The sequence below is a fragment of the Pseudomonas sp. MWU13-2862 genome (genome assembly GCF_023242495.1).
Classification (GTDB): Bacteria; Pseudomonadota; Gammaproteobacteria; order Pseudomonadales; family Pseudomonadaceae; genus Aquipseudomonas; species Aquipseudomonas gingeri_D.
Genome location: NZ_JALMEZ010000009.1, coordinates 169,511 through 226,266 on the forward strand (window position 1 = coordinate 169,511; position 56,756 = coordinate 226,266).

The 56,756-nt window shown below is 63.2% G+C and carries 52 protein-coding genes (2 of these 52 running past the window's edge); 24 read left to right on the forward strand and 28 right to left on the reverse strand.

Annotated features, from left to right (window positions below; all coding sequences use genetic code 11):
- Together M5C56_RS17825 and M5C56_RS17830 are read left to right on the forward strand one after the other, a co-directional pair.
- Positions 1-381, forward strand: partial view of a flavin reductase family protein gene (locus tag M5C56_RS17825; RefSeq protein ID WP_103494610.1) — the 3' portion only. 105 nt of this gene lie to the left of the window's left edge; 381 of the gene's 486 nt are visible here — the last part of the coding sequence; its start codon lies off the left edge, out of view; it ends in the stop codon at positions 379-381.
- Positions 382-498: 117 nt separating this feature from the next.
- Positions 499-1,542, forward strand: a complete 1,044-nt coding sequence (locus M5C56_RS17830) for an LLM class flavin-dependent oxidoreductase (RefSeq protein WP_247263227.1) — start codon at positions 499-501, stop codon at positions 1,540-1,542.
- Positions 1,543-1,603: 61 nt separating this feature from the next.
- Here the strand turns inward: M5C56_RS17830 and M5C56_RS17835 are convergent, their stop codons facing one another.
- The 3 genes from M5C56_RS17835 to M5C56_RS17845 are packed head-to-tail and all read right to left on the reverse strand — an operon-like array spanning position 1,604 to position 4,093.
- Positions 1,604-2,359: a PAS domain-containing protein gene (locus M5C56_RS17835; protein WP_103499795.1), complete on the reverse strand. Its 756-nt coding sequence runs from the start codon at positions 2,357-2,359 to the stop codon at positions 1,604-1,606.
- Positions 2,360-2,361: 2 nt separating this feature from the next.
- On the reverse strand, positions 2,362-3,021 hold the full coding sequence (locus M5C56_RS17840) for a response regulator (protein WP_103499796.1): 660 nt from the start codon (positions 3,019-3,021) through the stop codon (positions 2,362-2,364).
- Complete coding sequence (locus M5C56_RS17845) at positions 2,990-4,093, reverse strand: ATP-binding protein (RefSeq protein WP_247263226.1); 1,104 nt, start codon at positions 4,091-4,093, stop codon at positions 2,990-2,992. The genes M5C56_RS17840 and M5C56_RS17845 overlap by 32 nt, the downstream gene beginning before the upstream one ends.
- 220 nt (positions 4,094-4,313) lie before the next feature.
- Between M5C56_RS17845 and M5C56_RS17850 the strand changes: the two genes are divergently transcribed.
- From M5C56_RS17850 to folD (M5C56_RS17890), 9 genes are all read left to right on the forward strand, one after another.
- Positions 4,314-4,826 carry a dimethylamine monooxygenase subunit DmmA family protein gene (locus tag M5C56_RS17850; RefSeq protein WP_103499798.1) on the forward strand — a complete coding sequence of 171 codons (513 nt, stop codon included), beginning with the start codon at positions 4,314-4,316 and terminating at the stop codon, positions 4,824-4,826.
- Positions 4,823-5,758: a PDR/VanB family oxidoreductase gene (locus tag M5C56_RS17855; RefSeq protein ID WP_103499799.1), complete on the forward strand. Its 936-nt coding sequence runs from the start codon at positions 4,823-4,825 to the stop codon at positions 5,756-5,758. The genes M5C56_RS17850 and M5C56_RS17855 overlap by 4 nt, the downstream gene beginning before the upstream one ends.
- A 9-nt stretch (positions 5,759-5,767) precedes the next feature.
- The gene (locus M5C56_RS17860) at positions 5,768-6,784 is read left to right on the forward strand and encodes a DUF3445 domain-containing protein (RefSeq protein ID WP_103499800.1); all 1,017 of its coding nucleotides are present in this window, start codon (positions 5,768-5,770) and stop codon (positions 6,782-6,784) included.
- Positions 6,785-6,820: 36 nt separating this feature from the next.
- Positions 6,821-7,951 (forward strand): aminomethyltransferase family protein, encoded by a 1,131-nt coding sequence (locus M5C56_RS17865; protein WP_103499801.1) that lies wholly within the window; start codon positions 6,821-6,823, stop codon positions 7,949-7,951.
- Positions 7,952-7,969: 18 nt separating this feature from the next.
- On the forward strand, positions 7,970-8,836 hold the full coding sequence (purU, locus tag M5C56_RS17870; RefSeq protein WP_152739464.1) for a formyltetrahydrofolate deformylase: 867 nt from the start codon (positions 7,970-7,972) through the stop codon (positions 8,834-8,836).
- Between the two features lie 30 nt (positions 8,837-8,866).
- Positions 8,867-10,234, forward strand: coding sequence for an NAD(P)/FAD-dependent oxidoreductase (locus M5C56_RS17875; protein ID WP_103499803.1), 1,368 nt, complete (start codon positions 8,867-8,869; stop codon positions 10,232-10,234).
- Between the two features lie 15 nt (positions 10,235-10,249).
- Positions 10,250-12,592, forward strand: coding sequence for an aminomethyltransferase family protein (locus M5C56_RS17880; RefSeq protein ID WP_103499804.1), 2,343 nt, complete (start codon positions 10,250-10,252; stop codon positions 12,590-12,592).
- A gap of 74 nt (positions 12,593-12,666) precedes the next feature.
- Complete coding sequence (locus M5C56_RS17885) at positions 12,667-14,346, forward strand: APC family permease (RefSeq protein WP_103499805.1); 1,680 nt, start codon at positions 12,667-12,669, stop codon at positions 14,344-14,346.
- A 179-nt stretch (positions 14,347-14,525) separates the two neighbouring features.
- Positions 14,526-15,404 carry a bifunctional methylenetetrahydrofolate dehydrogenase/methenyltetrahydrofolate cyclohydrolase FolD gene (gene folD / locus M5C56_RS17890; protein WP_103495376.1) on the forward strand — a complete coding sequence of 293 codons (879 nt, stop codon included), beginning with the start codon at positions 14,526-14,528 and terminating at the stop codon, positions 15,402-15,404.
- 102 nt (positions 15,405-15,506) lie between these two features.
- On the opposite strand, the gene M5C56_RS17895 is transcribed toward folD (M5C56_RS17890), so the two are convergent.
- From M5C56_RS17895 to glnT, 5 genes are all read right to left on the reverse strand, one after another.
- Positions 15,507-16,832, reverse strand: a complete 1,326-nt coding sequence (locus tag M5C56_RS17895; protein ID WP_103495375.1) for an ammonium transporter — start codon at positions 16,830-16,832, stop codon at positions 15,507-15,509.
- A gap of 262 nt (positions 16,833-17,094) precedes the next feature.
- Positions 17,095-18,432, reverse strand: coding sequence for an FMN-binding glutamate synthase family protein (locus M5C56_RS17900; RefSeq protein WP_103495374.1), 1,338 nt, complete (start codon positions 18,430-18,432; stop codon positions 17,095-17,097).
- A gap of 20 nt (positions 18,433-18,452) precedes the next feature.
- Positions 18,453-19,136, reverse strand: a complete 684-nt coding sequence (locus tag M5C56_RS17905; RefSeq protein WP_103495373.1) for a protein glxC — start codon at positions 19,134-19,136, stop codon at positions 18,453-18,455.
- 11 nt (positions 19,137-19,147) lie between these two features.
- Positions 19,148-20,053, reverse strand: coding sequence for a glutamine amidotransferase family protein (locus tag M5C56_RS17910; protein ID WP_103495372.1), 906 nt, complete (start codon positions 20,051-20,053; stop codon positions 19,148-19,150).
- Positions 20,054-20,125: 72 nt separating this feature from the next.
- A complete protein-coding gene (gene glnT, locus M5C56_RS17915) occupies positions 20,126-21,460 on the reverse strand; it encodes a type III glutamate--ammonia ligase (RefSeq protein WP_103495371.1) in 1,335 nt (444 codons plus the stop codon).
- Between the two features lie 290 nt (positions 21,461-21,750).
- On the opposite strand from glnT, the gene M5C56_RS17920 reads away from it, so the two are divergent.
- From M5C56_RS17920 to M5C56_RS17950, 7 genes are all read left to right on the forward strand, one after another.
- Positions 21,751-22,350 carry a helix-turn-helix domain-containing protein gene (locus M5C56_RS17920; protein WP_177098893.1) on the forward strand — a complete coding sequence of 200 codons (600 nt, stop codon included), beginning with the start codon at positions 21,751-21,753 and terminating at the stop codon, positions 22,348-22,350.
- A 230-nt stretch (positions 22,351-22,580) separates the two neighbouring features.
- Entirely contained in the window at positions 22,581-23,447 is an 867-nt protein-coding gene (gene purU, locus M5C56_RS17925) for a formyltetrahydrofolate deformylase (RefSeq protein ID WP_247263225.1), read from the forward strand.
- Entirely contained in the window at positions 23,444-24,349 is a 906-nt protein-coding gene (folD, locus tag M5C56_RS17930; RefSeq protein WP_103497287.1) for a bifunctional methylenetetrahydrofolate dehydrogenase/methenyltetrahydrofolate cyclohydrolase FolD, read from the forward strand. The genes purU (M5C56_RS17925) and folD (M5C56_RS17930) overlap by 4 nt, the downstream gene beginning before the upstream one ends.
- On the forward strand, positions 24,331-25,572 hold the full coding sequence (locus M5C56_RS17935; RefSeq protein ID WP_103497286.1) for an FAD-dependent oxidoreductase: 1,242 nt from the start codon (positions 24,331-24,333) through the stop codon (positions 25,570-25,572). Before folD (M5C56_RS17930) ends, M5C56_RS17935 begins: the two co-directional genes overlap by 19 nt.
- A 13-nt stretch (positions 25,573-25,585) precedes the next feature.
- Positions 25,586-25,891 carry a sarcosine oxidase subunit delta gene (locus M5C56_RS17940; RefSeq protein WP_103497285.1) on the forward strand — a complete coding sequence of 102 codons (306 nt, stop codon included), beginning with the start codon at positions 25,586-25,588 and terminating at the stop codon, positions 25,889-25,891.
- On the forward strand, positions 25,888-28,791 hold the full coding sequence (locus tag M5C56_RS17945; RefSeq protein ID WP_103497284.1) for a 2Fe-2S iron-sulfur cluster-binding protein: 2,904 nt from the start codon (positions 25,888-25,890) through the stop codon (positions 28,789-28,791). The genes M5C56_RS17940 and M5C56_RS17945 overlap by 4 nt, the downstream gene beginning before the upstream one ends.
- A 3-nt stretch (positions 28,792-28,794) precedes the next feature.
- Positions 28,795-29,361: a sarcosine oxidase gene (locus tag M5C56_RS17950; RefSeq protein WP_103497283.1), complete on the forward strand. Its 567-nt coding sequence runs from the start codon at positions 28,795-28,797 to the stop codon at positions 29,359-29,361.
- Positions 29,362-29,431: 70 nt separating this feature from the next.
- On the opposite strand, the gene M5C56_RS17955 is transcribed toward M5C56_RS17950, so the two are convergent.
- Together M5C56_RS17955 and M5C56_RS17960 are read right to left on the reverse strand one after the other, a co-directional pair.
- Complete coding sequence (locus tag M5C56_RS17955) at positions 29,432-29,683, reverse strand: DUF1652 domain-containing protein (RefSeq protein WP_103497282.1); 252 nt, start codon at positions 29,681-29,683, stop codon at positions 29,432-29,434.
- 200 nt (positions 29,684-29,883) lie between these two features.
- Positions 29,884-31,797, reverse strand: a complete 1,914-nt coding sequence (locus M5C56_RS17960) for a PAS domain S-box protein (RefSeq protein ID WP_152739472.1) — start codon at positions 31,795-31,797, stop codon at positions 29,884-29,886.
- 222 nt (positions 31,798-32,019) lie between these two features.
- On the opposite strand from M5C56_RS17960, the gene M5C56_RS17965 reads away from it, so the two are divergent.
- Positions 32,020-32,562 (forward strand): DinB family protein, encoded by a 543-nt coding sequence (locus M5C56_RS17965; RefSeq protein WP_103497433.1) that lies wholly within the window; start codon positions 32,020-32,022, stop codon positions 32,560-32,562.
- 72 nt (positions 32,563-32,634) lie between these two features.
- Here M5C56_RS17965 and M5C56_RS17970 read toward each other — a convergent pair whose 3' ends face one another.
- On the reverse strand, positions 32,635-32,997 hold the full coding sequence (locus M5C56_RS17970) for a helix-turn-helix domain-containing protein (RefSeq protein WP_103497432.1): 363 nt from the start codon (positions 32,995-32,997) through the stop codon (positions 32,635-32,637).
- A 117-nt stretch (positions 32,998-33,114) separates the two neighbouring features.
- Here M5C56_RS17970 and M5C56_RS17975 point away from each other — a divergent pair, with 117 nt between their 5' ends.
- Entirely contained in the window at positions 33,115-33,849 is a 735-nt protein-coding gene (locus M5C56_RS17975) for an SDR family oxidoreductase (RefSeq protein ID WP_103497431.1), read from the forward strand.
- A 69-nt stretch (positions 33,850-33,918) separates the two neighbouring features.
- The gene (locus M5C56_RS17980) at positions 33,919-34,518 is read left to right on the forward strand and encodes an NADPH-dependent F420 reductase (protein ID WP_103497430.1); all 600 of its coding nucleotides are present in this window, start codon (positions 33,919-33,921) and stop codon (positions 34,516-34,518) included.
- A 66-nt stretch (positions 34,519-34,584) separates the two neighbouring features.
- Here the strand turns inward: M5C56_RS17980 and M5C56_RS17985 are convergent, their stop codons facing one another.
- On the reverse strand, positions 34,585-35,037 hold the full coding sequence (locus tag M5C56_RS17985; RefSeq protein ID WP_103497429.1) for a helix-turn-helix domain-containing protein: 453 nt from the start codon (positions 35,035-35,037) through the stop codon (positions 34,585-34,587).
- 159 nt (positions 35,038-35,196) lie between these two features.
- Here M5C56_RS17985 and M5C56_RS17990 point away from each other — a divergent pair, with 159 nt between their 5' ends.
- The gene (locus M5C56_RS17990) at positions 35,197-35,817 is read left to right on the forward strand and encodes an NAD(P)-binding domain-containing protein (RefSeq protein WP_103497428.1); all 621 of its coding nucleotides are present in this window, start codon (positions 35,197-35,199) and stop codon (positions 35,815-35,817) included.
- A 126-nt stretch (positions 35,818-35,943) separates the two neighbouring features.
- Here the strand turns inward: M5C56_RS17990 and M5C56_RS17995 are convergent, their stop codons facing one another.
- From M5C56_RS17995 to gabT, 3 genes are all read right to left on the reverse strand, one after another.
- Complete coding sequence (locus M5C56_RS17995) at positions 35,944-36,432, reverse strand: Lrp/AsnC family transcriptional regulator (protein ID WP_100943735.1); 489 nt, start codon at positions 36,430-36,432, stop codon at positions 35,944-35,946.
- Positions 36,433-36,477: 45 nt separating this feature from the next.
- Positions 36,478-37,134: a 2-haloalkanoic acid dehalogenase gene (locus M5C56_RS18000; protein ID WP_103497427.1), complete on the reverse strand. Its 657-nt coding sequence runs from the start codon at positions 37,132-37,134 to the stop codon at positions 36,478-36,480.
- Between the two features lie 95 nt (positions 37,135-37,229).
- A complete protein-coding gene (gabT, locus tag M5C56_RS18005; protein WP_103497426.1) occupies positions 37,230-38,522 on the reverse strand; it encodes a 4-aminobutyrate--2-oxoglutarate transaminase in 1,293 nt (430 codons plus the stop codon).
- 273 nt (positions 38,523-38,795) lie between these two features.
- Here gabT and M5C56_RS18010 point away from each other — a divergent pair, with 273 nt between their 5' ends.
- The gene (locus M5C56_RS18010) at positions 38,796-39,722 is read left to right on the forward strand and encodes a glyoxylate/hydroxypyruvate reductase A (RefSeq protein ID WP_103497425.1); all 927 of its coding nucleotides are present in this window, start codon (positions 38,796-38,798) and stop codon (positions 39,720-39,722) included.
- Positions 39,723-39,782: 60 nt separating this feature from the next.
- Here the strand turns inward: M5C56_RS18010 and M5C56_RS18015 are convergent, their stop codons facing one another.
- From M5C56_RS18015 to M5C56_RS18075, 13 genes are all read right to left on the reverse strand, one after another.
- Positions 39,783-40,862 carry a tartrate dehydrogenase gene (locus M5C56_RS18015; protein ID WP_103497424.1) on the reverse strand — a complete coding sequence of 360 codons (1,080 nt, stop codon included), beginning with the start codon at positions 40,860-40,862 and terminating at the stop codon, positions 39,783-39,785.
- A 40-nt stretch (positions 40,863-40,902) separates the two neighbouring features.
- Entirely contained in the window at positions 40,903-42,360 is a 1,458-nt protein-coding gene (locus M5C56_RS18020; protein WP_103497423.1) for an NAD-dependent succinate-semialdehyde dehydrogenase, read from the reverse strand.
- A 132-nt stretch (positions 42,361-42,492) separates the two neighbouring features.
- Positions 42,493-43,650 carry an acetylornithine deacetylase gene (argE, locus tag M5C56_RS18025; protein WP_103497422.1) on the reverse strand — a complete coding sequence of 386 codons (1,158 nt, stop codon included), beginning with the start codon at positions 43,648-43,650 and terminating at the stop codon, positions 42,493-42,495.
- Positions 43,647-44,801 carry an FAD-binding oxidoreductase gene (locus M5C56_RS18030; RefSeq protein ID WP_103497421.1) on the reverse strand — a complete coding sequence of 385 codons (1,155 nt, stop codon included), beginning with the start codon at positions 44,799-44,801 and terminating at the stop codon, positions 43,647-43,649. The genes argE and M5C56_RS18030 overlap by 4 nt, the downstream gene beginning before the upstream one ends.
- Complete coding sequence (locus M5C56_RS18035) at positions 44,798-46,174, reverse strand: FAD/NAD(P)-binding oxidoreductase (protein WP_247263224.1); 1,377 nt, start codon at positions 46,172-46,174, stop codon at positions 44,798-44,800. The genes M5C56_RS18030 and M5C56_RS18035 overlap by 4 nt, the downstream gene beginning before the upstream one ends.
- Positions 46,156-46,464: a (2Fe-2S)-binding protein gene (locus tag M5C56_RS18040; RefSeq protein ID WP_103496042.1), complete on the reverse strand. Its 309-nt coding sequence runs from the start codon at positions 46,462-46,464 to the stop codon at positions 46,156-46,158. The genes M5C56_RS18035 and M5C56_RS18040 overlap by 19 nt, the downstream gene beginning before the upstream one ends.
- Positions 46,461-48,302: an ABC transporter ATP-binding protein gene (locus M5C56_RS18045; protein WP_103496043.1), complete on the reverse strand. Its 1,842-nt coding sequence runs from the start codon at positions 48,300-48,302 to the stop codon at positions 46,461-46,463. Before M5C56_RS18045 ends, M5C56_RS18040 begins: the two co-directional genes overlap by 4 nt.
- 1 nt (position 48,303) lies before the next feature.
- Positions 48,304-49,179 carry an ABC transporter permease gene (locus tag M5C56_RS18050; protein ID WP_103496044.1) on the reverse strand — a complete coding sequence of 292 codons (876 nt, stop codon included), beginning with the start codon at positions 49,177-49,179 and terminating at the stop codon, positions 48,304-48,306.
- Complete coding sequence (locus M5C56_RS18055; RefSeq protein WP_103496045.1) at positions 49,176-50,132, reverse strand: ABC transporter permease; 957 nt, start codon at positions 50,130-50,132, stop codon at positions 49,176-49,178. Before M5C56_RS18055 ends, M5C56_RS18050 begins: the two co-directional genes overlap by 4 nt.
- Before the next feature lie 48 nt (positions 50,133-50,180).
- Entirely contained in the window at positions 50,181-51,818 is a 1,638-nt protein-coding gene (locus tag M5C56_RS18060) for an ABC transporter substrate-binding protein (protein ID WP_103496046.1), read from the reverse strand.
- A 92-nt stretch (positions 51,819-51,910) separates the two neighbouring features.
- Positions 51,911-53,185 (reverse strand): FAD-binding oxidoreductase, encoded by a 1,275-nt coding sequence (locus M5C56_RS18065; protein WP_103496047.1) that lies wholly within the window; start codon positions 53,183-53,185, stop codon positions 51,911-51,913.
- 53 nt (positions 53,186-53,238) lie between these two features.
- Positions 53,239-53,907, reverse strand: coding sequence for a haloacid dehalogenase type II (locus M5C56_RS18070; RefSeq protein WP_103496048.1), 669 nt, complete (start codon positions 53,905-53,907; stop codon positions 53,239-53,241).
- 361 nt (positions 53,908-54,268) lie between these two features.
- Positions 54,269-55,741, reverse strand: coding sequence for an aldehyde dehydrogenase family protein (locus M5C56_RS18075; protein WP_103496049.1), 1,473 nt, complete (start codon positions 55,739-55,741; stop codon positions 54,269-54,271).
- A 242-nt stretch (positions 55,742-55,983) separates the two neighbouring features.
- On the opposite strand from M5C56_RS18075, the gene M5C56_RS18080 reads away from it, so the two are divergent.
- A protein-coding gene (locus M5C56_RS18080; RefSeq protein ID WP_103496050.1) for a GNAT family N-acetyltransferase crosses the window boundary here: on the forward strand, positions 55,984-56,756 show its 5' portion. The gene runs 85 nt beyond the window's last position; 773 of the gene's 858 nt are visible here — the first part of the coding sequence; its start codon is at positions 55,984-55,986; the stop codon falls past the right edge of the window.

The following is a 56,756-nucleotide window of genomic DNA, read 5'->3' on the forward strand; positions in this document are numbered from 1 at the left end:
AGCGCCTTCAGCTCCCTGTCCATGGACCCGGCCCTGGTGCTGTTCTGCCCCAACTACAGCTCCGACTCCTATCCGGTGCTGATCAAGAACAAGCGTTTTGCCATTCATGTGCTGTCCGGCGGCCAGCAAAGCGAGGCCTATGCCTTCGCCCGCAAAGGCAAGGACAAGGCCCAGGGCATCCAGTGGACCTTGAGCGAACTGGGTAACCCGCTGTTGCCCAATGCCAGCGCCATCATCGAATGCGAACTGTGGCGCGAGTATGAAGGGGGCGACCACGCGATCATGGTCGGCGCGGTGAAGAACCTGATCGTGCCGCGCCAGGACGCCGGGCCGATGATCTACTGCCACGGCAAGATGGGCGCCCTGCCCGTTCTCGCCTGAGCCAGTACAACACTACGCAGGCGGTCCTTGCTTAAGGGCAATAAACAGTATTATGGTATACCAACAAATCAGCAGACAGACCTGCCGGCCAACAACAAAAGACCCGAGGTAAGCGTCATGAAGTTTTCCCTCTTCATCCACATGGAGCGTTGGGACGAAAGTGTCAGCCACCGCCAATTGTTCGAAGACCTCAGCGAACTGACCCTGATGGCCGAGGCCGGCGGCTTCAGCACCGTGTGGATCGGCGAACACCACGCCATGGAATACACCATATCGCCGAGCCCGATGCCGCTGCTGGCGTATCTCGCGGCCAAGACCAGCACCATTCACCTGGGCGCCGGCACCATCATCGCGCCGTTCTGGCATCCGTTGCGGGTCGCCGGCGAATGCGCGTTGCTGGACGTGATCAGCAATGGCCGGATGGAAGTCGGCCTGGCCCGTGGCGCCTACCAGGTGGAGTTCGACCGCATGGCCGGCGGCATGCCCGCCTCCTCGGGTGGCCAGGCGCTGCGGGAAATGGTTCCGGTGGTGCGCGCCCTGTGGCAAGGCGACTATGCCCACGACGGCGAGATCTGGAAATTCCCGACCTCCACCAGCGTGCCCAAGCCGATCCAGAAGCCCAATCCGCCGATGTGGATCGCCGCCCGCGACCCGGACTCCCACAACTTCGCCGTGGCCAATGGCTGCAACGTGATGGTCACGCCATTGATGAAGGGCGACGAGGAAGTGCTGGACCTGAAGAACAAGTTCCAGGCCGCGCTGGACAACAATCCCGAGGTGCCGCGCCCGCAACTGATGGTGCTGCGCCACACCCACGTGCATGCGGTCGACGATCCCGAAGGCTGGAAAGTCGGGGCCACGGCGATCTCGAAGTTCTATCGGACCTTCGACGCCTGGTTCGGCAACAAGCAGGTGCCGGTCAACGGCTTCCTGGCGCCGAGCCCGGAAGAAAAATTTGCCGAGCGGCCGGAATTCGCCCTGGAGAATATCCGCAAGAACACCATGATCGGCACCCCGCAGGAAGTGATCGAGCGGATCCGTTATTACCAGGAGCTGGGGGTCGACGAGTTCAGCTTCTGGTGTGACAACAGTCTGCCCCACGCCGAGAAAAAGAAATCGCTGGAGCTGTTTATCCAACAGGTGGTGCCGGCCTTCCGTTGAGCCTCGCCAGACCGCGGGAGCACCGACCGGTTGCTCCCGCATCGCCGTGACCCGCTCGGGATCATGGCACCTTGCGTTCGAAAATCGCCCCCTCGATCCCCAGCACCTCGCGATTGTCCGAATAGATCCCCACGCCCTTCTCCCACACGGCCTTGATCGAATGGTCGGCACAGCGGATCCGGTAGTTGAGTTCGAACGCCTCCTGCCGCGACAAGGCATATTGCACCGCTCGCCAGACGTAATCGGCATCCTGCGGATGAATCAGGCTGTTGTAGGTGAAGTCATGGTTGTCCACCAGGCGCTGGGCCGGATAGCCGGTCAGTTGCAGGCAGCCGGCACTGACAAACTCCATCGTCCAATCCCGATTGTTGCGTCCGCGATAAATCAGTCCGGGCATGCTGTCCAGCAGGCTCAAGGTGCTGCGTTGACTGGCCTGCAAGGCAATTTCCCGACGCTTGTGCGCGGTGACATCACCGACTGCCAGGCAAAAGCCGTCGGCATTGCGCTTGAGATTGACCTCGAACCAGCGCAACTCCCCCGACGGGTGCACAAAACGCAAGCGCTGACTGAACGCGGTCTCGGGGCGGCGGCGCAACTCGTGGAGCGCCTGCCGCCATAACGGACGGTCCTCCTGGTGCACGTAGTCGATCAGCGGGCGCTGGGCCTGCGGCCGGTCCATCAAGGCGACCCAGGCGCTATTGAAGCGGGCGATCCGCGCATCGTCGCCCAGCTCCAGCAGGGCCACCGGGAAGCGGTCCAGCGCCGTTTCGGCCGGCTCGTTCAACAGCGATTCCAACAGTGATCCTCGCTTGTCCATGGCTAATGACGCTCCTCTGATCGCCCGCTACCGACGTTGTGCACCCACGCCGCCAGTTCCAGGCGTGAGTGCAGGCTCAACTTCTGCAGGAGATTCTTCACGTAGATCTTTACCGTTCCGTCGCTGATCCCCAATTCCCGGGCGATCTGCTTGTTGCTCATGCCGGCGGCAATCAGCGCCAGCGTCTGGCCTTCGCGCTCGGTCAGGCCGCCGGGGTCCGCCCGGGGTGGCGCCGGGGTGGACTCACCCTGCCCGGCCAGCAGCGAGACCAGGGTGTCGTCGAGGACAATCGCGCCCTTGTTGCAGTTGCGCATATAGGCCAGCAACGCATCGGGCTCAGTCTCCTTGAGCACATAACCATTGGCGCCCAGGCGCAGCGCGGCGAGCAACTCGCCACGGTCCATCGACGCGGTCAGCACCACGATCTGGCAGCCGAGGCGCAACTGGCGCAACTCGTCGAGTACCTGCAAACCGCTGAGGCCGGGCATGTGCAGATCCAGCAGGACCTGTTGCGGCGCCAGGCTCAACGCCAGGTTGATACCTTCCCGCCCGCTGGCCGCCTGGCCCACCACTTCGAAATCCTCACTGGCGGCGAACAACTGCGCCAGCCCCTTGCGGAACAGCGGATGATCATCGATCAACAATAAGGTCGTGCAGTCCATTGAAACTCCCCTGGGGGTCGTCTGGGTGGCGGGAAAGGCCAAGGTGCACGCGCACACCGTGGGGCCGGATCGGTTCGATGGAGAGTCGCGCGCCAATGCTGCTGGCCCGCTCACGAATGATTTCCAGGCCGAAATGGTTGTCTTCGCCACAGGCCTGGCTCAGCCCGATGCCGTCATCCTCCACCGCGACCGAAACCTCGCCCTCCTGGGTCTGGCGCAGTTCGATGCGCACGTGCCGCGCATGGGAATGGCGCACCGCGTTGGCCAGGGCCTCGCGGATGATCTGCAGGATCTGCAATTCGGTTTCCGGGTTCAGGGCATCGTCGGCCAGGCGGTTGTCCAGTTCGAAGACAATGATGCAACGCCGGGAAAACTCCGCCACCGAGTCCGCCAGGGCCTGGCGCAGCGAACGCCCGTCCATGGTCAGGCGGGCACTGGTGATCAGCTCGCGGACCTGGCGCTGCAACTGGCTCAGGCCGCTGCGCAGCTCCCCCAGCGACGCATCCGCCTGGGCCGGCTCGCCCATGCGCGACTGCATCAGCCGCGCCTGGAATGACAGATAGCCCAACTGCTGGGCCACCGAGTCATGGAGCTCCCGGGCCAGGGCGCCGTGCTGGGAAGTGGCGTGTTTGCGCTGCTGCTCGCGCTTGTGCCGCAGCAGTTGCACCGTGACCCCGACCGCCCGCGCCGCCTCCTCCAGCAACTGGCGCAAGGTACGGCCGACCGGGCCCGGTGCATCGAGCAACAACAGGCCGCGCTGCGCGCTACCCACTTCCGGCAAGGCACAGAGCAGGCGGTGCGTACCGTGCCGGCGACACGCCGTGCAGGGCTGCGGCAACTCGCTCACCACACCGCCGCGCCAGGGGCAGTTGGCTTCGCCGTGGCACAGGCTGGTCAATTGTTTACGGGCCGGGCCCAGGTCCTCGTCACCGAGTATCAGGTTCAGGCGGTAACCGGGCAGCAGTGCTTCGAAACGGTCCAGCAGCCGTGGCCAGGCACCGTCAGCGTGCATCAGGCACAGCGGCAACTCGGCCAGCAGCCCGCGCACCTGGCGGACTTGCCCGGGGCTCACGCGCTGAAACCAGCGGACCCACCACTGTGGTCGTGTTCGCACTGTCGATGACTCCCCGTCCGGTTGCTCCGCCCTGACCACTGCTGAGCAACTTCCATGCCCCGCCGCCCAATAACGACGGGCTATCTCCAAAGAGGTACTGCTTTTTCCAGATTGAGTGGAAATTCCTTCTGGGAAACTATCTTCCCCAGCAAGAAACAAGTCAGCCAGGAAAATCACCATGATGGATAGACCCAGCGCCGCCCCCGACCGGCTTCACAGCCTCCCCGTCTACCGGGAACCGATGCCCCGCGAGGCGGCACGCCGGCACATCGTCGTCATGCAGTCGACGGCAGCCGGCGCGGCCTTTGTCGAAGGGCTCGACCAGCCGCTGCTGCTGAATGCCCAGGGCAGGGATTTTCCCTTGCAGCTCACTGGCGTGCTGGCGGATGCCAGCGTCGGCTGTCACCTGTACATCCTCGGCGACGAAGCCTTTATCTGGCTGGTCCATGGCCAGGCCCGCAACGCCGGGCTGCACGACGACGAAATCGACATGATCCTCTCGGCCCCCGGCAGCCGCCGGGTCTATTGCGTGCATTGCGGGCTGACCCAGGCCGCCGGCGCGGCGGACCGTTTCAACTGCATCGGTTGCCAGGTGCGACTGGGCGTCCGTGCGCACTTTTCCAGACGCCTGGGGGCCTACCTCGGGGTCTGCGATGACGCCGACCGCCCCTACGCTGGAGCCCACCCATGAGCACGCCGCTACAGGTCCGGGTCAGCGCGGCGCGCCTGCTCACGCCCCTGGTCCGCGAATTCACCCTGGTGCCTTGCGCGGGAACCTTGCCGGGTTTCTCTTCGGGCAGCCATGTGCAGGTCCATCTGCCTCTGGGGGAACACACCTTGCGCAACGCCTACTCGCTGACCAGCGACCCGGCCGACCACCGTCACTACCGTATCGCCGTGCGCCTGCAAGAGACATCGCGCGGCGGCTCGCGCTATCTGCACCAACAGGTCGAAGTCGGCGACACCCTGATCCTCTCGCCGCCAGCCAATCTGTTTGCCCCGCACTCGACCGCGCGACTACACATCCTGATTGCCGGCGGCATCGGCATCACCCCGTTCATGGCCTATCTCGACGCCCTGCAAAGGCGGCGGGCGGATGTCGAGTTGCACTACCTCTACCGGCCGGGCCTGACCGATGCCTATCTCGACGAGTTGCAGGAACGCCTGGGGCCGCGCCTGCATCGTTACGCAGCCGGCACACCTTGCGACCTGTCAACGATCCTGCGCGACCGGCCCCTGGGCAGCCATGTCTACACCTGCGGTCCGCAGCGCCTGCTCGATGCGGTACGGGAAACCGCGAACCGCCTCGGTTGGCCCGCCAGCCGCGTGCACTGGGAGGCCTTCAGCGCCGCGCAGCCCGGCCGGCCCTTCGAACTGGAACTGGCCCGCAGCGGCCGACGCCTTCAGGTCAGCGCCGGGCAAAGCCTGCTCGAAGCCCTGGAAAGCGCCGGCATCGCGCCACCCAGCCTGTGTCGTGGCGGGGTCTGCGGCCAGTGCATGACCCGCCATCTGCACGGCGAAATCGAACACCGCGACAGCTTCCTGAGCCGTGCCGAACAGGCCGAGTTCCTTATGCCCTGCGTCTCGCGCGGTTGCGGCCCGCGGGTTTTGCTAGATCTCTAGGAGTCGACCATGTCCGTTCAATTCAGCCCACTCCAGACCTACCGGGAGCCCTTCAGCTTCCGCAACAGCCCCAACGCCATCCAGCGCTTTCCGTTCCCTTTCAGCGAGGACAGTTACCTCTACTCGGTGAATATCGAACCGGCGAACTCGAAGGACCCCGGCTCGATCTACGAACACTGGTTCGATATCGACGAGCACTACCGCTCGGAAATGGCCGAACGCGCCCGGGTCCTGGACCAGGACCCACGCCGCTACCTGGTAATGCCGCATATGCAGGAAGCCGCCTGGGACGCCCTGGAAATGCTGATGGAAAAGCTCGCCGCCGATTATCCGCAGTGGTTCGAACTCGACTGCGACGGCTTGAACTGGCACTGGCGCAACAAGGCCCTGGCGATCGACCAGCGCTTTATCTTCGGCGACGCCACGACCTTGCCGTGCGAACCGCTGGAGTTCATCACCCGCCAGGTCCAGGGCGATTTCGCCCTGCTCGACCAGCGCGACGGCGACCTGTTCATGGACGCCGGCATGGTCACCAGCCCGGCGGACTGGTCGCTGGCCTTCGATGCCGGCATGAGCTTCAAGCAATGGCATTCGCCGGTGCCCATGGCCCACCAGATGGGCATCTTCGAGCGCGCCCTGAAATACCTGCTCAATGTCCCGGTGGGCCAACCGGTGCGACGCCTGAACTGGACGCTGACGATCAATCCGCGCCTGGACTCCTCGCCGGAAACCTTCCACGAATGGGGCGCCGACCGCGGCAGTGTCACCGCCGAAAACGCCGGTCGCCTGGTGCACCTGCGGGTCGAACTGCAACTGATGGCGCGCCTGCCCCGCAGCAACGGCCTGATGTTCAGCATCCGCACCTACCTGATCAGCCTCGACGAACTGGTCAGCCAGCCCGGCTGGGGCTGCCGCCTGCACCGCGTGCTGCACGACCTGCCGGAGCCGATCGCCGACTACAAGGGCATGACCCGCTACCGAGAGACCCTGGTCAAGTGGCTGAGCCGCTTCGACCCTGACGCCTGACCCCTTACCCACTCTTTGACCGACAAGGACCTGCATATGGCTCATTCATGGCGCATTTCCGCACTCGCCGAGCGCCACCGCGCACTCGGCTCGAACCTGGAAGACTGGAACGGCATGGGCACCGCCTGGACCTACGCCAGCGACCTCGCCGATCACCACGAAGCGATCCGCACCCGGGCCGGGCTGATGGACGTGTCCGGGCTGAAAAAAGTCCACTACGTCGGCCCCCACGCCGAAAGCCTGCTGCAATGGGCGACCACCCGGGACATCAGCAAGCTGTATCCGGGCAAATCGGTGTACGCCTCGATGCTCGACGAGGAAGGCAAATTCGTCGACGACTGCATCGTCTACCGCACCGGCCCCAACGCCTTCATGGTGGTCCATGGTGCCGGCAGCGGCCATGAAATGCTGGTGCGTTCGGCCCAGGGCCGGCAGGTCGCGGTGCTGTTCGACGACGATCTCCACGACCTGTCGCTGCAAGGCCCGCTGGCGGTGGATTTTCTTGCCGAGCACGTGCCCGGCATTCGCCAGTTGCCCTACTTCCACCACCTGCAGACCCGGCTGTTCGAGCGCCCGGTGATGATCTCGCGCACCGGCTATACCGGCGAGCGCGGCTACGAAATCTTCTGCAAGGCCGCCGATGCGCCCTTGCTCTGGGACCAGATCCTGGAACAGGGCGCGAGCCTGGGCATCATTCCCTGCGCCTTTACCGCCCTGGACTGGTTGCGAGTGGAAAGCTCGTTGATGTTCTTCCCCTACGACAACTCGCAGATGTACCCCTTCGCCGACGAGAAGCCCGGCGACACCCTCTGGGAAATGGGCCTGGAGTTCACCGTCTCGCCGGAAAAACGCGACTTCCGCGGCGCCGAGGAACACCGCCGCCTGCAAGGCCGCGAGCGCTTCAAGATCACTGGCCTGCTGCTGGACGGCGTCCGCGCCGCCGAGGCCGGCGACACCCTCTGGCAAGGCGGCCAACAGGTCGGCGTGGTCACCTGCGGCATGTATTCGCGCTTGAGCAAACGCTCCATGGCCATCGCCCGCATGAACGTCGCCTGCTCCGTGCCCGGTATCGCCCTGCAAGTGCGCGGCAGCCTGGAGACCGGCGCCGTCAGCCACGCGCTGCCCTTCGACGATCCGCAGAAAACCAAACGCACCGCCAAGGGCTGAGCCACCCCGGGAGTTTCCATGGACCATCCAGAGCCACACTACATTCTCAAGATCACCTGCCCGGCCACCTCCGGCATCGTCGCGGCGGTCACCTCCTGCCTGGCCGGGCAGAACTGCTACATCAGCGAGCTGGCGCAGTTCGACGATGAGTTCACCGGGCGTTTCTTCATGCGCGCGGTGTTCCGCTTCAACAAAGGTCCGAGCGCCGACGTCGGCGCACTGCGCGAAGGCCTCGGTGGCCTGGCCGGCGGCTTCGACATGCAGTGGGAGCTGTTCAGCGGTGCCGAGCCGACGCGGGTGCTGCTGATGGTCAGCAAGTTCGACCATTGCCTGACCGACCTGCTCTATCGCCACCGCAAGGGCGAGATGGACATGACCATCACCGCCGTGGTCTCCAATCACCTGGACCTGCGGCCGATGGCCGAGCGCGAGGGCATCCGCTTCATCTACCTGCCGGTGACCAAGGACACCAAGGCCGGGCAGGAAGCCGAGCTGCTGCGCATCGTCGAGGAAACCCACACCGACCTGGTGGTGCTTGCCCGCTACATGCAGATCCTCTCCGACGACCTGTGCCGCAAGCTGTCAGGCCGGGCGATCAATATCCACCACTCGTTCCTGCCGGGGTTCAAGGGTGCCAAGCCCTATCACCAGGCCTACGACCGTGGCGTGAAGCTGATCGGCGCCACCGCCCACTACGTCACCAGCGACCTGGACGAGGGCCCGATCATCGAGCAGGAGATCCAGCGGGTCGACCACACCCACCGGCCCGATTCCCTGGTCGCCATCGGCCGCGACACCGAAACCGTCGCGCTTTCCAAGGCCCTGAAATATCACCTGGAACACCGGGTCTTCATCAACCAGGACAAGACAGTGATCTTTCGCTGAGCGCCGACCCCATCATTACGAGGCACGATCATGACTTTACGCGTGGCAATCATCGGCGCCGGCCCTTGCGGCATGGCGCAACTGCGAGCCTTCCAGTCGGCCCGTGACAAAGGCGCCGAGATCCCGGAACTGGTCTGCTACGAAAAGCAGAGCGACTGGGGCGGCATGTGGAACTACACCTGGCGCACCGGCCTCGACGAAAACGGCGAACCGGTGCACGGCAGCATGTACCGCTACCTGTGGTCGAACGGCCCCAAGGAGTGCCTGGAGTTCGCCGACTACACCTTCGAAGAGCATTTCGGCCGGCCCATCGGGTCCTACCCGCCGCGGGAAGTGCTCTGGGACTACATCAAGGGCCGCGTGGAAAAAGCCGGGGTGCGCCAGTACATTCGCTTCAACAATGTGGTGCGCCAGGTCAGCTTCGACGCCGACAGCGGCCGCTTCACTGTCCAGGCCCATGACTACAACCAGGATCTTCAGACCGAGGAAAGCTTCGACTACGTGATCAATGCCTGCGGCCACTTCTCCACGCCCAAGGTTCCGTACTTCGAGGGTTTCGAGCAGTTCGCCGGACGCATCCTGCACGCCCATGACTTTCGCGAGGCCCTGGAATTCAAGGGCAAGGACCTGCTGATCGTCGGCAGCAGCTATTCGGCCGAGGACATTGGCTCGCAGTGCTACAAATACGGCGCCCGGAGCATCACCAGTTGCTACCGCAGCGCGCCGATGGGCTACCAATGGCCGGCCAACTGGGAGGAAAAACCGCTGCTGCAACGCCTGGAAAACAACCGTGCCTATTTTGCCGACGGCAGCAGCAAGCACATCGACGCGGTGATCCTCTGCACCGGCTACAAGCATCACTTCCCGTTCCTGCCGGACGAACTCTGCCTCAAGACCGACAATCGCCTGTGGCCGATGAACCTGTACAAGGGCGTGTTCTGGGAACCCAACCCACGGATGATCTACCTCGGCATGCAGGACCAGTGGTACTCCTTCAACATGTTCGACGCCCAGGCCTGGTATGCCCGCGACGTCATCCTCGGGCGCATCGCCTTGCCGTCTCACGCCGAGATGGTCGCCGACAGCCGGCAATGGCACGCACGCGAACAGACCCTGGAAACCAACCAGCAGATGTTCGAGTACCAGGGCGCCTATATCCAGCAACTGGTGGACGCCACCGACTACCCCGATTTCGACATCGCCGCGGTCAACGACACCTTCCTGCACTGGAAGCACGACAAGGCCGAAAACATCATGGGTTATCGCGACAAGTCCTACCGTTCGCTGATGACCGGCACCCAGTCGCCGCCCCATCACACACCCTGGCTGCACGCGCTGGACGACTCCATGGCCGCCTACCTCGGCGAACCGTCCACCTCGATCCAGTCGGTTGGCTGACAGGGGAGTCGCAGCATGAACGCACCACGTGTTTCGCATCCCCGGGAGCCCGGGCTGTTTGCCCGGGCGCCGGCGCAGGAACGTTATCGGGTGGCCGCCGGCGGCGTCAGCCTGGTGGCCCTGGAGCCCGGCGACACCTTGCAGGTGATCGACGTCGAAGGCCTGCAATCCTGCGAGTTGCTGGCCCTCGCGGCGAACGGCCACAGCGCCCTGGCACAATGGGCACTGGCCGCCACGCTGGGCGGCGAGTTTATCGCCGGGCAATTGGCTGAGCCGAGCCTGCACAGCCGACGCATTCTCCAGGCCTTGCACAAACGCGGTATCGATCTCCGCTCACTGCCCCGCGCCGCCTCACTCTGGGGCGACGACAGCGCAGCCGGGCACAGCCGCCGCTTTGTCGCCAGTGATCCGCTGCTGGTGCTGGTGGCCGCCCCCGCCAGCCCCCACGCCGTCGACCGGCAATACCGGCCCAGCGAGCTGCGCCTGGTGGTCGAGCGGGCCAACCCGTCGCCGCTGTGGCTGCCCGAACTGCCGGAACCCTTGGGCGAACTGGTGGACGAGTTCACCGTGCGCGCCGGCAGCGCCCGCGGCTACACCGTCGCCAAGGGCCAATATATCCAGGTGCTGGATGTCGCCGGCCGGCAATGCTCGGACTTTGTCGCCTTCGACCGCCGGGCGCTGGAGCGCGGTCAGGAACTGGACCTCGACCCGACCGTCACCCGCACCTTGAACGGCAGTGCCTACCCGGCGCCCGGGCTGTTCTCGAAGTTCTTCGACCGGCAGTTTCAGCCCATGCTCGAAGTGGTGCGCGACACCGTGGGCCGTCACGACGCCTTCGCCCTCGCCTGCGCCGCCCGTTATTACGAAAGCCAGGGCTATTTCGGGCACGACAACTGCAGCGACAACCTCAGCCGCGCCCTCGCCCCCCATGGCGTAAAAGCGCGCGCCGGCTGGCCGGCGATCAACTTCTTCTTCAACACCGCGATCGACGCCCACCAGCAGATGACCCTCGACGAACCCTGGTCGCGCCCCGGCGACTATGTGCTGCTCAAGGCCATGAACGACCTGGTCTGCGGCAGCTCATCGTGCCCCGACGACATCGACCCGGCCAACGGCTGGAACCCGACCGACATCCATATCCGCGTCTACAGCGAACAGGAGCGTTTTTCCATCGCCATGAGCACTCGAACCACGGCCGACGCCGACCCGACCCTGACCCGTGAATCGGGCTTCCACAGCCGCACCAGCGGCCTGACCGGCAGCTTCACCGACTACCGCAACTGGTGGCTGCCCCTGCGCTACGACGGTTTCGGTGCCATCGACGAATACCTCGGCTGCCGCGAGCGCGTGGCGGTGATGGACCTGACGGCCCTGCGCAAGTTCGAGATCCTCGGCCCAGACGCCGAAGCCCTGTTGCAGTACTGCCTGACCCGCGACGTGCGGCGCCTGGCGGTCGGCCAGGTGGTGTATTCGGCGATGTGCCACGAGCACGGCGGCATGCTCGACGACGGCACCCTGCTGCGCCTGGGGCCGGATAATTTCCGTTGGATCTGCGGCGAGGACTATGCCGGCACCTGGCTGCGGGAACAGGCGGCGAAGCTGGGCATGAAGGTCTGGGTCAAGTCCGCCAGCGAGCAGATCCACAACCTGTCGGTCCAGGGTCCGCTGAGCCGCGAACTGCTCAAGCAGATGGTCTGGACCCCACCGACCCAGCCGGACCTGGAAAGCCTCGGCTGGTTCCGCTTCCTGGTGGGGCGCCTGGACGGCTACGACGGTTGCCCGCTGATGATTTCCCGCACCGGCTACACCGGCGAGCTGGGCTATGAGGTCTGGTGCCAGCCCGAGGACGCCGGGCGGGTCTGGGACCGGATCTGGCAGTTGGGCCAGCCCCTGGGCATCGTCCCCCTGGGCTTGGAAGCCCTGGACATGCTGCGCATCGAAGCCGGGCTGATCTTTGCCGGCTACGAGTTCAGCGACCAGACCGATCCATTTGAAGCCGGGATCGGTTTCAGCGTGCCGCTCAAGAGCAAGACCGACGACTTCATCGGTCGCGACGCGCTGCTGCGGCGCAGCGCCCATCCCAGCCACAAGCTGGTGGGCCTGCAACTGAGCGGCAATGAAGGTGCCCACCATGGCGATGCGGTCTATCGCGGACGGGCCCGGGTAGGAGTCATCACCAGCGCCTGTCGCTCGCCACTGCTGGGCAGCAATATCGCCCTCTGTCGCGTCGATGTGGCCTGCGCCGAGATTGGCATGGAGCTTGAGGTCGGCAAGGTCGATGGCCTGCAGAAGCGCATCAGCGCCACGGTCACGCCCGCAATCTTCTACGACCCGGACAAGAGCCGGGTGCGCAGTTGATAGGAATAACGAACGGTTACGCCAACTGACTTTGACTGCCCAACGCCCCTCCACTCAGACATGGGAATACAAAGATGGAAGCGACGACGTTCGAGACCGTACCGCCGGCCACCGCCGCGGTCGGCAGCCTGCACCGCAAGATCGATTGGCGCGGCGCCTTCTGGGTCGCCAGCGGCGTGCCCGCGCTGGTGCTGTTCTCCATTGGCGCGATTGCCGCCACCGTGGGCAAACCGGCCTGGATCGTCTGGATCGTGTCGATCCTGTTCGGTTTTATCCAGGCCTTCACCTATGCCGAAATCGCCGGGCTGTTTCCGCACAAGTCCGGCGGCGCCTCGGTCTACGGCGCCATCGCCTGGGTCCGCTACAGCAAGCTGATCGCCCCGGTGTCGGTGTGGTGCAACTGGCTGGCCTGGTCGCCGGTGCTGGCCATCGGTTCGGGACTGGCCGCCGGCTATATCCTCACCGCGCTGTTTCCGGCGGATGCGCTGATCAACACCTGGCAGTTCACCCTGCTTGACCTGGGCTGGGTCAAGAGCGGCCTGTCGCTGCGCATCAACGCCACCTTCGGTATTGGCCTGCTGATCCTGCTGGGAGTGTTCGCCGTGCAGCACGGCGGCATCCTGCGTTCGGCGCGACTGACCCTGGTGCTGGGCGCCACTTCGCTGATTCCGCTGCTGCTGGTAGGTGTGGTGCCGCTGCTTACCGGCGACGCGGCGCGGGTCAACTTCCTGCCGTTGTTCCCCCTGGCCCACGACGCCGCCGGACAGGTGATCGACGGGCCCTGGGATATTTCCGGCTGGTCGCTGATGGCCGGCGGCCTGTTCATGGCCGCCTGGTCGACCTACGGCTTCGAGACCGCCGTGTGCTATACCCGGGAATTCAAGGACCCCAAGCGCGACACCTTCAAGGCGATCTTCTACGCCGGCCTGCTCTGCATCCTGGTGTTCACCCTGGTGCCACTGGCTTTCCAGGGCAGCCTCGGGCTCGGTCAACTGGTGACGCCGGCGGTGCTCGATGCCAGCGGCGCGGTGGTCACTCCCGCCGTCTACAGCGGCCTGCTGTCGCCGGCGATCTACAGCGGCATGGGCGTCGGCCAGGTCATGGCCGACAGCATCGGCGGCGGCAAGCTGGTGGCCAATATCGTGCTGATCATGCTGATACTGGCCACGCTGCTGGCGATCATGACCTCGATGTCCGGCTCTTCGCGCACCCTGTACCAGGCCTCGGTGGACGGCTGGTTGCCCAGGTACCTGGGGCGGACCAACGAACACGGCGCGCCGACGGCGGCGATGTGGACCGACCTGACGTTCAATATGCTGCTGTTACTGATGTCCGACTATGTGTTCGTCCTCGCGGCGTCGAATGTCAGCTACATCATCTTCAACTTCCTCAACCTCAACGCCGGCTGGATCCACCGCCTGGACCGCCCGGACTGGGCCCGTCCGTACAAGGCACCGACCCTGTTGCTGGCGGCCGGCGGGGTGCTGAGCTTCGTCAATCTGGCGTGCATGGGAATGGGCGCGGATATCTGGGGCGCCGGTACGCTGTTCACCGGCCTGTTACTGGCGCTGCTGATCATTCCGGTGTTTGTCGTGCGCCATTACTGGCAGGACAAGGGCCGTTTCCCGGAAGCGATGCTGACCGACCTGCATATCCAGGCCGATGCCGGACTCAAGCGCGCGGGTATGCTGCCTTATGTCACACTGCTCGCCGGCGTGCTGGTGGTATATTTCTGCCACCGGCTGGTGGCCTGACCGACCTGAAGAACACACACCTTGTAGGAGCAGGGCTTGCCCGCGAAGCTTTTGGCGGCCTCAAGGCCCCTTCGCTGGCGAGCCAGGCTCCTACAAGGTTCCAGGGTGCTTGCGAGACCGCAGGATGGCCAACGCCTGGCCCCACTCTTTTTCCTATCCAGACCATGGTGACGCATTCGATGAATTCTTCCCTTGCACCGGCCCGTGACATCGACGGCAAGGCAATCGCCGCCCAGGTGCTCAATGAAGTCCGCGACGAAGTCGCGAACCTGGCCCGGCAAGCCATCTTCCCCGCACTGGCCGTGGTCCTGGTGGGCGACGACCCGGCCAGCCAGGTCTATGTGCGCAATAAATTGCTGCGCGCCGAAGAAGTCGGCATCCGCTCGCTGGAACATCGCCTGCCCGCAAGCACCGGCCAGGCCGAGCTGCTGCAACTGATTGGCGAACTGAATGCCGATCCGACAGTGAACGGCATCCTGGTGCAACTGCCGTTACCCGCGCATATCGAAGAAAATGCCGTGATCCAGGCCATCGACCCGCTCAAGGATGTCGACGGCTTTCACCGGGAAAACGTCGGCGGCCTGGTTCACGGCGCCGAAGTGCTGACACCCTGCACCCCCAGTGGCTGCATGCGCTTGCTGCAGGAAACCTGCGGCGATCTGAGCGGCAAGCACGCGGTGGTGATCGGTCGTTCGAATATCGTCGGCAAGCCGATGGCGACCTTGCTGTTGCAGGCCGATTGTTCGGTCAGCGTGGTGCACTCGCGCAGTGTCGATGCCCCGGCGTTGTGCCGGCTGGCGGATATTGTGGTGGCCGCTGTCGGGCGCCCACAGTTGATCGATGCCAGTTGGCTCAAGCCGGGCGCGGTGGTGATCGATGTGGGTATCAACCGGATTGAAACCGAGACCGGCAGCCGCCTGGTAGGGGATGTCGACTATGCCAGCGCCCGCCTGGTGGCCAGCGCGATCACCCCGGTACCGGGTGGGGTCGGGCCGATGACCATTGCCTATCTGATGAAGAACACCGTGATTGCCACACAGTTGCAGCAATCCCGGTAGACGCTGGCGGTTGTGCTGTCCTCGCAGACGCCATCGCCGGCTTGCCGGCGATGCGATGTCAGCCGTTACACCGTTTCACCGGCCGGCACACCGGGTCCAGGCTCAATGGTTGTAAGCGCGCTCATTGTGCTCGGCCAGGTCCAGCCCCATCTCTTCCACCGACTCATCGGCGCGCAAACCGATCAACACCTTGATCACCTTGAGAATCACCCAACTGACGACAAAGCAGTAGGCCGTGGTCAGCGCCACCCCCTTGATCTGCGCCAGGACCTGCCCGCCCAGGGTCACGCCCTCCACCAGGCCGCCCATCGACGGCACGCAGAACACCCCGGTCAGCACCGCGCCGATCATGCCGCCGATGCCATGCAGTCCGAAGACATCGAGGCTGTCGTCATAGCCGAAACGTCGTTTCAGCACGGTCACACTCAGGTAGCAGAACACCCCGCACAACAAGCCGATGGCCAGGGCACCGCCGACGCCGACATAGGCGCAGGCCGGGGTGATCCCCACCAAACCGGCCAAGGCACCGCTGGCCAGGCCCAGGGCACTGGGTTTGCCGACCTTGAACCACTCGGTGAACATCCAGCCGAGAATACCGGCACAGGCGCCCAACTGGGTATTGAGCATGACGATGCCCGAGAGCCCGTTGAGACCGCCGCCGGAACCGATATTGAAACCGAACCAGCCGACCCAGAGCATCGCCGCGCCAGCCATGGTCAGGCTCAGGTTGTGCGCCGGCATCGGCTCGTTCTGATAACCCTTGCGCTTGCCGAGGATCAGGCACGCGGCCAGGGCGGCGACGCCGGCATTGATATGCACGGCGGTGCCGCCGGCAAAGTCGAGCACGCCCCAGTTGTGCATCAGGGCCCCGGACCCGCCCCAGACCATATGCGCCACCGGCGCGTAGACCAGGGTGAACCAGACCGCCATGAACAGCAGCGCCGCCGAGAACTTCATGCGCTCGGCAAAGGCCCCGGCAATCAGCGCCGGGGTGATGATGGCGAAGGTCATCTGGAAGGTCACGAACACCCCTTCCGGGATATCACCCACCAGGCTGTCGGGTTTCATTCCGGCCAGGAAGGCCCGGCTCAGGCCACCGACAAAGCTGTTGAAGGTCACCTGGCCGTCGATCATGCCGGTGGTGTCGACCACCATGCTGTAGCCGTAGATCACCCACAACACACCGACCAGACCAGCGACACCGAAGCACTGGGTGAACAGCGAGAGCATGTTTTTTGCCCGGACCAGGCCGCCGTAGAACAGCGCCAGGCCCGGCAGGCACATGAACAGCACCAGCACCGCCGCGGTGATCATCCAGGCGGTGCTGCCGGTATTGAGGGTCGGGGTGTCGGCTGCTTGAGCCACGGGTGCTATCGCACCGAGGGCCAGCAGCAGTAAAAGGGATTTGCCAGGTAGACGATTGACCATTATTGAAGCTCCTGCAAAAAGAATGGGGATGTCTGGCAGCGAGCAATGTGAGAGTGGACGGGCCTCGGGGCCTCTTCGAATGATGAACGTGCAAATACCGCCGTCCCTGTCAGGGCCCGTCACGGCTGAGCACGCTCTCTGCAGGAGCCAGCTTGCTGGCGATGAGGCCGGTGAGCCTTGCATCGTCTGAGCGGCCGCTATCGCCAGCAAGCTGGCTCCTACAGGTTTTTCGGCGTGTTCAAGATTCCATTGGAGTCTTGGTTCAGTAGCCCGAACCCGGAATCCACGACGTGCCGGCCAGCGGCACCCGGGCCATGGCCGCCGATTCCACGGTCAGGGCCACCAGGTCCTCGGGATCGAGGTTATGCAGGTGCGACTTGCCACAGGCCCGCGCCATGGTTTGCGCCTCCAGCACCAGCACCCGCAGGTAGTTGGCCAGGCGCCGCCCGCCTTCCACCGGATCGAGGCGCTTGGACAGCTCCGGGTCCTGGGTGGTGATCCCCGCCGGGTCACGACCGTTCTGCCAGTCATCGTAAAAGCCGGCCGCCGAGCCGATCTTCTTCAATTCCTCGTCCAGGCGCGGGTGGTTGTCACCCAGGGCAATCAATGCCGCCGTGCCGATCGCCACCGCATCGGCCCCCAGCGCCATGGCCTTGGCCACATCGGCACCGTTGCGAATCCCGCCCGAGACGATCAACTGCACCTTGCGATGCATGCCCATCTCCTGCAACGCCTGGACCGCCTGGGGAATCGCCGGCAGGATCGGAATCCCCACATGTTCGATAAACACTTCCTGGGTCGCCGCCGTGCCGCCCTGCATGCCATCGAGCACAATCACATCGGCCCCGGCCTTGACCGCCAGCTTGACGTCGTAATACGGCCGGCTGGCACCGATCTTCACGTAGATCGGTTTTTCCCAATCGGTGATTTCCCGCAACTCGGCAATCTTGATCGCCAGGTCGTCCGGGCCGGTCCAGTCCGGGTGCCGACAGGCGCTGCGCTGGTCGACGCCGATCGGCAGCGTGCGCATGCCCGCTACGCGCTCGGTGACTTTCATCCCCAGCAGCATGCCGCCACCGCCCGGCTTGGCGCCCTGCCCCAGGACGATCTCGATGGCATCGGCCTTGCGCAGATCATCCGGGTTCATGCCATAACGCGACGGCAGGTATTGATAGACCAGGTGCTGCGATTGCCCGCGCTCTTCCGGGGTCATGCCGCCGTCACCGGTGGTGGTGCTGGTGCCGGCAATGGTCGCGCCACGGCCGAGGGCTTCCTTGGCATTGGCCGACAGCGCGCCGAAGCTCATGCCGGCGATGGTCACCGGAATCTTCAGATGGATCGGCTTCTTGGCGAAGCGGTTGCCGAGAATCACATCGGTCCCGCACTTCTCCCGGTAGCCTTCCAGCGGGTAGCGCGAGACGCTGGCACCGAGCAGCAGCAAGTCATCGAAGTGCGGCAGCTTGCGCTTGGTGCCGCCACCTCGGATGTCATAGATACCGGTCTCGGCGGCACGCTGGATTTCCTGGATGGTCAGGCGGTCGAAGGTGGCGGATTCACGCAGCACCGGAGTAGCGGCTTTTGGGTTAACAGGGTCGCTCATGGCAGTTCTCCTCGCGTGGATCAGTACGCGGACGCGTTATCGACTTTGAAGTTGTACAACTGACGGGCCGAGCCATAGCGCTTGAAGCTGGCGGGGGACTCGTCGAAACCGGCGCGGTTGAGCAGTTCCTGCAACTCTTCCAGGTGCTCGGCGCGCATCTCTTTCTCGACGCAATCCGACCCCAGGGACTGCACGCTGCCTTTGACGTAGATACGGGTTTCGTAGAGCGAATCGCCCAGGGCATCGCCGGCATCGCCACACACCACCAGGCGTCCGGCCTGGCCCATGAAGCAGCTCATATGGCCGATGCTGCCGCCGACCACGATATCAATGCCCTTCATCGAGATCCCGCAACGGGCCCCGGCATCACCCTCGATCACCAGCAGACCGCCATGGGCCGTGGCTCCGGCCGCCTGGGAGGCGCTACCCTTGATCCGGACCATGCCGGACATCATGTTTTCCGCCACACCGACACCGGCATTGCCGTGCACGGTGATGCTCGCCTTCTGGTTCATGCCCGCGCAGTAGTAACCGGCATGGCCCTGGATATCGATGGACACCGCCTGGTTCACCCCCACCGCGAGGTTGTGCTTGCCGTTGGAATGGGTCACCACCCATTCACGGTCCTCTAGCTGATGGACCTGGTCATGCAGCGCCTGGTTGAGGTCGCGCACCGAGGCCGTGGAAAGATCGATGGTTTTCATGCAGGCACTCCTTAAGCTGATTTGCGTTCCCAGAGGTACAGGGTGGCCGGTGCCGGCTCCCAGACCTTGGCGTGTTCGATACCCGGCAGGCTCGACAGGGCCTGGTATTCCGAGGCCATGGCCACGTAGTCGTCGGTTTCGGCGATGATCGCCGGCTTGCAGGCCACCGGGTCGCGGATCACCGCAAAGCCGTTGCGGGTGCCGATGGCGAAGGTGAAGAAGCCATCGAGGTCGCGCAGTGAATGGTCCAGCGCCTGCTTCAGCGAGTCGCCCTGTTGCAGGCGCCAGGTCAGGTAACCGGCGGCCACTTCGGTGTCGTTGTCGGTCTCGAAATGAATGCCTTCGCGCTTGAGTTCCTGGCGCAGACGGAAGTGGTTGGACAGCGAGCCGTTGTGCACCAGGCACAGGTCCGCGCCAGTGGAGAACGGGTGACTGCCTTCCAGGGTCACCGCGCTTTCGGTGGCCATGCGGGTATGCCCGATAATGTGGCTGCCCTGCATGCCGGCCAGGCCGAAACGCTGGGAAATCTCCAGCGGCAGGCCCATGCCCTTGAGGATTTCGATGCTCTGTCCGGCGCTCATGATCCGCACCGACGGCGCCAGCTCATTGAGCAGCGCCCGTACCGGGGCTTCACTGGCCTGGATTTTCAGCACCACGGCACTGGCGTTCTGAAACCAGTCCAGGGAGCAGCCCAGGCACCCTTCCAGCTCGGCCATCAGTGGTTGCCAGTCGAAACCCTCAGTGGTCGCCTGCAAGGTCAGTTTGAGCCAGCCGTCGGCCACTTCATCACCGTAGATGGCAAAGCCGGCGCTGTCCGGGCCACGGTCGGTCATGGCCAGCAACATCGGCTCGAACAACTGGCCGAGCCGGGCTTCCAGCTGCGGATTTTTCAGGTAAAGCCCTACGATCCCACACATATCAAGTCTCCCTCGAAGACACAGGACGCCCGGTTTGACCCCGACCGCCCGAATGGTTGTTGAAGCGGTCGGTCAGAAGAATTCGGTGTAGCGCTGGATTTCCCAGTCGGAGACATGGCGGCTGTATTCCACCCACTCCATGCGCTTGAGCTTGATGAACTCGCCGACGATTTGCGGGCCCATGACCTCGGCGAACAGCGGGTCGGCTTCGAGGGCGTCGGTGGCTTCCTTGAGCGATTGCGGCAAGGTCTTGATGCCCCGGGCGGCGATCTGCTCCAGGCTCAGGCTGTAGAGGTTTTCGTTGCAGACATGCTCGACTTCCAGTTGCCGGTCGATGCCGTCCAGGCCTGCGGCGATGATCGCGGCGCTGACCAGGTAGGGGTTGCAGCCGGCATCCGGCAGGCGGAATTCGAGGCGTCCGTAAGGCACGCGGACCATCGCCGAGCGGTTGTTGGCGCCGAAGGCGATAAAGGCCGGGGCCCAGGTCGCGCCGGACAGGGAGTTACCCACCACCAGGCGCTTGTAGGAGTTCACCGTCGGCGCGGCGAAGGCACACAGCGCCGGGCCATGGGCGAGCAGGCCGGCGGCGAAGTGATAGGCCAGCTTCGACAGGCCCATGCCGCTCGGGTCGCTGGCGTCATGGAACAGGTTCTTGTTCTCGGCGCTGGCGATCGACAGGTGAAAGTGCATGCCGTTGCCGGCCCGCTTCGGGTCGGGCTTGGGCATGAAGGAGCAGATCATGCCCAGGTCGTTGGCAATCTCGCCGGCAGCCATGCGGAAGAAGGTGAAGCGGTCGGCCGAGGTCAGGGCATCGCTGTAGGTGTAGTTGATCTCGAACTGGCCGTTGGCGTCTTCGTGGTCGATCTGGTAGACCTCGAAATCCACCGCTTGCAGCGCCTCGGTCAGGTGCTCGAGAAACACCCGGGAACGCGACAGGCCCTTGTAGTCGTAGCAGGGCTTGTCGAGGTTGTCGCTGGCGTCGACCGCTTGCAGCTTGCCCTCGGCGTCACGGCGGAACAGGCTGAACTCCGGTTCCAGGCCAGTGTTGAGGGTCCAGCCCTTGTCCTGCAGGCGCTGGACCTGTTGTTGCAGGACATAGCGGCTGTCATAGGGATGCGGCTGGCCGTCGACATGCCCGACACAGACCACGCGGCCGTACCCCGGCTGCCAGGGCACCGGCGTCAGGGTCGACAGATCGCCACGGGCCATGAAGTCCGGACCGTGGGGCTCCATGCCCATGCCGCAGATGGCGAAACCGGCAAATCCGGCCCCTTCTTCCGCCACCGTCTTGAGTCCGCACACCGGCACCGATTTGGTTTTTGCCGCGCCATGGATATCGACAAATTGCGCAAGCACGTACTTGATCCCGTGCTTGTCGATAAGGCGCTGGGTTTCTGCTGGCAACATGGGGTCTTCACTCCTCGTGAAAAGGCAAAGCGCTAGGGATGGAGTTGACGCTCTCAACCTTCTTTATTCCGCAGAAGAAAGTTAATTTCTCTTCAGGAATGCAAAGCCCTTGCCAAGTCCCGCCATGCCGAAATGCGACATCAGTGACCGCGCATTTGTGCTGTATATATGGGAAAATTGTTTTCCTTGTGGGAATACACCGCAGCGGCGGACCACACAGGTTGCCGCCTTGCACTTTCTCAGTGCGAAACTAATATTATTGAACAGAAACCGTGCAGGTCCCGATGAATATGCCGAACGAGCTCGAACCCCGCCTCAAGCTGGAGCAGTACCTGGGCATGCAGATCAAGCGCCAGCGCCTGGCCCAGGACCTGAAGCTGTCCGATGTGGCGAAGATCGCCGGCATCAGCCAGGGCATGTTGAGCAAGATCGAAAACGCCCAGGTGTCCACCAGCCTCGATACCCTGAGCCGCCTGTGCGACGTGCTCGGGCTGCCGATGTCCAAGCTGTTCAGCCAGTACGACCAGCAAGGTGGCAGTGCCCTGCTGGTCAAGGCCGACCAGGGCATGGAGGTGGTGCGCCGGGGCACGGAGAAAGGCCACACCTACCACCTGCTCAACCATACCCGCGGGCCGAAGAAGAGCTTCGAGGCGTATATGGTCAGCATGGATGACGCCAGCGAGGAGTTTCCGACCTTCTCCCATCCCGGCACCGAGTTCCTGCATCTGCTCGAAGGCGAGCTGATCTACCGCCACGGCAATCAGCTGTACCGCATGGAAGCCGGTGACAGCCTGACCTTCGAAGGCGAAGTGCCCCACGGTCCCGAGCAATTGGTGCAGGTGCCGATCCGCCTGCTGTCGATCATGAACTACGGCAACGGCAACGAATAAACCCGCCCCTCGCGCACGACGGCCAGAAACGCTGTCGTGCCGCCTGATATTTCCCACCAGTTAAAAAACTTTCAGAAACCTCTGGACGTCCCCCGCGCACTTCCCCTATAAAGCCGCTATTGGGAATATTTTATTCCCTATAAGAAAATACGCTTCATCCATGAAGCTGGCTTCACCGTTGTTTTTTATCGCCCTGCGATGAGCTGCCGCCACCCTCCCGAGGACGCGTCATGCAACACGACAAAAACCATTTCATCATCAAGATCAGCTGTCCGGCGGTGTCCGGGATCGTCGCCGCCGTCACCACTTACCTGGCGGACAACGGTTGCTACATCGGGGAGATGGCGCAATTCGACGACGAGTTCAGCGGCAAGTTTTTCATGCGTGCGGTGTTCCGCTTCAACGACGGCCTGCCCGCCGATATCGAGACGCTCAAGGCCGGCTTCGCCGACGTGGCCAAGGCCTTCGACATGGCCTGGGAGCTGCACGATACGCGCCAGCCCATGCGCGTGCTGCTGATGGTCAGCAAGTTCGACCATTGCCTGACCGACCTGCTCTACCGCTACCACAAGAGCGAGATGGACATGACCATCACCGCCATCGTCTCCAATCACCTGGACCTGCGGCCCATGGCCGAGCGCGAAGGCATCCGCTTCATCTACCTGCCGGTGACCCAGGACACCAAGGCCCGCCAGGAAGCCGAGCTGATGACCATCATCGACGACACCCGCACCGACCTGGTGGTCCTGGCGCGCTACATGCAGATCCTCTCAGACGACCTGTGCCGGCAGCTCTCGGGCCGGGCGATCAATATCCACCATTCGTTCCTGCCCGGTTTCAAGGGTGCCAAGCCCTATCACCAGGCTTACCAGCGCGGGGTGAAACTGATTGGCGCCACCGCCCATTACGTCACCAGCGACCTGGACGAAGGTCCGATCATCGAGCAGGAAGTACAACGGGTCGACCACGTGTACCGCCCCGATGACCTAGTGGCGACCGGTCGCGACACCGAAACCGTGGCCCTGTCCAAGGCGGTCAAGTACCACCTGGAGCACCGGGTTTTCCTCAACCAGGACAGAACGGTGATCTTCCGGTGAACACACCCCGACTGATAGATGGCAAGGCCGCTTCGGCGCGGGTCCTGGAACAGGTGCGTCGTGAAGTCGGCGAGCTGCTCGCCCAGGCGGTGCAACCGGCGCTGGCAGTGATCCTGGTGGGCGGCGACCCGGCCAGCCAGGTCTATGTGCGCAACAAGATCCTGCGCGCCGATGAGGTGGGGATTCGCTCCCAGGAGCATCGCCTGCCCGGCGACACCAGCACCGAGCAGTTGCTGAACCTGATCAAGGGCCTCAACGACGATCCCTCGATCAACGGCATCCTCCTGCAACTCCCGCTGCCGGCGCAGATCGACGAACTGCGGGCCCTGGAAGCCATCGACCCGCGCAAGGACGTGGACGGTTTCCACAGTGAAAACGTCGGCGGCCTGAGCCAGGGCCGCGACGTGCTCGCCCCTTGCACTCCCAGCGGCTGCCTGCACCTGCTGGAACAAACCTGCGGCGATCTGCGCGGCAAGCATGCGGTGGTGGTCGGCCGCTCGAATATCGTCGGCAAACCCATGGCGGCTTTGCTGCTCAAGGCCGATTGCTCGGTCACCGTGCTCCACTCCCGCAGCCGTGATGCCCAGGCGCTGTGCCGCCAGGCCGATATCGTGATTGCCGCCGTCGGCCGCGCCGGCCTGATCGACGCCAGCTGGCTGAAACCGGGAGCGGTGGTGATCGATGTGGGGATCAATCGGATTGATACCGGGAATGGCAGCCGCCTGGTCGGCGATGTCGATTTCGCCAACGCCCTGCCCCAGGTCTCGGCGATTACTCCGGTCCCCGGCGGCGTCGGCCCGATGACCATCGCCTTCCTGATGAAAAACACCGTGATAGCCGCCCGCCAGCAACACCAGGCGCAACGCAACCAATCGGAGGCCGTATGCCATTCAATCTATTGAAATACGGACTGAGCGCCGAATACCCGGTGGACGTCGACCTGCCGCCGCCCTGCGAGCTCAAGCCGTCCTATGACGTGGTGATCATCGGCGCCGGCGGCCATGGCCTGGCCACCGCCTACTACCTGTCACGCTACCACGGCATCAACAATATCGCCGTGCTGGAGAAGGCCTACCTGGGCGGCGGCAACACCGCGCGCAATACCGCGGTGATCCGCTCCAACTACCTCACCAGCGAAGGCGTGCGCTTCTATGCCGAGTCGGTGAAGCTGTTCCAGAACCTCTCCAACGAATTCGACTTCAACATCATGTACTCGGAGCGCGGCCAACTGACCCTGGCCCACACCGATGCGACGGTGCGCTCGTTCCGCCAGCGCGCCGAGGTCAACAAGCACTTCGGCGGCCGCACGGAAATGATCGACCGCCAGCAGATTCGCGAGCTGGTGCCCAGCCTCAATCTCGACCCCGGCCATCTGCCGGTGATCGCCGGGCTCTGGCATATCGACGGCGCCACCGCGCGGCATGACGCGGTGGCCTGGGGCTACGCCAAGCAAGCGGCCAAGCGCGGGGTGGAGATTCATCAGCTCACCGAGGTCCAGGACCTGGTGATCGAGAACGGCCGGATCCGCGCGCTGAAAACCAATCGCGGCACCCTGCAGTGTGGCTGCGTGGTCCAGGCCATCGCCGGGCACAGTTCGCTGTTGATGGCCAAGGCCGGGATCCGTTCGCCGATCCAGACCTTTCCCTTGCAGGCCATGGTGACCCAGCCGTTCAAGCCCTTCCTCGATCCGCTGGTGAGCTCCTCGGCGCTGCATTGCTATGTGCAGCAGACCAGTCGCGGCGAAGTGGTGTTCGGGGGGGGCTCGGACCCCTACCCGCTGTTCAACAGCCGTTCGACCCTGGACCTGAAGGAAAGCCTGCTGGCCCATGCCATCGAGATGTTCCCGTTCCTGGCCAACGCCAAGCTGATGCGCCAGTGGGCCGGGATCACCGACATGACCCCGGACTACAGCCCGATCATGGGCCTGTCGCCGGTGGAAAATTACTACCTGGACGCCGGCTGGGGCACCTGGGGCTTCAAGGCCACGCCGATCTGCGGCAAGACCATGGCCGAGCTGGTTGCCAGCGGCGGCCGGGTGCCGGAGCTGATCAAGCCCTTCGGTCTCGAGCGTTTCAGCACCTTCCAGCAAGTCAACGAAATGGGCGCCACGGCGGCCAGCCACTAATGGAGAGCGGACTGTGAAAATCATCAATTGCCCGCTCAACGGGCCGCGCAATATCAGTGAGTTCACCTACGGCGGCGAGTTCAAGCCGATGCCGGACCCGGGCACCTGCAGCGATGCCGAGTGGGCGGACTATGTCTTCAACAGCGAAAACCGCGCCGGGGTGGTCCGCGAGTGGTGGATGCACACGCCTTCCAGCTACTGGTTCCTGGCCGAGCGCCACACCGTCAGCGACGAGATCATCCGCACCTTCGATGCCAGGGAACTGTTCAGTTCACGGCTCGACTTCAATGCCCCTCAGTCCCGGGAGATCGCCGGATGAACAGTTTCAACCGCCTGCCCGCCCCCATGGGTTTGCTGATCGACCGCGACCAGCCGCTGGACTTCAGCTTTGACGGCAAGGCCTACCAGGGTTTCAAGGGCGACAGCATCGCCAGCGCCCTGCTCGCCAATGGCCGTTTCCTGCTCTCGCGCTCCTTCAAGTACCACCGCCCCCGTGGCCCGCTGACCATGGCCGGCCAGGACGCCAACAGCCTGGTGCAGTTGCCTCGCGAGCCGAATGTGCTGGCCGATGCTTATCCACTGGAAGCCGGCCTTGAGGTCCAGGGGCAGAATTTCAACGGTTCCCTGGATAACGACCGCGATGCCTACCTCGGCAAGTTCTCCAAATTCATGCCGGTGGGCTTCTATTACCGCTCGTTCTACAAACCCAAGGGCATGTGGAAAGTCTGGGAACCGATCATTCGCAAGAAAGCCGGCCTGGGCGTGCTCGACCTGAAGTTCCAGCCCGAGTACTACGACAAGGCCTATCTGTTCACCGACCTGGCGGTGATCGGCGCCGGGCCCGCCGGGTTACAGGCGGCCTTGACCGCCGCCAACTGCGGGGCCCAGGTGCTGTTGATCGAACAGCAACCGGTGCTCGGCGGCGCCCTCGCTTACGCGCGTTTCGATATCGCCGGCAGCCGTGCCGAGCACCTGCGCCGGGAACTGCTGGAGGCGGTCCTTGGCCACGCCAATATCCGCGTGCTGAGCGACGCCACCTGTAATGCCTGGTTCACCGACAATTACCTGCCGGTGATCCAGGGCAAGCGGATGTACAAGGTCCGCGCCCGCCAGTGCCTGGTGTGCAGCGGCGCGTTCGACCAGCCGGTGATTTTCCGCAACAACGACCTGCCCGGCGTCATGCTGTGCAGCGCCGCGCAACGCCTGATGAAGCTCTACGCGGTCAAGCCGGGCAAACGCGCGGTGGTGTTGACCGGCAACGATGACGGCTACTACACCGCCCTCGACCTGCACGACCAGGGGGTCGAGGTGGCCGCGCTGGTAGACCTGCGCAATAGCGCCGACCCGGCCCTGTCCCGCGCCCTGGAGCAACGCAAGATCCCCCACCTGACCGGTAGCACGGTCTATGAAGCCCTGCACGAAAAGGGCATGCGCCACGTCAACGGTGTGGAGGTGCGCACCATCAGCGGCCAGGGCCAGGTCAGCGACAGCGGCCTGCGCCTGGACTGCGACCTGCTGTGCATGTCCGCCGGCTATATGCCTGTTTACCAGCTGCTTTGCCAGGCCGGCGGCAAGCTGGCCTACGACGACCAGAAGGCCGAATTCAACCTCAGCGGCCTGCCGGCCAACCTCGCTGTCGCCGGTTCCGCCAATGGCCGTCATGGCCTGGACAACGTTCTCGCCGACGGTGCCAATGCAGGGCTCGACGCGGCCAGGGCCCTGGGGCTGAGCGTCGGCGCCGAGCGGGCGAACTACGCCCGGGAAAACCCGGTGAATTTCGACTGGCCGATTTTCCCGCACCCCAAGGGCAAGGACTTCGTCGACTTCGACGAGGACCTGCAGGTGCGCGATATCATCAACGCGACCAAAATCGGCTACCGCGACGTGCAACTGGTCAAACGTTATTCGACCGTGGGCATGGGACCGTCCCAGGGCCGCCATTCGGCCTTGCCCACCGCACGCCTGGTCGCGGCCTCGACCCAGCGCAATATCAGCGAAACCGGCGTCACCACGGCCCGACCGCCGTTTGTCGCGGAAAAGCTGGCCCACGTCGCCGGCCGCGCCTTCGATCCTTACCGGCAGACCCCGATGCACCGCCGTCACTTGGAAGCCGGCGCGAAAATGATGCCCGCCGGCATCTGGCAACGCCCGGCGTTCTACGGCAAGGCCGAAGACCGCGAGCGCTGCATGCAGGAAGAAGCCCGCCACGTACGCAGCAAGGTCGGCCTGATCGACGTCTCGACCCTTGGCGGCCTCGATATCCGTGGACCGGATGCGGCCGAGTTGCTGAACCGGATGTACACCTTCGCCTTTCTCAAGCAACCGGTGGGCCGCTCGCGTTATGCGCTGATGACCAACGAACAGGGCGCGGTAATCGACGACGGCGTCTGCGCGCGTTTCGCCGAGGAGCATTTCTACGTCACCGCCACCACCAGCGGCGTCGACCGCATCTACCAGCAGATGCTCAAGTGGAATGCCCAGTGGCGCCTGGACGTGGACATCGCCAACGTCACCGCCGCCCTTTGCGCGGTCAATGTGGCCGGACCCGATTCGCGCAAGGTCCTGGAACAGCTCTGCCCGGACCTCGACCTGAGCGCCGACGGTTTCCCGTACCTGGCGGTGCGCCAGGGCACGGTCGCGGGGATCAAGGCACGGTTGCTGCGGGTCGGTTTCGTCGGCGAGCTGGGCTATGAAATCCACGTGCCGGCCCGCCATGGCCTGGCGCTCTGGGATGCCCTGGTCAGTGCCGGCCAGGCCCACGACATCCGGCCCTTCGGCGTCGAGACCCAGCGTCTGCTGCGCCTGGAAAAAGGCCACGTGATCATCAGCCAGGACACCGACGGCATGACCCATCCGGCGGAGATCGACATGGGCTGGGCGGTCAGTCGCAGCAAACCGTTCTTCGTCGGTCGGCGCTCGCTGGACATCCTCGAAGCCCAGCCGCTCAAGCGCAAACTGGTGGGTTTCACCCTGCCCAAGGGCAGCCCGCAACCGCTGGAGGGCCATCTGGTGCTCGACGGTGCGGACATCAGCGGCAACGTCACCTCCTGCGAGTATTCCGCAAGCCTTGGCCGAATCATCGGCCTGGCCTATGCCGGGGCACGCCAGAGCGAGCCGGGGCAACAGATTCCGATCCGCGTCGAAGGCGCGATCGTGGTCATGGCCACCGTGGTGAAACTGCCTTTCTTCGATCCCGAAAACCTGCGTCAGGGGCTTTGACTCATGTCCATTTTCGCCACGCATGACCCCATCGTGACTGCCTTGCCAAGCCACACACTGAGCGATTTGACCGACCTGCCGCGGGTCGGCTTTCGCGGCCGCGACAGCGCCCAGGCGCTACAGGCCAGCGGTTTCAGCCTGCCGGATCGACCCAACCGTAGCGTCACCCAGGAAGATGGCAGCCAGGTCATCAGCCTGTCGGCCAGCGAGTACCTGCTGCTGGGCAGTCCCCGGGACCATGGCTTGCGAATCGCCGATGAAGAAGCCCGCTGGGAACTCGACCATCAGGCCAACTACTTGCTACCACGCCAGGACAGCCATGCCTGGCTGCAACTGAGTGGCGAACGGGTGCCCGAGGTGATGGCAAAGATCTGCGGGGTCGACCTGCGTCCGCAGGCCTTCGGGCCGGGGTCGGTGGCGCAGACCTCGGCGGCGCGGATCAACGTCATCGTGATCAATCCCCAGGTAGCCGAGGTCGCGACCTTGCATATCCTCTTCGACCGGGCATCACTCAGCTATTTTCGCGGGGCGTTGCTCGATGCCCTGGCGGAATTCGGGGTGCAGGACTAGCAACAGCCTTCGGCAGAAGGCTGGCGTGAACGGCGGGTGACGCGTTTGACAGCCGGTGGTGGGTACGAACCTAGTTCATGCCACCGGCAAAAGCCCTGCGCCCGGCCTTCATCTCGGTGCGCAATTCGCCGATGAAATTGGCAATCGAACGGATGCTGGTGAAGCCGCTGGTGGATACGCCATTGAGCTGCAGATCCACGCGACCCGAAATCGGATCGAAGATCTTGATCATCAAGGCACCGCTGGCATTCACCGTGCAGGTGCAGGACAGCGGAAGAAAGCCGGATTCAATGATCTGGCAGAGCTCTGCTTCTGGAATCATGCTGTTCATCCTTGAGATCGGTCCGGGTAGTGCTTGACGGGTCCAGCATAGACCGTTTTTTTCAAACGCAAGACTCTGCGCGAGCAGATCGCTCAAGGGACTGTGATGCCTGTCACAGACAGGCACCCATCCTGCCGCGCCATCCGACGAATTGCACTCCCCCGCGACACATGGCCGATATGGCCTCGCGGCAGCACCTCTCAGCGCTGCTGCGAGGCAAAGCGGCCCTTGCCCGCCTGCTTCGCTTCGTACATTCGGCTGTCCGCCTCGCGCAACAGCTGTGTCGCGGATCTCGGATCATCGCGTCGGTACACCGCAATCCCGATACTCACCCCCACCTGCACGGTGGCCGCCCCGATCAGCACCGGCTCATTGATCAGTTGGATCAGTTTTTGCGCCAAATGCTCCGTGTCCTGGGTGCCGCCGAACTGGCCCTCCACCACGGCGGTAAATTCATCGCCCGCCAGCCGGAACACCGCATCCGTCTCCCGCAGGCAGGTCTTCAGCTTCTCGGCCACGATCTGCAGCAACAGGTCGCCGATTTCATGGCCAAAGGTATCGTTCACCGCCTTGAAACCATCCAGGTCAAGAAACAGCACCCCCAGGGGAACGCCGGTCCGGCGTGCCCTGGCCATTGCGTTGGGCAGGTATTCGAGCAAGGAGCGGCGATTTGGCAATCCGGTCAGGGTATCGGTCAACGCCTCTTTCTCACGGCGCTCGGCCATGGCCTTGCGTTCGGTAATGTCGTGCAGGAAAACACTGAAAAACCGGTGCCCATCGATTGCGACCGGACTGATCCGCACCTCGACGGGAAAGACCGTGCCGTCACGCCGCAACGCCGATATCTCCAGGCGTTGGCGCAGCGCTTCATCATCACCGGTAGCCAGATACTGCCGCCACGCCGTCAGACGAGCCTCGCGCATGGCCGTGGGGATGACCAGTTTTTCCAGTGACTGGCCCAGCGCTTCATCACGGGACCAGCCGAAGGTCGTCTCGGCCATGCGGTTCCAGGCCCTTATGGCGCCGGCCTCATCGATACTCACGTAGGCATCGCTGGCGTGCTCCAGCACCGCCGACAGCTCCGCCTCACGCTGCCTGAGCTCGCGATCGGCCTGCAGCCGTTGCAGCATCGTATGGGAGAGCATTTCATTGGCCCGCTGCAACTCCGCGGTACGTTCCTCGACACGCTGCTCCAGCCCGTGCCGCAGCGCCTGCAGGGACGCCTCGGTTTCCTTGCGGCGCTGGATGTTCTGGACCGTTGCGATGTAGTACTCCAGGTCACCGTCCACCGACAGCAGCTTGGCCACATGCAGGTCGACCCAGACCGAGGAGCCGTCCTTGTGCCGGTACCTTTTCTCAAGCTGATAACGATCGATTTCGCCACGGTTCAACTGGCGCAACAGATTCAAGTCACTGTCCAGGTCGTCGGGGTGAGTGATGTCCTGGAAGCTCAGGGTCATGAGTTCGTCCGCGTCGTAACCGACGATGGAACAGAACGCACTGTTGAGGCTGAGGAAGCTCCCGTTGCCCGCGACCGCCGCAATGCCCGTGGGCGCCAGGGCAAAGGCGGTTTTCAGGCGCGCTTCACTGGCCGCAAAGGCCGCCGCGGAGTGGGTGATATGGGAACGGGACAGCAACGCCGCCTCGCGCATCTGGAATTCCCGGCTGACCAGCCCGGCAAAGTCCTCCAGGATCTGCTGCGCCTCATCGGTGAAAACCCGGGCCTTGATATCTATCGCGCAGAGCGTACCCAGCGCATAGCCCTCGATGGAGCGGATCGGCGCGCCCGCATAGAAACGAATATGTGGAGCGCTGGTGACCAGCGGATTGGATGAAAACCGCGGATCATTCAGCGCATCCTGGACCACCATCGTATGCTCTTGCTCGATGGCAATGGTGCAGAAGGAAATATCCCTGGGTGTCTGCCGGATGTCCAACCCGACCCTGGACTTGAACCACTGGCGGTCGCTGTCGATCAGCGAAATCAGCGCAATGGGCATCCCGAGCGTGGCGGACAGCAACCGGGTCAGGCGATCAAAAACCGGCTCTGCCTCGGTGTCGAGCACCTCCAGAGCGCGCAACAGCTTTAAACGTCCAGCTTCGGTATGGGGCAAAATAGACGACCTCTCTCAGCTGACCCACCTGCGTTCTCCCTTCCATGTCGAGAATAGTGCAGCGATTCGCTCTGGGCGTGTGTTGGAGCCGCAGGCCACGGTCAGCACGGCTTGATGCTCACAGCATATGCCATTCTGGGTGGGCTTCAAGAAGGGGATGGTATTAGACTGGGCCGGGCGATGAGTGCGGGGCGCTTGTCAAATGATCAAAGGATGAGCGCAGTGAGCCGTACCAGACATATCTGCCTGATGGCGGACTACAACCAGTGCATGAACGCCAAGGTCTATGCGTCGGCCAAGACTTTACCCGAAGAAGAGCTGGGCGCCGACAGGAAAGCCTTTTTCGGCTCGATTCTCGGGACGTTGAACCATCTGGCGGCCGGGGACAGGGTCTGGCTACAGCGATTCGCCCGGCACCCGGCGCAATACCTGGCCCTGGAGCCGATTCGACAACTGCCCACGCCCGAGCGCCTCGACCAGTTGCTGTTTCCCGGTTTCCAGGAGCTTGCGGTGCATCGGGCATGGCTCGATCAAATCATTGTCGAGTGGTCGGGCTCGCTGACAGAGTCGGACCTGGAGCATCCGCTCCACTACAAAAGCATGAAAGGCGTACCGGCTGACAAAAACTTCTATGGCCTGGTCATGCATTTTTTCAACCACCAGACCCATCATCGTGGGCAAGTGACCACCTTGCTGTCGCAGGCAGGTGTCGATGTCGGGAGTACGGATCTGGTGGAGCTTGTTCCGGACGAATTCCCCACATAATTGACGCCCGCTACCGTCCTGCCTTCCACGAAGGCGACGGGGCGTCCGACTCAGCGGTTCTTCGGCACCCTGCTAGGGCAAAGTGTCGCGCTTGGCGAAGATGCTTGCCATTTGCGCCGCGTTCTCGGTTCCCCAGGTACACAGCGGGACGATCGCATCAGCCAGACTGCGACCGAGCGGGGTCAGTGAGTAGTCCACGCGCGGCGGCACCTCCTTGTAGTCGGTCCTCGTTATGACCCGATCGGCTTCCAGATCCTTCAATTGCTGGATCAGCACCTTGTCGCTGACGCCTTGGGTCAAGCGCTTGAGCTCGCCGTAGCGCTTCGGGCCGCCGCGCAGGAAAAACAGGACCAGCGGTTTCCACTTGCCCGAGATGATACGCAGCGTGGCATTGAGCCCACAGCCGGTGTCGCAGATTTCAGAGGGTGTCGTCATTTTTCTGGGTACTTACCTAAAAGTGCATACTTGTCCTTAGGTTATCAGAACTGCATCCTTGGCCTCAAGCAAGCGGTTCCCTGCTTGCATACACAATGCTTAGGAAGGATGCACGTCATGACCAGACTGAATGGAAAGACCGCGGTAATCACCGGCGGCGCTACCGGCATCGGCCTCGCCGCTGCAAAGCGCTTCATCGAGGAAGGAGCCTTCGTCTTCATCTTCGGCCGCCGGCAGGAAGCGCTCGACGCCGCCGTGGCTGAGCTCGGGCCCAATGCCCGGGCGGTGAAGGGCTCGGTCTCGGATGAGGCTGACCTCGACCGACTCTACGCCGCGGTGAAGGCCGAGCGCGGAACCCTCGACATCGTCTTCGCCAATGCCGGGGCGGGAGGCCAGCTTCGGCTCGGCGAGATCACCGCCAAGCACATTGACGAAACCTTCGACACCAATGTGAAGGGTACGATCTTCACGGTCCAGAAGGCGCTGCCGCTGATGGGCCAGGGCGGCTCGATCATCCTGACCGGATCGAGCGCCGGCACCACGGGCGCTCCGGCAATGAGCGCCTACAGCGCGAGCAAGGCGGCAGTGCGCAACCTCGCGCGGTCCTGGGCGGAGGATCTGAAGGGCACCGGTATCCGGGTAAACGTGCTGTCGCCCGGGGCGACTGCGACCGATCTCGCGAAGGAAGCGTTGGGCGAGGAAGGTATGAAGGTTTTCGCCTCGATGACGCCGCTTCTGCGCATGGCCGATCCAGCAGAGATCGGAGCGGCGGCCGCCTTTCTCGCCTCGTCGGACAGCAGCTTCATGACCGCCAGCGAGGTCGCCGTCGACGGCGGCCTGGCCCAACTCTGACGCGCCAGGCCCGGCACGTCATTCGACTATTCGAAGCGCCGTCGGGCGTGGTAAATCCAAGGAGAATATATGAGTTACGCAATTATCGGCTTCGGCAATATCGGCCAGGCCCTGGCCAAGGCGTTTGCCCGCAGCGGCATCGAAGTATCCGTTGCAAGCACCCGCGACCCGAAAAGCTTTGCATCCGCCGCGGCCGCGATCGGACCGCAGATCATTCCCAAAACACTGGCGGAAGCGGTCAAGGCGGACATCGTCTTTTTGGCCGTCCGTTTTGAGTCGCACCCGGATGTCGCGAAGGCGCTGCCCAATTGGAAGGGCAAGACCATCATCGATGTGACCAATGCCTACGGCGTGTCCCCTGAGGAACTGGGAGGCCAGCCTTCTTCCAGGGTCGTCGCGCAGGCCTTCACGGGTGCAGGACTGGTCAGGGGCTTCAACCATTTGGGCGCTGCCGTCCTTGGCCAGGATCCGGCCGTACAGGGTGGCAGGAGAGTCGTGTTCCTGGCGAGCGACGATGACGGCGCCGCCGAGAAGATCGGTGCGCTTGCGCAACAGCTCGGTTTCTCGCCGATCCAACTGGGCGGCCTTTCGGAAGGTGGATTGCTTGTGCAGGCCCGCGGAAATAGCTGGGGTCACTTGATTTTCAAGGACTTGGTCAAGTTCGACTGACGAGTCGGGATCGCACATTCCGATGCGATCCTGCCTGGTAAACAAAGGGCCGCTACAACGAGCCTCTCATTCCGTACTCCCAGGGAAGATACATCCCCCATTGCGGACCAGCGCCTTCACCTCTTCGCCCACCTCCCGTGGGCTTTGGCTCAACCGAGCAATGAACTCCTTGCGGTGCCGCACATACGACTTCGAATCGTGTTTCGCGCTCCAAAGGACGATGTTAAGCACGATCGGGATGAGGTCCAGGCCCTTCTCGGTCAGCGTGTAGAAGTCCTTGCGCCCGTCGTCGGGGCTGGGCGCCCTCGAGAGAATGCCTTGCTCCTCAAGAAAGGCGAGGCGGGAAGCCAGGACATTGGTCGCAATTCCCTCTTCCGATTTCCGGAACTCGCCATATGTCTTCTTGCCCACAAAAACGATGTCGCGAATGATCAAGAGCGACCATCGGTCGCCGAAAATCTCCACACCGTAGTTCACTGCGCAATGGGACCGAATGTCTTCTTTACAGGTCGTTTTCATGTCCGGATCTTACATTGCTTGCATGAGGCAAGTAAATTCCAGCATATCACTTGCTTTTAGCAAGCAATATGAGCAGCATGATGTGTACTTCGAGCGCAGGCGCCGGATCGCGCCGACAGGCCATGAATGATCAACCTCATATCAGTAAGGAAACGCCAAATGAAAATCGGTTTTATCGGCGCCGGGCCTGTCGCCCAAACGATCGCCAGACACGCTCTATCGGCAGGTCATCAGGTTGTACTCAGTAACTCGCGCGGGCCTGAGTCGCTCGCTGCCCTTGTGACGGAATTGGGTTCCGGCGCTGCAGCCGGAACGGCAAAAGAGGCTGCGGAGCAGGATCTCGTCGTGCTTGCCGTTAAATGGTGGGATGTGCAGTCGGCATTGTTTCCAGTCGGCGACTGGAAGAACCGGATTCTCGTGGATACAACCAACCGCGTTGCCAGTATCGAGCCTTTGATGCTAGGCGACACTAGCGGTCGGACGTCGAGCGAGATCGTCGCCGATCTCACTCCGGGGGCGAGGGTCGTCAAGGCATTCAACACTCTTCCAATGTCTTGGATCTCGGACTTTTCGTCGTCCAAGCGTAAGACCGTGTTCTTTGTGTCCGGGGACGATTGCGTCGCAAAAAAAACGGTAAGCGACCTTATCGAGGAGATCGGTTTCCACAGTCTTGATCTGGGTTCCCTCGCAGAGGGAGGCCGACTTCAGCAAATCGGTGGAGCGCTTGTGGGAGTCAATCTTACGTTCAATGAAAGGTTTGTTCTTCCTACGGTCGACTGACCGAGGGAACGGGGGCACTGTACAATCGCAGGGTGTTCCTGGTCGTCGCAGCGCCTGACTGTACCCCTCGACTGGATTCCAGTAGAGCGGACCGGATCTCTACGGAAATGGGAAGCAAACTCCGGTTCAGTGACGCAACAATTTGCGCAGCGGCACACCGTCCTTGAGCACGGGAGACTTGATGACGATGTAGCTGAAGTACTTGGAGATGCCGATGTTCTTGTCCAGCAGGCTTTCGATCACCTCCTGGTAATGCTGGATACTGCGGGTCATGAAACGCACCAGGTAATCATAGCCACCGCTGATCAAATGGCATTCGAGCACTTCGTCCACCAGCCGGATATTGGACTCGAATTTGGCAAAGTCTTCGCGCTTGTGGTCGCTCAGGGTGACTTCGGTGAAGACCGTGACCGAATCGGTGATCTTCGCCAGGTTCAGGTGCGCCTTGTAGCTGGAAATGTACCCGGCCGACTCCAGCCGCTTGACCCGTTGCAGGCAGGGGCTGGCCGACAACCCCACCGCATCGGCCAGGCTCACGTTGGTCATGCGCCCATCTTTTTGCAGCTCAACCAAGATGCTGATGTCGATCCGGTCCAGTTTTACTAAACCTTCCATTGCCTACCTCTTGACTGCCGTTTGTAAGACAATCTTCTAGCAAAATCAGCGCCGTAAAGACAGCTGATGCTGCGTCACCAGATCCGCCATGCTGTTGATGCAGTAATTGGCCGCGCAGGGCGACGTTTGTTTTGCCCGGCCACGACAGATCAGGCACACGTCAGTGGTCGCCAGCAGACTGGCCGATGGTCGAGTGACCTGCAGAATGTGCGCCCTTTCAAGCTCGTTGACCTTCAACCATTCGGGATCGAGCAAAGGATCGTCCGCCAATGAAATAAAATCATCGGGCATGATCCCCAACCGCTCACAGAGCAGCCCCCGGTCCTCAGTGTCCCGGTCACCCCGTACCAGCAAGCGATAGAACTTGCGCAGGTACAACATCGCCCCGGGGGCGTCTTCGAACAGTGACCAGTTGGCGACCGAACGGGCAAAGCTCATCCCCTCCTCCCAACTGGCTTTCAGCCCCCAGCGCTCTGCCAGCTGGCGATGAACAAAACACAGCAAGCCACTAAAGCCTAGCTCACCGAACCGAGGATAGAGCGTGCGCACGACCTCGGCGTATTCGGCCAGCACCTGTTCCTTGTTCGGATGACCGCCTCGGCTGTCGAGCAACGGTTGCAATGCCGTCCAGACACCCGAATCCCGATCCACCAGAACCTCGTCGCAATCAATGAGCAGCGTCCGATAGTCAGTCAGCCCCATGGTGTGCAAAGCCTCCGGTGATACATTTCATCCATCCGTGCCCCATAAACGCTCACGAGCGATGCCTGGCGGCACCGCTCCGAGCAGCCACGAGCTCAGTTCAAGACCCGTGCCAATGCGCCTTCCAGAATCTGCAGCGCTTCGTCGACCTGTTCTGGCGTGGTCACCAACGGGGCGAGGAAGCGCAGAACGTTGCGGTAGACACCACATTTTATGACCAGCAAACCGCCGCTCCGGGCCTCATCAATCAACCGCTGGTTCAAGTCAGCGTCCGGAGTACGCGCTTCGTCACCCTTGATCAGCTCGAGCGCCAGCATAAAACCGCTGCCGCGCACATCACCGATTTGCCAGTGACGCGCCTGCAAACGCAACAGCCCCTGGCGCAAACGCTCGCCCAGTGCTTCGCCACGGGCCAGCAACTGTTCTTGCTCAAAGGCGTCGATCACCGCCAGGGCCGCGGCGCAGGACAAGGCGTTGCCGCCGTAGGTGCCACCCAGGCCGCCTGGCAACGGGGCGTCCATGATCGCCGCCTTGCCGACCACACCCGATAGCGGCAAGCCACCCGCCAGGCTCTTGGCGACCGTCACCAGATCCGGCTGGATCCCGGCATGCTGGAAACCGAACCATTTGCCGGTACGGCCGAAACCGGTCTGGATTTCATCGAGGATCAACACGATGCCGTGCTTTTCAGTCAGGGCACGCAGCGCCTGAAGAAACTCCACCGGTGCCGAGAGGAATCCGCCGTCCCCCTGCACGGGCTCGATGATGATGGCCGCGACCCGTTCCGCTGCCACCTGAGTGGCCAACAACTCGTCGAGTGCCTTGAGCGCCATATCGCTGCTGACACCGCGGTAGGCATTCGGGTACGGGGTATGGAACACCTCCGGCGCGAACGGTCCGAAGTTCTGCTTGTAAGGCTGGCTCATGCCGGTCAGTGTAGTGCCGAGCAAGGTGCGACCGTGGAAACCCCCGCGAAAAGCGATAACAGCCGAACGGTTGGTGTGGGCACGGGCGATCTTGATCGCGTTTTCCACGGCTTCGGCACCCGAGGTGAAGAACGCGGCTTTGTACGCCTCCTGGCCACCGATCATTTCGCACAGGCGTTGGGCCAGATCGAGATAAGGCTGATAGGCAACCACCTGGAAACAGGCGTGGGAGACCTTTTGCAATTGTGCCTGCACGGCCGCGACCACCTTGGGATGATTGTGACCGATATTCAGCACACCGATACCGCCGACGAAGTCCAGGTAGCGCTTGCCGTCCACATCCCACAATTCGGCACCCAGGGCGCGATCGATCACCAAGGGGTGAGCGGTAACCAGGCCACGTGGCACGAATTGATCGCGCTGACGGAGCAAATGAGGGGTTTTGTCGACTTGGCTATTCATGGCATTTCCCATCGTGAGTCCGGCAACCGGGAGATGGTTGCGATGCTGTTCAGGTTAAGCGTTGCGCGAAACGATCTACGCCGAACTTGGCCCCTGAGAAATTCGGATCGACTGTTTTCACCCTGCCAAACGGCAGATTCCTTCAGCACGCCGAATCTGCCGGAGCATCGCCAATAGAACGTCGCGCGACCCGTTTGACCCGGCGCTTTCAACAGATCCTGCGCCGGCATTGCGCGATGATGGAGAACACCTTCAGCCGTTCAGGAAATGCCCATGGCCCTGCTGTATAAAGCTGACCCCGTACGCGGCGAACAGTGGAAAGCGCTGTTTGCCGAACATGCCCCGGATATCGAATGGCGCGCCTGGCCGGACATCGGCGACCCCGCGGACATCGAGTACCTGGCCGCCTGGCAGGCGCCCGACGACCTCGAGGCCTTGCTGCCCAATCTCAAAGTGCTGTTCGCCCTGTCCGCCGGAGTCGATCAACTGGACCTCGGTCGCTTGCCCGTCAGTTTGCCGCTGGTGCGCCTGCTGGATCCGGGCATCACCCGGGGCATGTGCGAATACGCCAGTTTCGCCGTGCTGAGCCTGCACCGGGACATGCTCCGTTATCGCCAGCAACAAACGGCTCGCTGCTGGCAGGCGCACGTGCTGCAACCGGCCCACAGGCGTCGGATCGGGGTCATGGGTCTCGGGACCCAGGCCCGGCAGATTCTGGCAACGTTGCAGCCCCTGGGGTTTGCGTTATCGGGATGGGCCCGCAGTGCCCATCAGGTTGAGGGTGTGGAATGCTATGCCGGCAACGAACAGCTGCCGGCGTTCCTGAACCAGTGCGACATTTTGCTGTGCGTACTGCCGCTGACCGAACAGACCGAGGGCATTCTCGATGGCAAACTATTCGAACAGTTGCCCCAGGGCGCGGCGCTGATCAACATGGGCCGTGGTGGGCATCTGGTGGAAGGTGATCTGCTGGCGGCCCTGGACAGCGGGCAACTCAGCGGCGCGGTCATCGACGTGCTGCAGCAAGAACCGGCACCGGCGGATCATCCGTTCTGGCACCACCCGAAGATTCTGCTGACCCCACATATCGCGGCCATGACCCAACCGGAAAGTGCGTTCGAGGTGTTGCTGGAGAATATTCGGCGACACCAACGTGCAGAGCCGATGGTCGGTGAGATCGATCGTACCCGGGGTTATTGAATACAGCGAGCATCCACTGTGGAAGCGAGCTTGCTCCCCCACAGTGGATCGTGGCGTGGGTCAAAGTCGCTCGGCAATCGCTCTGCCCACTTCCTGTGTCGAGCCCTTTCCACCCAGGTCCGGTGTGATCGGCCCGTCGGCGATCACATGTTCGATCGCCTGCACAATCCCGTCATGCGCCGCGCGATAGCGCGCGTCACCGTTACCCAGGAAGTCGAGCATCAGCGCACCGGACCAGATCATCGCAATCGGGTTGGCGATATTCTGCCCATAGATGTCCGGCGCCGAGCCGTGCACCGGCTCGAACAGCGACGGAAAGCGCCGCTCGGGATCGAGGTTGGCCGACGGCGCGATACCGATGGTCCCGGCGCAGGCCGGGCCGAGATCGGAAAGAATGTCGCCGAACAGGTTCGACGCCACCACCACATCAAAACGGTCCGGTTGCAGGACAAAACGTGCGCACAGAATGTCGATGTGCTGCTTGTCCCAAGTGATCTGCGGGTACTTCGCCGCCATCAATGCGGTGCGCTCGTCCCAATACGGCATGCTGATGGAAATCCCGTTGGACTTGGTCGCTGCCGTCAGGCGCTTGCGCGGCCGGGTCTGGGCCAGGTCGAAGGCGAATTTGAGAATCCGGTCCACACCGCGCCGGGTGAACACCGACTCCTGCAACACGAACTCATGCTCGGTGCCTTCGAACATCTTGCCGCCGACCGAGGAGTACTCACCCTCGGTGTTCTCGCGGATCACCACAAAATCGATGTCCCCCGGCTTGCGCCCAGCCAGGGGGCACGGCACTCCGGGGAACAGGCGCACCGGACGGATATTCACGTACTGGTCGAAGTCGCGACGGAACTTGAGCAGCGAGCCCCACAGGGAAATATGGTCCGGCACCTTGTCCGGCCAACCCACGGCACCGAAATAGATCGCGTCAAAGCCCTTGAGCTGTTCGAACCAGTCGTCGGGCATCATCTGCCCGTGCTCCAGATAATAATCGCAGTGGGCCCAGTCGAGTACTTCGATGCTCAAGTCCAGCTGCCATTTCTTCGCGGCCTGCTCCAGCACACGCACCCCTTCCGGCAGGACTTCCTTGCCGATGCCATCGCCGGCAATCGCGGCGATTCTGAATGTCTTGCTCATCAATCTGCCTCGCAAAATGTCTGTGCCATCGTCGGTCGGGTTACAGCCCGCCCATGTGGAAGGCTTTGACTTCCAGGTATTCGTCGAGGCCGTACTTGCTGCCTTCACGGCCCAGGCCCGACTGTTTGATACCGCCGAACGGGGCGACTTCCATGGAAATGATCCCGGTATTGAGACCGACCATGCCGAACTCCAGCGCCTCGCCGAAACGCCAGGAGCGACGCAGGTCCTGGGTAAAATAATAGGCGCCCAGGCCGTAAGGCGTGGCATTGGCCAGCGCGAGGGCTTCGGCCTCGGAGGTAAAACGCATCAGCGGCGCCACCGGACCGAAGGTTTCTTCGTTGGCCAGCAGCATGCCGGCGTGGGCTTCGCCGAGTACGGTGGGCTGGACAAACTGACTGTCGCCCTCGGGAATGGCGCCGCAGAGCAAACGCGCGCCCTGGCTCAAGGCATCATCGATATGTCGGGCAACTTTGCTCACGGCGGCCGCATTGATCAGCGGTCCGATAGTGACGTCGGCCTCCAGGCCGTTGCCGACCTTGAGCTTGCCCACCTCCTCCACCAGCCGCTGGGCAAATCGCTCGTAAATGCCGTCCTGCACCAGAATGCGATTGGCACAGACGCAGGTCTGGCCGGCGTTGCGAAACTTGCTGAGCATGATGCCGGCCACTGCCTGCTCCAGGTCAGCGTCATCGAACACAACGAACGGTGCATTGCCGCCCAGCTCCAGGCTCAGGCGTTTGATGTGTTCGGCGCTCTGGCGCATCAGCAATCGGCCCACGGCCGTGGAGCCGGTGAAGGAAATCTTCCGCACAGTCGGGTTGGCGGTCAGTTCTTCGCCGATCCCCGCGGGCATGCCGGTCAGCACATTGAATACCCCGGCCGGAATCCCGACCCGCTCGGCCAGCACCGCCAGGGCCAGGGCCGACAGCGGTGTCAGGTCCGAGGGTTTGACGATGATCGGGCAACCCGCCGCCAGCGCGGGTGCGCATTTGCGGGTGATCATCGCGTTGGGGAAGTTCCACGGGGTGATCGCGGCGCAAACACCCACGGGTTGCTTGAGGGTCAGCAGCCGGCGATCGCCGCTGGGGGCCGGCATGGTTTCGCCGTAGACCCGTCGGGCTTCCTCGGCGAACCATTTGACGAAACCGGCGCCGTAGCGAATTTCGCCCTTGGCTTCGTTCAAGGGTTTGCCCTGCTCGCAGGTCATGATCAGTGCCAGGTCATCGAGATTGTCGATCATGGCCTGATACCAACACTCCAGCAGCGCCGCACGCTCGGCCGCCGGGCGTGCGCGCCAGACCGGCCAGGCCCGTTCCGCCGCCTCGATGGCGCGACGGGTTTCCGTACCTTGCATCGCCGGCACGCGGGCGAGCAACTGACCGCTGGCCGGGTCGATGACGTCCAGGGTCGCGGCGTTGTCAGCGCCGACCCACTGCCCATCGATATAAGCGAGTTCTGCCAAAAGGCTGGGGTCTTTCAAACGATTCTTGAGCATGGTCGAGGTCCTGATCCGAGACACGCTCCAGTCTAGGGAGGTGCCACGGACGAGGATGCTGAAAGCGCCTTGAGGGCAGTGTCGGATGCTGAAATTTGCGCAGCAACGGTAGATTTGTGGTCTATGGGGAAATCACAGTTTCAGGGAGCCCAGCAGTCCCTCCAGAAACCGCTCCCCGGCCTCCATCTGGCTGATCTCGATAAACTCGTCCGGCTTGTGCGCCTGTTCGATCGATCCAGGCCCACACACCACCACCGGAACATCCAGACGCTGCTTGAACAACCCGCCTTCGGTGCCGAAAGAAACTTTGGCGGTACCGGTGTCCGGCGCTGCAAAGTTCTTCAGAAAGCGCACCGCTTCGACACTCGGGTGGGTGTCGAGCCCCGGATAGACATTGAGGGTTTCGATTTCGATGTCCGCGACACTGGACAAGCGCTTGGCCTCGCGCACGATCACTTGCGCACGCTCGCGCATCTGCTCGAGGAACTGATCCAGATCGTCCGCCGGCAGGTTGCGCACTTCAAAGTCGAGGGTACAGAGGTTCGGCACAATGTTCAGCGCCCTGCCGCCGACGATCTGCCCGACATGCACCGTGCTGTAAGGCACATCGTAGTCCGCATCCTGGGCGCCCTGCTCCTGCAATTGCTGCTGGCTTTGACGCAGCGCCGCGATAAAGTCACAGGCCACGTGAATCGCATTGACCGAGCGCGGCGCCAGGGATGAATGAGCCTCCAGGCCCCGGCAGTACGTGCGATAGGAACCCTTGCCCTTGTGGCCCAGCACAAACTGCATTTGGGTCGGCTCGCCGATCAGGCACAGGAAGGGACGTACCGGTGCCAGGTGCAACACGTCCAGCAAACGCCGCACGCCGACGCAACCGGTCTCTTCGTCATGGGACAGGGCCAGTTGCAGCGGTCGGCTCAATGGGCTGTCCGCTGCCTCGAGCATGGTGTCGATGGCCAGGGCGATGAAACCCTTCATGTCGCAGCTACCGCGACCGTAAATCTTCCCGTCCTGCACCGTTGCCTGAAACGCCGGAAAGCTCCAGGCCTGGCCCGCCGCCGGGACCACGTCGGTGTGCCCGGACAGCAGAATCCCCGGTAACGCCCGAGGGCCGGTACTGGCGAACAGGTTGGCTTTTTTGCCCGTTTCATCCTTGACGATCAGCGACTCGATGCCCTTGCTCAGCAACAGGTCGCGGACATACTCGATCAAGGCCATGTTCGACTCCGAAGACACGGTGTCGAAGGCCATCAGGCGTTTGAGAATATCCAGTACACGGGGTTTCATGAGGCCTTGCTCCGTTGCTCGGCTGAAAGGGCGAACCGACGGATGGAGAACGGCTCAATCGAAGTGCTGGTGCTGCCGGTGCTGATCAGTTCGGCCATCACGTCACCGACACCCGGGCCGAGCTGAAAACCGTGACCACAGAAGCCGAAGGCATAGAACAAGCCGTCGACGGTGCCGCTCGGGCCCATCACTGGCAGGGAATCGGGCAGGTAACCTTCGATACCGCTCCAGACCCGGATAATGTTCAGATTGCCGACACCCGGCAGCAGACGACGCATCTGCCCCAGTTGGTTGAGGATGCTGCGCGGCTCGACCTGGGCCCGACGGGTCAGCATGTCCGGTTTGCTGCGGTAGCCACCGCCGATGACGATGTTGCCACGGGGGATCTGGCGGAAATAAATCACTTCCTCGGGAATCCTGGTGTACACCCCGATCACCGTCGGCAAGGCGTAAGGCACCGGCTCGGTGACCGCCATCTGCGGGCCATGGGTGTCCAGCGGCACCGGCTCGCCGAATTGCGCCGAGAGTTTCTGCCCCCAGGCACCGGCGGTAATCAGCAGGCGTTCGGCGTTGAACTGGCGACCATCGGTGGTGGTGATGCGGAACTCGCCGCCAACCTTCTGCACCTCGGCCACTTCAGTCTGTTCCTCGATCCGAGCGCCGATACGCCGTGCCGCCCGGGCAAACGCCGGGGCCGCCAGACGAGGGTTGGCATGGCCGTCGTGGGGTGCATAGGAACCGCCCTTCACGTCCGGCCCCAGGAATGGGAAACGCTGGTGCAGGTCTGCACCGCGATAAATCTCCAGGTCCAGTTGCGCGGCCTCGGGGGCCGCGGCATAGGCCTCGAGCTCGGCGATTTCGTCTTCGCGGTAGCACACCCGCATGTGCCCGCTGGCAATGAACTCGAGGTCGTCGTCAATCAGCTCCGGCAAGCGCTTCCACAACGCCCAGGAACGGTTGGCCAATTCCAGCTGCCCAAGGAAACGCCCCTGCCGCCGGACATTGCCGAAGTTCACGCCGCTGGCGTACTGGCCGATCTGGTCACGCTCCAGCAGGATCACCGTCTGCCCGCGCCGGCGCAGGAAAAACGCTGCGGCCGACCCCATCAGGCCGCCACCGACAATCACCACATCGGCTTTCTGTAGCGTCATGGCGACACCTCCTCGGTGAGCATCGACAGCGGTTTGACCGGCGCCTGACCGCGCTGGCGGCCGACCTGTTGCACGGTGACGCCCGCCGCGGCGGCAATCACCTCGGCCCCGGCCTGGGAGCAGTAACGCCCCTGGCAACGCCCCATGCCGACCCGGCTGAAGGCCTTGGCCCGATTGACTTCACAGGCACCTTTCTCGCTGACCGTGCGTCGCAACTCACCGGCGCTGATCATCTCGCAACGGCAGACAATAGCGGTATCCGGCAAGGCTTTGGCTTGTGCCGAGGGCCAGGGAAACGCCTGAGCCAGACCCAGGCGAAACTGCTCCATCACCGCCAGCGCCTGACGCTGTTCGTCGCGTAATCCGGCATTCACCGGTTTGTGCTGATCCTCCAGCAGCGCCATCGCCACCAGGCGTCCGGCATGTTCGGCGGCATCCGCGCCACGGATTCGCGAACCATCACCGGCGGCATACACGCCGCTCACCGAGGTCCGGCCATCGTCATCGGTAGCCAGCAACCATTGGCTGGAGGCCTCATCGAAGCGCAAGCGACAACCGGCCAGATCGGCCAATTGGGTTTCCGGGCGCAGGTGATACCCCAGGGCGACGGCATCGCACGCCACGTTCAAGGTCGCCCCTGCCGCCGTCCGCACTCGCACACCACTGACCCCGCCGGCGGCGTCACCCAGCACCTGCTTGGGTTGGATACCCAGGTGTACGGGAATCTTCGCCCGGTACAACTGCGCCAACAATTTCATCCCGGTGAACAGCAACCCGGGACGCGCCAGCAGTTTCGGCAAGGCGCCGAGGCGCTTGCCCAGCGGCGAAGTGTCGAGCACCGCCGCTACCTTGGCACCGGCCTTGAGGTATTGGCTGGCGACCAGGTACAGCAACGGCCCGCTGCCCATGAACACCACGCTATGACCGATGGACACCGCCTGGGACTTGAGCGCGATCTGCGCGCCACCCAGGCTGTAGGTCCCCGCCAACTGCCAGCCTTCGATTGGCATCAGGCGATCGGTGGCACCGGTACAAAGGATCAGCGCGTCGTAATCCACGGTCGAGTGCCTGCCCTGGCTGACGCAGCACAGTTGCCCCGGCGTGAGGTTCCACACCAGGGTCTCCGGGCGATAATCGATCGACCCGCGCAAGCGCTCGAAACTCATGTGCAGGTCCCGGGCCTTGGCGGCTTCGGTGCCATACAAGGTGGCGTAGTCGCGGGTGAAACCTTCCGGCTGGCGCCGGTAGATCTGCCCGCCATCGCGACGATTTTCATCGATCAGGATCGGCTTGAGACCAGCAGCCAGCAGGGTTTCGGCGCAACGAACACCGGCCGGCCCGGCGCCGACGATGACTATCCGTGCAGTGGCCATATCGCCTCCGGTTGCGTGGTGAGAATATCCAGCCCTTCACGGACTTCGTTGGAACAGGCACGCAGGCGTTCACCACTGCGGGTCCAGACCCAACAATCCTGGCAAGCGCCCATCAGGCAGAAACCGGCACGGCGCCCCGTATCGAACTCCGACTGGCGCAACGCCGTGCCCTGGGTCAACAGCGCGACCATCAGCGTGTCGCCCTGCAAGGCTTCAATCGGTGCGCCGTCCACCTGCAGTTTGACGGTCGGCCGGCCCTGCTCGGCCAGCCTTACAAAACGCCCCTTCATGCATAGGCTCCCTGGGTCAAGAGATTCAAATCCAGCTGCGTCTTGAGCAGCTCGGCGCTGTCGTGGTGGCAGAGGATTTCACTGCCGCCCTCGATGATCCGACGGCTCGGCGCGGTGTGATTGCACAGGCCGTCCACCCGTACCGGGCAGCGGTTGAGGAAGGTGCACAGCTCCGCCACATTGGCCTTCGCGCCGATGGGCGGCAGTTCGCCGCAGGTGGTACCGCAGCTCTCCAGCCAGCCCTGGCGCAGCTCCGGCACCGAATGGATCAACAGATCGGTGTAAGGATGGAACGGGGCCTGGGCAAATGACTGCCGGGTGCCGGCCTGAACCTTGTGGCCGCTGTACATCACCACGATGTCGTCGCACAGCGCGCGTACGGTGGAAATGTCGTGGCTGATAAACAGGTACGAAACCCCCAGCTCCTGACGCAGGTCGCGCAGCAGTTCGAGAATCGCCGCGCCGACCACGGTATCGAGTGCCGAGGTCACCTCGTCGCACAGGATCAGGTCCGGTTTCGCCGCCAGCGCCCGTGCCAGGTTGACCCGTTGCTTTTGCCCGCCGGAGAGTTCATTCGGACGCCGTTCGGCCATGGTCCGCGGCAACCGCACCAGGTCCAGCAGTTCGCCGATACGCTCGCGCAATGCCGCCCCCTTGAGGCCGAAATACATCTTCAGCGGGCGGCTCAGAATGGTACCGACGCTGTGCATCGGGTTGAGCGCGGTGTCGGCGTTCTGGAAGACCATCTGAATGCGTCGGAACTGCTCGGGGGTGCGCTCGCCAAGACTCGCCCCCAAGGGCTGGCCAGCGAACGTCAGCCCACCCAGTGCCGGAGTCAGCAGCCCGGCCACCACCCGCGCCAGGGTCGACTTGCCGGAACCCGACTCGCCAATCACACCAATGGCCTGCCCCCGGCGGACAGTCAGGTCGATGTCTTCCAGCACGCGGATCGACGGCATGCCTTGCAGGTTCTTGTTGCCATAGCCGGCGGTCAGTCCCTTGATGGTCAACAAGGGTTCGTCTTCGGCGACACCGCTGGGCGGGCGGATCGTCGTATCAGGCCGCGCCGCCGCCAGCAGGCTGCGGGTGTACTCATGGGCCGGGCCCTTGAGCAGCGGCGCGGTGGCGCTCTGCTCGAAGACCTGGCCACCGTTGAGCACCACAATCTGGTCGGCCATCTGCGCCACGACGGCCAGGTCGTGAGAGACATAGACCGCCGTCGCCCCACGTTCCCGGACCACCCGTTTGAAGGCGCGCAGCACGTCGATCTGGGTGGTCACGTCGAGGGCGGTGGTCGGTTCATCGAGTACCACCAGCAGCGGATCGCTGATCAACGCCATCGCCGCCATCACCCGCTGCAATTGCCCGCCCGAGACCTGGTGCGGGTAACGCTGGCCGATGTGCTCCGGGTCCGGCAGCGCCAGGTCGCGGAACAACTCGATGGCCTTGGCTTCGAGCACCGCCCGGCTGCCAAGGCCATGAATCAAGGCGCCCTCCACCACCTGGTCGATCAGCTTCTTCGCCGGGTTGAACGCCGCCGCCGCGCTTTGCGCGATATACGACACCCGGTTGCCACGCAAACCTTGCAGTTCGCGTTCACTCAACGCCAGCATGTCGTGCTCGCCGACCTGCACCACACCGCCCGACAGCCGGCAGCCGCGCCGGGCATACCCGAGCAGCGCCAGGGCGATGGTGGTCTTGCCGGAACCGGACTCACCGATCAACGCCAATACTTCACCTTTTTCCAGGGAGAAGCTCACACCCTTGACGATTTCCACCTCGCCCCGTTCGCCACAGGCAACTACGCGCAGGTCTTCAACTCGAATCAGCTCACTCATTTCAATGGCCTCCCGCACGCCGACTACGTCGGGACGACAGCCTGTCGATAAACAGATTCACACCAATGGTCAGGGTGCCGATGGCCAGGGCCGGAATCACGATGGCCGGCGCGCCCTGGTTGAGGCCGCCGATATTTTCCCGCACCAGGGAGCCGAGGTCGGCATCCGGTGGCTGCACGCCCAGGCCGAGGAAGCTCATGCCGCTGAGCAGCAACACGATAAAACCGAAGCGCAGCCCCAGGTCGGTCAGCACCGGGTTGAGCATGTTCGGCAGGATTTCCACGCAAGCGATGTACAGCCGGCGCTCACCACGGGTACGGGCCACCTGCACGTACTCCAGCGCCTCGATGTTCACCGCCATGCTGCGGGCGATGCGAAAAGCCCCGGGGCAGAAACTCAGCACGGCGGTGCAGATCAGCAGCGTGACCGAGGAGCCGAATGCCGAGACCATGATCAACGCCAGCATCTTGCTCGGGATCGAGATAAAGGCGTCCATCAAGCGACTGATCACCTCGTCCAGCCACTTGGGCGACACCACCGACAGCAACGCGCAACCGGTGCCCAGGCCACTGGCCAATACCGCGGCAATCAACGCCAGGCCGACGGTAAAGCGCGCGCCGACCAGGACACGGCTGAGCATGTCGCGGCCCAGGTAGTCGGTGCCGAACGGGTAAACGGCACTGATGCTGTCAAAGACGTTATCGGAGACCACTTCGCCCACCGGGTGCGGCGCCAGCCAGGGGCCGAAAAGCGCCACCAGCAACCAGATAACGCACATCGCGGCGCCAATCAAACCCAGCCAGGCCGGACCATGAGACACCTTGCCGGCCGACAGATCGGGGGTACCCGGCGTCGATTTAACAATGAAATGGTTCATTGGTTTCTCAGCCTCGGATTGGACAGAATCGCGCACAGGTCGGCAATCAGCACCAACCCCAGGTACGCCGTACAAAACAGCATGGTGCAGGCCTGGACCAGCGCCATGTCACGGTTGGTCACGGCATCGACCATCAGGCTGGCGATGCCGGGGTAGTTGAAAATCGTCTCGACAATCACCACCCCGCCCAGCAGATAGGACAGGCTCAGGGCGATGGCATTGGCAATCGGCCCGATGGCATTGGGCAAGGCATGCCGCAGCACGATGCGCATCGGGCTCACACCTTTGAGCCGGGCCATTTCCACATAAGGGCTGTCGAGCTGATCGATCACTGCAGCCCGGGTCATGCGCGCCATTTGCGCGACGATCACGCAGCACAGTGTCATCACCGGCAAAGCGTAAGTGCGCAGGAATTGCAGGGGTGAGGTGATGTCACTGGCATAGGACAGCGCCGACAACCAGCCCAGGTTCACCGCAAAAATCAGCACCGCCAGGGTCGCCACCAGAAACTCCGGCACCGCGACCATCGCCAGGGTGACAAAGCTCAGGAAACTGTCGATGCGCCCACCGCGGCCCATGGCCGAACCGATGCCCAGCACCAGGGCCACCGGCACGGACACCAGCGCCGTGGCGGCCGCCAACATCAAGGTGTTGGGCACCCGACCGGCCATCAAATCGCTGACCGGCATGGCGTTGGAAACGGACAGCCCCAGGTCGCCGCCGAGCAGGCTGATCAACCAGTGCAGGTAACGCAACACACCCGGCTGATCCAGCCCCAGTTTCAGGCGCAAGGCCGCCACCTGTTCCGGCGTGGCGAACTGCCCCAGAGACTGTTGCGCCGCGTCCCCCGGCAGTACCGCCGTGATGGCGAACACCACCATGGAGACGATCAACAAGGTCACGATCGCGGCGCCCAGACGCCGGCCGATCAGCCACAGTGTGTTGCTATTCATCGCCCTCTCCTCCTGCAATGCAACGCGGGCCAAACCCGGGGCAGCCCATCACGCGTCCAGCCAGACCTGCTCGGCGAACATGTAGCCCATGAAACCGCCCAACGGGTTGCTGCCATAGCCCTTGACGCGCTGGTCGACGGCATCGATGTTGCTGATGAACACCGGGATGCCGATACCGCAGTGGTCATGGGCCAGGGTCTGCATGTCCGCGTACATCTTGCTGCGCTTGGCGTCGTCGGTTTCAGCGCGGGCGAGCATCAGCAGCTGGTCGAACTGGTCGTTCTTCCAGCCGGATTCGTTCCACGGCGCGCTCGATTGGAAGAACTGCGAAAACATCACGTCGGCGTTCGGCCGCGGGTTGATGTTGCCGAAGCTCAACGGGTGTTTCATCCAGTGGTTGGACCAGTAGCCGTCGCTGGGCAGACGGTTGACGTCGAGCTTGAGCCCGGCCTGTTTCGCCGACTGCTGCAACAGCACGGCGATGTCCACCGAACCGGTCGCTGCCGGCGAGGCCACCAGGGGCATGCTGATGCTGTCCATTCCGGCCTTTTTCAACAAAAATCTGGCTTTTTCCGGGTCGTAGACGGTCTGCGGCAAATCAGCGTTGTAGTAGCGCGAACCGGGGGCAATCGGATGATCGTTACCCACCACCGCAAAGCCGCGGAACACGGCGGACTTGATCTGCTCGCGGTCCATCAGGTACTTCATCGCCTGGGTGAATTCCGGACTTTTACCGGGCATCTGGTCCTGACGGATGATCAAGTCAGTGTAGTTGCCCGACGGCGCATCCACGACGCGGTGAGTGGTACTGGCCTTGATTCGCGTGGTGGAACGCGGATTGACCTCGTTGATCATGTGCACGTCGCCCGACAGCAGCGCGTTGACCCGCGACGGTTCGTCGGCAATGGCAATGAACTCGATCTCGTCCAGGTAAGGCAGGCCCGGTTTCCAGTAGCCGGTATTGCGCGCCGCAATCGAGCGCACGCCCGGTTTGAACTCCTTGACCTTGAACGGCCCGGTCCCGATGCCTTGATTGAAGTCGGTGGTGCCCTCCGGAACGATCAGCAGGTGCGACACCGCAAGGATCGACGGCAACTCGGCGTTGGGCGCGCTCAGACGGATCTGGACTTCATTGGCGCCGGTAGCCTTGATCTCGGCGAACTGTTCCATCAGCGGCATGACCTTGGAGCCGGTCAACGGATCCTTGTGCCGCGACAGCGAGAACACCACGTCGGCGGCGTTCAGGGTCTTGCCGTTGTGGAACGTCACATCCTTGCGCAGGGTGATGGTCCACAGCGTGGCATCGACGTTGTCGATGTGCTCGGCCAACTCCAGTTGCGGCACCAGATGGCTGTCGAAACGGGTCAGGCCGTTGTAGAACATATAGTGGCGCGCGTAGTCGGTGGACAGCGCCCCCTTGGCCGGGTCCAGGGTATCGGCGGTGGAACTGGACATGCCGGCAACACGAATCCGCCCACCCGGCTTGCCTTTGCCGGGACTCGCGGCGTCATCGGCAAACAGCTTGCCGGCGGCGCTGAACAGGCTGCCGGTGCCTGCGGCGGCCACCCCGGCCACCCCGAGCATCTGCAGGGCACTGCGGCGCGACATGCCGCGATTGAGGCTTTCGAATACCCTCAGGCTTTCCTGGCCGGAGATCAGTGGGGAGTCGATCTTGTTGTCAGTCATATCAGCTGTACCTGTCGATAATGAGAAGGCCCATGCTCGCGGTTGTCCGGAGCGTCTAGAAACGCAAACGACGGTGACACCACCCTTTCAACTCAATGCAAATAGTCCTGGAGCCGGTAATAAGCGCCCACCAGCGGCAGGAACCAGGGTTTGCCGAAATGCCCGGGAATCGCCGGCCAGTCGAGTTCGCGCCAGGGATTGGCCTCGACCTTGCCGGCCATCACCTCGGCCATCACCTGGCCCATGTGCACCGACATCTGCACCCCATGGCCGCTGTAGCCCATGGAGTGATAAACCCCGCCATGCTGGCCGGCACGGGGCAGCCGGTCGGACGTCATGTCCACCAACCCGCCCCAGCAGTAATCGATCTTCACGTTGGCCAACGACGGAAACATCTGCACCATTGCCGCCCGCAGCACCTTGCCGCTCTTGGCGTCGGAGACGCTGTCGGACATCGCAAACCGCGCACGGCCGCCAAACAGCAGGCGGTTGTCCGGGGTCAGGCGGAAGTAGTTACCGATCATGCGGCTGGTGACATAGGCGCGCCGACCGGGCAGCAGCTGGTCGATCAGGGCCCGGGGCAGGACCTCGGTGGCGATCACGAAACTGCCCACCGGTACGATCCGCCGCCGATACCAGCCCAACCCGCCGTGCTGACAGGCGCCGGTCGCCAGCAGCACTTGCCCGGCGTGCAGCGAACCCTTGGCGGTGTTGACCTGGTAGCCGCCAGCCTGGGCTTTCCAGTCCGTCACCGGCGTGTCCTGATAGATCAACGCACCGTGACGTACGGCGGCCTCGGCCAGACCGACACCGAAGCGCCCGACATGCATCTGCACGCCGTTGCGCTGCAGCAGGCCACCGTGGAACTGGGCCGAGTCGACTTCAGCGCGAATCTGCCCGGCAGACAGCAACTCGACATCGGCATCGACTTCCCGGCGAATCAGCTCGCAGGTCCGTGCCAGGCCCTCGTAGTGCATCGGCTTGGCGGCCAACTTGAGCTTGCCGTTACGCTTGAGGTCGCAGGCGATCTGCTCCTGCTCCACCAGCGAAACCACGCTTTGCACGGCACTCTCGTAGGCTTGGTAATAGGCTCGCGCCCGGTCGGCACCGAGGCTGGCGCTCAGGCCGGCGTAATCCTGGGCGACGCCGGTATTGCACTGCCCCCCATTGCGCCCCGAGGCTTCGCCGATCACCCGCCCGGCTTCCAGCACCACCACACTGGCGCCCTGCAAGGCCAACGCCCGAGCCGCCGCCAGGCCGGTGAAACCGCCACCGATGACGGCCACGTCGACCTGCCCGGGCAATGCGCCGAGCTGTGCACCGGTAAACGCCGGCGCGGTGTCGAGCCAGTAGGATTCACTGCCCATGTCTGATCCGCCTATGCCAAAACCGCCTGTGCCAAAAAAAGTGCCGTTACGACTCAGAGCCCGACCAGCGCGGCCAGCCCGCCGATGTCGCTGATCTGCTGGTAGCCGTAGAAGGCATTGCCCGGCACTTCGTGGCCACGGGCGACGAAGGCCTTGTTGCGGATCTTCATGTCGTGGGCCGGCATCAGGTCGTAACGGAAGCTCGACGACACATGCAAGATGTCCTCCGGGCCGCAGTTGAGGTTGTCGAGCATGTACTCGAACGCCGCCAGACGCGGCTTGTAGGCCTGTGCCTGTTCGGCGGTAAAGACTTTGTGAAACGGCGCGCCAAGCTTGTCGACGTTGGACATGATCTGGCTGTCGCTGGCGTTGGAGAAAATCACCAGGGGAATCTTGTCGGCAATTTTCGACAGGCCGGCCGGTACGTCCGGGTGTGGACCCCAGGTCGGCACGGCGTCGTAATACAGCTGGCCTTCGTCCCGGTATTCGATACCCCAACGCTTGCAGGTCCGCGCCAGGGCGGTCTTGAGAATTTCGTCATACGGCATCCAGTCACCCATGACCTGGTCCAGGCGATAGGCCGAGAAGTCCTTGACGAATTGATCCATCTGCTCGGGCACGACACGATCGGCGAACAACTCGCGAGTCATCGTTCCCATGTGGAAATTGGTCAGCGTACCGTAGCAGTCGAACGTAATGAATTTGGGACGAAGAAAGCTCATTGAGTGCGGTCCTGAAGTTCGTTGAGGTCATGGCGTGACAAGCATTCGCTCCGTTTCAGGAGCCGTGATGCAACGCTGCAGCACATCGTCATTACAACACCGTGAAATCAGCAGATGGCGTTAAAAGCGACCTCTGCTCAATACAAACCACCGTTTTAGCACCTCCCCTCAGCAGACTTTGCGGACCGCTCCAGCCTTGGGCAAACCCCGTATTCATGCGCTCTTATGGACCTTTATAACCCTGTAGAGGCTCGATACGCACTGCAGCACCGCAGAACCTGCGCCGGGCCGAACGAAAACGGGCGCTTCCCTGAGGAAGCGCCCGTTGAAGGGTCATTCGAGTGTGTTTGAAGGAGGTGGATCAACCGGCGATGTCGATCAGCACACTCTTGAAACGCAAATTGGCCTCGAATGCCTCGCGCCCCAGATCCTTGCCGATACCGGAACGTTTGTAGCCACCGGTCGGCAGGATGTAGTCGTTACTGCGTCCGTAACGATTGACCCATACGGTCCCCGCTTCCAGGCGCCGCACCAGGCGCAAGGCGCGATTGAGATCGGCCGTGTGCACCCCCGCCGCCAGGCCGTAGGTCGCATGGGCCGCCAGGCCCAACGCCTGCTCTTCGTCGTCGAACGCCTGCACCGTCAACACCGGGCCAAAGATCTCTTCGCAGACCGCCGGATTCTGGTTGTCCAGGCCGGCCAACAAGGTCGGCTGGTAATAGGCCCCGCCCAGGCCTTCGAAGAGCCCGCCGCCGGTGAGCACTTCGGCGCCGGCCTGGCGCGAGCGCTGGACGATGCCATCGATGCGGCTGGCTTGCAGCCGGGAAATGATCGGCGACAGCGTACTCTCGGACGACCAGGTCGGGCCGGGGCGCAGTTCCTCGAAATACGCCTGCAGGTGGGCAATGAACGGTTCCATGATCGAGCGCTGGATCAACAACCGGGAACCGGACACGCACACCTGCCCGGCATTTCCGGTAATGGCCAGGGCCACCGTGCGGGCGGTCTTGGCGATATCCGGCACATCGGCGAAGACCAGTTGCGGGCTCTTGCCACCGAGTTCCAGGGTGACCGGTTTCGGACCGACCAGCGCGCAGGTGGACATGATGCTCGAGCCGGTCGCGGTGGAGCCGGTAAAGGTCACCTTGCCTACCCGTGGGTGACGACACAAGGCATCGCCCGTGATGCGGCCATCGCCCTGGATCACATTGAAAATCCCCGCTGGCATGCCCGCCTGCACCGCCAACTCGGCAAAGCGCAGGCTGGAGAACGGCGTCAATTCCGACGGTTTGAGGACCACGGCATTACCGGCCGCCAATGCCGGGGCGACTTTCCAGGAGGCCATGCTCAACGGAAAATTCCACGGCGCAATGGCGGCAATCACGCCGTAAGGTTCGGCGATCTGCATGCCCAACCGGTCGGTCTGGGTGGCGGCAACCTGGCCACCGTGCTTGTCGGCCAACTCGGCAAAAAAGCGAATGCCCTCGGCGACGTAGGGAATATCCCAGGCGATTACATCCTTGTGGGGACGGGTCGAACCCAGCGCCTCCAGCGGCGCCAGGACGGCAGCGTCAGCTTCGATCAAATCGGCCCAACGGCGCATGACCCGCGCCCGTTCCCGAGGTGGGCGGCTGGCCCAATCACTGCGCTGAAAAGCCTGCCAGGCAGCGTCGACGGCTTCATCCACCATCTCGGCATCGGCGATCGGCAACTGAGCATAGACCTGGCCATCCGACGGTCGCACAACGTCCAGTCCCGGTTGCGCATCGCGGTATTTACCCGCAATGAAATGAGCGCTGCGCACAGCGATAAGGCGAGGATCGAAGCTATCCATGGAGCACTCCAGAAAAGGGTCGGCGAGTCGTGAATCCAGGGCTCCATCGTAGAAAAAAAGCGCAAGCATTTGCTGCCGACCTTGTACTGCAATTAAGTAGTAAGTGTGGTCTGCCGGCCTTGGGCGCGGGGAATCTGCCGAATGTTCCAGCCCCCCTTGCCAGGCCTTCACGCAGATGGGATACAGGCACCCTCGCGGCGCAAAACCGGCCGCTCGTGCACACGGCCCAACGGAGACTCGCCATGTCCGCCCCGCAACCTGTTGCTTATGTCTATCGCCCGATGACAGCCGCCGATCTGCCCTCGGCCCATGCCTTGTCCGTGCAACTGAAGTGGCCCCATCGCCTGGACGACTGGGCCATGTTGCAACGGGTCAGCGACGGCTTCGTGGTCCTGGATGGCGAGCGTCTGGTCGGCACCGCATTCACCTGCCCGCAAGGCGAGTTCGCGACCATCGGCCTGGTGATCGTCAGTGACGACTATCAGGGCCAGGGCATCGGCCGTCGCTTGATGGAAAAGGCCCTCGACGCCTGCCAGTCACGCACCCCGATGCTGAACGCCACCTTGGCCGGCGCGCCGCTTTACACCAGCCAGGGCTTTATCGAGTTCGGCCGGATTCAGCAGCATCAAGGTCAAGCCCATGCGCCCACCCCAGAGCCGCTGGCCCAGGGTGAAGTGTGTCGCCCGCTGCACGAGGCCGATCGGACTCGTCAGCTGGCGCTGGCCAACGCAGCCAGCGGGCTGGACCGCAAGACCGTGCTCACGGAGCTACAGGATGTGGTGGAGCATTCGGTGGGCATCGAGCACGACGGCCAGTTGCATGCTTTCGCCCTGCTGCGCCCATTTGGCCGCGGCCGCTGCATCGGTCCGGTGGTCGCGGAAAATCCCGCACAGGCCAAGCACCTGATCGCTGCATTACTGGCCCAGGTGCCGGACGCATTCGTACGTATCGATATTCCGACGGACAGTGGCTTGGGCGAGTGGCTGGTATCGGCCGGTCTCAAGCAGGTCGATAC

What these genes read in the sequence shown, in the direction of transcription:
- M5C56_RS17830 (WP_247263227.1), top strand. Translation starts at nt 499, where the DNA reads ATGAAGTTTTCCCTCTTCATCCACATGGAGCGTTGGGACGAAAGTGTC.
- M5C56_RS17835 (WP_103499795.1), bottom strand. Translation starts at nt 2,359, where the DNA reads ATGGACAAGCGAGGATCACTGTTGGAATCGCTGTTGAACGAGCCGGCC.
- M5C56_RS17840 (WP_103499796.1), bottom strand. Translation starts at nt 3,021, where the DNA reads ATGGACTGCACGACCTTATTGTTGATCGATGATCATCCGCTGTTCCGC.
- M5C56_RS17850 (WP_103499798.1), top strand. Translation starts at nt 4,314, where the DNA reads ATGATGGATAGACCCAGCGCCGCCCCCGACCGGCTTCACAGCCTCCCC.
- M5C56_RS17855 (WP_103499799.1), top strand. Translation starts at nt 4,823, where the DNA reads ATGAGCACGCCGCTACAGGTCCGGGTCAGCGCGGCGCGCCTGCTCACG.
- M5C56_RS17860 (WP_103499800.1), top strand. Translation starts at nt 5,768, where the DNA reads ATGTCCGTTCAATTCAGCCCACTCCAGACCTACCGGGAGCCCTTCAGC.
- M5C56_RS17865 (WP_103499801.1), top strand. Translation starts at nt 6,821, where the DNA reads ATGGCTCATTCATGGCGCATTTCCGCACTCGCCGAGCGCCACCGCGCA.
- purU (WP_152739464.1), top strand. Translation starts at nt 7,970, where the DNA reads ATGGACCATCCAGAGCCACACTACATTCTCAAGATCACCTGCCCGGCC.
- M5C56_RS17875 (WP_103499803.1), top strand. Translation starts at nt 8,867, where the DNA reads ATGACTTTACGCGTGGCAATCATCGGCGCCGGCCCTTGCGGCATGGCG.
- M5C56_RS17880 (WP_103499804.1), top strand. Translation starts at nt 10,250, where the DNA reads ATGAACGCACCACGTGTTTCGCATCCCCGGGAGCCCGGGCTGTTTGCC.
- M5C56_RS17885 (WP_103499805.1), top strand. Translation starts at nt 12,667, where the DNA reads ATGGAAGCGACGACGTTCGAGACCGTACCGCCGGCCACCGCCGCGGTC.
- folD (WP_103495376.1), top strand. Translation starts at nt 14,526, where the DNA reads ATGAATTCTTCCCTTGCACCGGCCCGTGACATCGACGGCAAGGCAATC.
- M5C56_RS17895 (WP_103495375.1), bottom strand. Translation starts at nt 16,832, where the DNA reads ATGGTCAATCGTCTACCTGGCAAATCCCTTTTACTGCTGCTGGCCCTC.
- M5C56_RS17900 (WP_103495374.1), bottom strand. Translation starts at nt 18,432, where the DNA reads ATGAGCGACCCTGTTAACCCAAAAGCCGCTACTCCGGTGCTGCGTGAA.
- M5C56_RS17905 (WP_103495373.1), bottom strand. Translation starts at nt 19,136, where the DNA reads ATGAAAACCATCGATCTTTCCACGGCCTCGGTGCGCGACCTCAACCAG.
- M5C56_RS17910 (WP_103495372.1), bottom strand. Translation starts at nt 20,053, where the DNA reads ATGTGTGGGATCGTAGGGCTTTACCTGAAAAATCCGCAGCTGGAAGCC.
- glnT (WP_103495371.1), bottom strand. Translation starts at nt 21,460, where the DNA reads ATGTTGCCAGCAGAAACCCAGCGCCTTATCGACAAGCACGGGATCAAG.
- M5C56_RS17920 (WP_177098893.1), top strand. Translation starts at nt 21,751, where the DNA reads ATGCCGAACGAGCTCGAACCCCGCCTCAAGCTGGAGCAGTACCTGGGC.
- purU (WP_247263225.1), top strand. Translation starts at nt 22,581, where the DNA reads ATGCAACACGACAAAAACCATTTCATCATCAAGATCAGCTGTCCGGCG.
- M5C56_RS17935 (WP_103497286.1), top strand. Translation starts at nt 24,331, where the DNA reads ATGCCATTCAATCTATTGAAATACGGACTGAGCGCCGAATACCCGGTG.
- M5C56_RS17945 (WP_103497284.1), top strand. Translation starts at nt 25,888, where the DNA reads ATGAACAGTTTCAACCGCCTGCCCGCCCCCATGGGTTTGCTGATCGAC.
- M5C56_RS17950 (WP_103497283.1), top strand. Translation starts at nt 28,795, where the DNA reads ATGTCCATTTTCGCCACGCATGACCCCATCGTGACTGCCTTGCCAAGC.
- M5C56_RS17955 (WP_103497282.1), bottom strand. Translation starts at nt 29,683, where the DNA reads ATGATTCCAGAAGCAGAGCTCTGCCAGATCATTGAATCCGGCTTTCTT.
- M5C56_RS17970 (WP_103497432.1), bottom strand. Translation starts at nt 32,997, where the DNA reads ATGACGACACCCTCTGAAATCTGCGACACCGGCTGTGGGCTCAATGCC.
- M5C56_RS17975 (WP_103497431.1), top strand. Translation starts at nt 33,115, where the DNA reads ATGACCAGACTGAATGGAAAGACCGCGGTAATCACCGGCGGCGCTACC.
- M5C56_RS17980 (WP_103497430.1), top strand. Translation starts at nt 33,919, where the DNA reads ATGAGTTACGCAATTATCGGCTTCGGCAATATCGGCCAGGCCCTGGCC.
- M5C56_RS17985 (WP_103497429.1), bottom strand. Translation starts at nt 35,037, where the DNA reads ATGAAAACGACCTGTAAAGAAGACATTCGGTCCCATTGCGCAGTGAAC.
- M5C56_RS17990 (WP_103497428.1), top strand. Translation starts at nt 35,197, where the DNA reads ATGAAAATCGGTTTTATCGGCGCCGGGCCTGTCGCCCAAACGATCGCC.
- M5C56_RS17995 (WP_100943735.1), bottom strand. Translation starts at nt 36,432, where the DNA reads ATGGAAGGTTTAGTAAAACTGGACCGGATCGACATCAGCATCTTGGTT.
- M5C56_RS18000 (WP_103497427.1), bottom strand. Translation starts at nt 37,134, where the DNA reads ATGGGGCTGACTGACTATCGGACGCTGCTCATTGATTGCGACGAGGTT.
- gabT (WP_103497426.1), bottom strand. Translation starts at nt 38,522, where the DNA reads ATGAATAGCCAAGTCGACAAAACCCCTCATTTGCTCCGTCAGCGCGAT.
- M5C56_RS18010 (WP_103497425.1), top strand. Translation starts at nt 38,796, where the DNA reads ATGGCCCTGCTGTATAAAGCTGACCCCGTACGCGGCGAACAGTGGAAA.
- M5C56_RS18015 (WP_103497424.1), bottom strand. Translation starts at nt 40,862, where the DNA reads ATGAGCAAGACATTCAGAATCGCCGCGATTGCCGGCGATGGCATCGGC.
- M5C56_RS18020 (WP_103497423.1), bottom strand. Translation starts at nt 42,360, where the DNA reads ATGCTCAAGAATCGTTTGAAAGACCCCAGCCTTTTGGCAGAACTCGCT.
- argE (WP_103497422.1), bottom strand. Translation starts at nt 43,650, where the DNA reads ATGAAACCCCGTGTACTGGATATTCTCAAACGCCTGATGGCCTTCGAC.
- M5C56_RS18030 (WP_103497421.1), bottom strand. Translation starts at nt 44,801, where the DNA reads ATGACGCTACAGAAAGCCGATGTGGTGATTGTCGGTGGCGGCCTGATG.
- M5C56_RS18035 (WP_247263224.1), bottom strand. Translation starts at nt 46,174, where the DNA reads ATGGCCACTGCACGGATAGTCATCGTCGGCGCCGGGCCGGCCGGTGTT.
- M5C56_RS18040 (WP_103496042.1), bottom strand. Translation starts at nt 46,464, where the DNA reads ATGAAGGGGCGTTTTGTAAGGCTGGCCGAGCAGGGCCGGCCGACCGTC.
- M5C56_RS18045 (WP_103496043.1), bottom strand. Translation starts at nt 48,302, where the DNA reads ATGAGTGAGCTGATTCGAGTTGAAGACCTGCGCGTAGTTGCCTGTGGC.
- M5C56_RS18050 (WP_103496044.1), bottom strand. Translation starts at nt 49,179, where the DNA reads ATGAACCATTTCATTGTTAAATCGACGCCGGGTACCCCCGATCTGTCG.
- M5C56_RS18055 (WP_103496045.1), bottom strand. Translation starts at nt 50,132, where the DNA reads ATGAATAGCAACACACTGTGGCTGATCGGCCGGCGTCTGGGCGCCGCG.
- M5C56_RS18060 (WP_103496046.1), bottom strand. Translation starts at nt 51,818, where the DNA reads ATGACTGACAACAAGATCGACTCCCCACTGATCTCCGGCCAGGAAAGC.
- M5C56_RS18065 (WP_103496047.1), bottom strand. Translation starts at nt 53,185, where the DNA reads ATGGGCAGTGAATCCTACTGGCTCGACACCGCGCCGGCGTTTACCGGT.
- M5C56_RS18070 (WP_103496048.1), bottom strand. Translation starts at nt 53,907, where the DNA reads ATGAGCTTTCTTCGTCCCAAATTCATTACGTTCGACTGCTACGGTACG.
- M5C56_RS18075 (WP_103496049.1), bottom strand. Translation starts at nt 55,741, where the DNA reads ATGGATAGCTTCGATCCTCGCCTTATCGCTGTGCGCAGCGCTCATTTC.